Here is a 57532-nt window from a genome sequence, read left to right as displayed (position 1 = left end):
TGGTGACCTCGACCGTGTAGGTCACGACGTCGCCCGGCATCGCCTGCGCGACGTCGGCGGACTTCTCGATCAGCAGCTCGCGGATCGGCGCGCTGGTGAAGCAGTCCTCCTCGGTGCCGTCGTCGCAGTTCGACTCCGGCGGCCCGGTGACGGCGTTGTCCAGCGTCCCGTCGCCCGTGGGCGGGTCGTCCACCGTCACGGAGTACGTGATCGTCGCCGTCTGCCCCGGCTCGAGCGGGCCCGTCCAGGTCAGCGTCGGGTCGGCGAACGTCACCTCGCCGACGTCGGCGGTCGCGGTGTCGTCCCAGGTCGCATCGTCCACCACGCTCGACAGGTCGTCCGTGACGACCGCCGGGTCGGCGTCGGTGTAGGCGACCTGGCCGCTGTTCGTCACCTCGACCGTGTACTCCACGGTCTCGCCGGGCACCACCGCGATCGGGTGGCTGGAGGTCTTGACGATCTCCAGCGCGCGCACCGGCACGTCCGTCGTGCAGCCGGGCTCCGTGCCGTCGTCGCAGCTCGACTCCGGCGGGCCGACCACCGCGTTGGTGAGGGTCCCGTCACCCGAGAGCGGGTCGTTCACCGTCACCGTGTACGTGATCGTCGCGACGTCGCCCGGCTCGAGCGGGCCGTTCCACGACAGCGTGGGCTCGCCGTAGGTGACCTCCCCGACGTCGGCCGCGGCGTCGTCGTTGTACACGGCGTCGTCCAGCACCTCGGTGAGCTCGTCGGTGAGCGTCGCCGGGTCGTCCGCGGTGTACGGCACCTGGCCGGTGTTCTCCACGGTGATCGTGTACTCGACCGTGCCGCCCGGCAGCACCTCGTCGGCCGGGTCGACCGTCTTGGTGATCTCCAGGTCCTTGATCGGGTTCGGCTCCACGCAGTCCGGGTCGAGGGAGCCGGGGTCGGTGCAGTTCGACTCGTCCGGCCCCAGGACGACGTTCTCCATGACGCCGTCGCCGGTGGGCGGGTCGTTCACCGTCACGGAGTAGGTGACCGTCGCTGTGTCTCCCGGCGCAAGCTCGCCGCTCCACGACAGGACCGGGTCCGCGTAGGTCACCTCGCCGGCGTCGGCCGAGGCGTCGTCGTTGTAGGTCGCGTCGTCCAGCACCTCGGTGAGGTCGTCCGTGATCTCGGCCGGGTCGGCCTCGGTGTACGGCACCTGACCGGTGTTCTCCACGGTGACCGTGTACGTCACCACGTCGCCCGGGATCGACTCGCCCGACCCGTCGGACGACTTGACGATCGCCAGCGCGCGCACGGGCACGACGGTGGTGCAGTCCTCCTCGGTGCCGTCGAGGCAGTTGGACTCCGGCGGCCCGGTGACGGAGTTGACGAGCTCGCCGTCGCCGGTCAGCGGGTCGTTCACCGTCACCGTGTACGTGATGGTCGCCGTCTCTCCGGGCGCGAGCGGGCCGGACCACGACAGCTCCGGGTCGCTGAACGTCGCCTCGCCGACGCTCGCCGCGGCGTCGTCGTTGTAGGTCGCGTCGTCGAGCACCTCGCTCAGGTCGTCCGTGACCGTCGCCGGGTCGTCGGCCGTGTACGCGTACTGGCCGGTGTTGGTCACCTCGACCGTGTACTCCACGGTGCCGCCCGCCAGGGCCTCGTCCGCGGGGTCGGAGGTCTTGACGATCTCCAGGTCGCGGACCGGCACGTCGGTGGTGCAGCCCTCCTCCGTGCCGTCGTCGCAGTTCGACTCCTCCGGCCCGACGACGGAGTTGGTGAGCACGCTGTCGCCGGCGACCGGGTCGTCGACCGTCACCGAGTACGTGACCGTCGCCGTCTCGCCGATCGGCAGCGGCCCGGACCACGACAGCTCGGGTTCCGCGTAGTCGGTGGTGCCGACGTCGGCCGCCGCGTCGTCGTTGTAGGTCGCGTCGTCCAGCACCTCGGTCAGGTCGTCGGTGAACGTCGCGGGGGCGTCGGCGGTGTAGTCCACCTCGCCGCTGTTCTCCACGGTCACCGTGTAGTCGACGGTCTCGCCCGCCACGACCGAGCTGGGCTCCGCCGTCTTGGTGATCGTCAGCTCGGGGACGGGCACGTCGACGTTGACCGCGTAGTCCTCGACCTCGCCGCCTCCCGGCGAGATGAGCGTGGGCTGCCCTGCCCCGGCGACGCCGGGGGCGATCCGCAGCCGCATGAAGGTCGGGGCGTCGAGGCTCTCGACCGCGTCGTCCGGGACGGTCCACGTCAGGGTGGCCGACCCGCCCGCACACGGGACGACGTCCGACCTGTTGCCGCCGAACGCGCCGTCGGCCTCCCAGTCGATCCAGCCGGCCACGAAGGCGTCGCCGGCGCACACCACGTCGAGCGAGTACTCCTCGCCGGGCGCGGTGTCGATGACGTCCGGTGGCGTGACGCCGTCCTCGTCGTTGAAGCCGAGGGACGCGTCGGCGTCGTCGCCCGTCGCGTCGGGGCTCGCCAGGTAGCCCGACTCCGGGTCGACGCTCTCGCCGAGGCGGATCTCCGGGGCCGTGGGGGCACCGAGCGCGAAGCCCTCCGTCGAGACGTCCGTCGTCCCCTGCGGCAGGTCGCCGCCGCTCCAGTCCGGGGCGGCGAGGGCGCCGGCCGGACCGTAGCTCTCGGGGGCGTCGCCGAAGTCCGCCAGCGCCACGGCGCCGAGGGCCACCGCGCTGCGGCCGCCGCCCTGGAGCGTCACCGTGGCGCTCGTGGCGCCCTCCATGAAGCCGACGGCGATGGGGCCCGGCGTCTGGTTCACGACGTTGCACTCGCGCGCGTCAGGCGCCAGGGTCAGCGTGCTGCCCGCCAGCGTCGCCTGGACCGCCGTCGTGCACCCCTCGCCGCGGTAGCGGTCGACGATGCGCCAGGTCGCGTCCTGGGTGGGTACCGCGGTGATGAACTCGTCCTCGCGGTTGGGGTTGCCGGTGTTCGAGCTCTCCGCGTCCGCGACCATCAGGCCGGCCAGCTCGATCGGGAAGCCGTCGATGTTCGACGCACAGGTGAAGTCGAACGTCGTCTGGCCGCCGGGGGTGATCGTCTCGTTCGCGAGGCCCGCGATGAGCTGGTTCGAGGTACCCGTGCCGCCGATGTTGTAGAGGTCGTCGAACGCGTCGCCGACGTAGTCGCCCGGGCGGTAGGCGATGAGGCTGTCGCCGGAGACGGACGTGATCGTGCACGTCGTCGAGATGGTGTTGCCGCCGATGGTGCGCGTGCTCGTCCGAGACTCGCCGGCGGTGATCGGGGTGCCGTCGGTGCCCCAGTTGATCCAGTCGACGCCGCCGAGGAACCGGCCCTCGCCTCCGTCGGCGAAGTCGGCCCGGGCGGGCGGGGCGGTCGCGATGTCCACCACGGTGGAGGTCGCGATCACCGTCGTCGTCGCGACCAGCGCGAAGGCGGCGGTGGCGGCCGCCGTGCGGCGCGCCGCCCGGCCCCTGGCGGCCTCACCACGCTGTGAGAGCCAGCCCGTCCGCGTGGACTTGTGGTCGTTCCGCATCGTCTCCCCCTCCGAGACTTGCCTGGACGAACATCACGCAAAGGTCCGCGAGCCAACTTAGGGAGAAGGTGTGACGAGCGCCACCCGAACGCGCGAGCGAGACCATTCTCGACGATACGGCTTGTCCTTATCGCCCCTTATCGAGAGAGAAGTCGGATCTCACCGACGGTGATTCTCGGCCGCCTCCCGCACTATTGCTCCCGCCGCGTGCCGTACCGGTGGAGCAGGCCGCCGCCGAGGGTCAGCAGCAGCGCCACCGCGAGCAGCGTGCCGATCCACTCCGGGCCGGTCCTGGGCAGGATGCCGGGCCCGGCAGGCGCGGTGGGCGGTGTGACCGTGGTCGACGTCGAGCACTCGTCGTCGCTGGTGCAACGCCCGCCCGTACCGTCGGTCGGCGTCACGACGTTCACCAAGGCGCCGTCCCCCTCGTCTGGGTCGCCGACCCGCACCGAGTACGTCACCGTCACGACCCCGTCCACGTCCAGCGGGCCGGTCCACGTGAGCACCGGGTCGGTGAACGACAGCTCGCCGTCGCTCGCGAACGGCGTGCCCTCCGGCGCCGCGTCGTCCAGCACGTCGCTCAGATCGTCGGAGAAGCCGGCGGGGACCTCGTCCGTGTACGGCGCCGTCCCGGTGGACGTCACCGTGACCGTGTAGGTCACCACGTCGCCCGGGGCCGCCTCGGTGGTGTCGGACGTCTTGGACACCTCGAACGACCGGATCGGCGTGAGGACCTGGCAGCCGGGCGGCATCTGCGGAATCGCGGTCGACACCCCAAGCGCCGTCGACAGCCCACCGGCAGCAGCGCCCCCGCCACCCGACGGCATCTCCACCGGGCAGTTGGACTCCTGCGGCCCGAGGACCGCGTTCGCCAGCGTGCCGTCCCCGCTCCTCGGGTCGTTCACGGTCACCGAGTACGTGATCGTCGCCGTCTGGCCCGGCTCGAGCGCGCCCGACCAGGCCAGCTCGGGCTCCGTGTAGCCCACGTCGCCGACGTCCGCGGCCGCGTCGTCGCCGAAGACCGCGTCGTCCAGCACGTTCGACAGGTCGTCGGTGAAGAACGCGGGGTCGTCCTCGGTGTAGGGGGCCGTCCCCGTGTTCGTCACCTGGATCGTGTAGGTCACCGTGTCGCCCACGGTCACCGCGCCCTCCGGGTCGGCCGACTTGAGGATCTCCAGGCCCTTGACCGGGTCGGGCTCGATGCAGTCCGGGTCGTCCGACTCCGGGTCGGTGCAGTTCGACTCGTCCGGCCCGAGCACCACGTTGAACAGGTTCTCGTCGCCCGACGGCGGGTCGTCCAGCGTCACCGAGTACGTGATCGTGGCGACCTCGCCCGGCTCCAGCGGCCCGGACCAGGTCAGGATCGGCTCCGCGTACGACGCCGTCCCGACGTCCGCCGCGGCGTCGTCGTTGAACACCGCGTCGTCCAGCACCTCGGTGAGGTCGTCGTCGAACGTCGCCGGGTCGTCGTCGGTGTAGGGCACCTGGCCCGTGTTCGTCGCAGTCACCGTGTACGTGATGGTGTCGCCCGGCCGTGCGCCCGCGGCCCCGTCCGACGTCTTCTCGAGGTGCAACGCCCGCACGGGCACGTCCGCACCGCACTCAGGGTCCTCGGCCCCGTCCTCGCAGTTCGACTCCTCCGGCCCCACCACCACGTTCGTCAGGGTCCCGTCCCCGGTCAGCGGGTTGTTCACCGTCACCGAGTACGTGATCGTGGCCGTCTCGCCCACCGCAAGCGCGCCCGACCACGCCAGCTCCGGCTCGGCGTACGCCACCTCGCCGACGTCGGCCGTGGCGTCGTCGTCGAAGGTCGCGTCGTCCAGCACCTCCGTGAGGTCGTCCGTGAACGACGCCGGGTCGTCCGCCGTGTAGTCCACGCCGCCCGTGTTCTCCACCGTCACCGTGTAGGTCACCGTCGAGCCGGCGTCCACCTGGCCGACGGGGTCCGCGGACTTGCTGATCGTCAGGTCCCTGATCGGGTCGGGCTCGACGCAGTCCGGGTCGGCCGACCCGGGGTCGGTGCAGTTCGACTCCGGCGGGCCGACCACGACGTTGACCATCTCCCCGTCGCCCGACGGCGGGTCGTTCACCGTGACCGAGTACGTGACCGTCGCGACCTCGCCCGGCGCAAGGGCGCCGGACCAGGACAGCGTCGGCTCCGCGTAGGTCACCTCGCCGACGTCCGCCGCGGCGTCGTCGTCGAACGTCGCGTCGTCCAGCACCTCCGTCAGGTCGTCCGTGAACGTCGCCGGCGCGGCCTCGGTGTACGGCACCTGGCCGATGTTCGTCGCCGTGACCGTGTACGTCACGACGTCGCCCGGCTGGGCCTCGCCCGCGCCGTCCGACGTCTTCTCCAGGAGGAGCGCCCGCACGGGCACCGGCACGTGGCAGCCGTCCTCGGTCCCCGCGTCGCAGCTCGACTCCGGGGGCCCGACGACGGCGTTGTCCAGCGTCCCGTCGCCGCTGAGGGGGTCGTTCACGGTGACGGAGTAGGTGATCGTGGCCGTGTCCCCGGGCTCGAGCGCCCCCTCCCAGGCCAGCTCCGGCTCCGCGTACGTCACGGTCCCCACGTCCGCCGCCGCGTCGTCGTCGAACGTCGCATCGTCCAGGACGCCGGACAGGTCGTCCGTAAAGGTTGCCGGCGCGTCGTCGGAGTACGCCACCTGGCCGGTGTTCGTCACCGTGACCGAGTAGTCGACCGTGCCGCCCGGCAGCACCTCGCCCGACGGGTCCGCCGTCTTGACGATCTCCAGCGCCCGGACGGGCACGTCCGTACCGCAGGCGGCGTCGTCGGAGCCGGGCTCGCAGTTGGATTCGTCCGGGCCGACGACGGCGTTCGTCAGCGTGCCGTCGCCCGACGGCGGGTCGTCCACCGTCACGGAGTACGTGATGGTCGCGGTCTCGCCGGCCGGCAGGGCACCCGACCACGACAGGATCGGCTCCGCGAACGAGACCGCGCCGACGTCGGCAGCGGCGTCGCCGTTCCAGGTCGCGTCGTCCAGCACCGCGGAGAGGTCGTCCGTGAACGTCGCCGGACTGAGCGCCGTGTACGCGACCTGGCCGGTGTTCTCGACGGTCACGGTGTACGCCACGGTGCCCCCGGGCAGGACCTCGCCCGACGGGTCCGCCGTCTTGCTGATCTCCAGCGCCCGCACCGGCACCGGCACGTGGCACCCGTCCTCGCTGCCGTCGTCGCAGTTCGACTCCGGCGGCCCGACCACGGCGTTCTCCAGCGTCCCGTCTCCGGTGAGCGGGTCGTTCACCGTCACGGAGTACGTGATCGTCGCCGACTCGCCCGCCGGCAGCGCCCCCTCCCAGGCCAGCTCCGGCTCCGCGTAGGTCACCTCGCCGGCGTCTGCCGAGGCGTCGTCGTTGTACGTCGCGTCGTCCAGCACCTCCGTGAGGTCGTCCGTGAACGTCGCCGGGTTCAGCGCCGTGTACGCGACCTGGCCGGCGTTCGTCACCGTGACCGTGTACTCGACCGTGCCGCCCGGCAGCACCTCGCCCGACGGGTCCGCCGTCTTGCTGATCTCCAGCGCCCGCACCGGAACGGGCACGTGGCACCCGTCCTCGCTCCCGTCGTCGCAGTTCGACTCCGGCGGCCCGACCACGGCGTTCTCCAGCGTCCCGTCGCCGGACACGGGGTCGTTCACCGTCACCGAGTACGCGATCGTCGCCGTCTCGCCCGCGGGCAGCGGACCGGACCACGACAGGATCGGATCCGCGAACGAGACCGCACCCACGTCCGCCGTCGCGTCGCCGTCCCACGACGCGTCGTCGAGCACGTTCGTCAGGTCGTCCGTGAAGGACGCCGGGTCGTCCGCCGTGTAGTCCGCGCCGCCGGTGTTCGTCACGGTCACCGTGTACTCGACGGTCCCGCCCGGGAGCACCTCGCCCGACGGGTCGGCGGTCTTGGTGATCTCCAGCGCCTTGACCGGGACGGGCACGTGGCAGCCGTCCTCGCTGCCATCATCACAGTTTGACTCCTCCGGCCCCACGACGGCGTTGTCCAGCACGCCGTCGCCGGTCGGCGGGTCGTTCACCGTCATCGAGTACGTGATCGTCGCGGTCGCACCAGACGCGAGGGCGCCCGACCAGGACAGCGTCGGCTCCGCGTAGGTCACCTCGCCGGCGTCGGCCGCCGCGTCGCCGTCGTACGTCGCGTCGTCGAGCACCTCGGACAGGTCGTCGGTGAACGACGCCGGGTCGGCGTCCGTGTAGTCCGCCCCACCGGTGTTGGTCACCGTGATCGTGTACTCCACCGCGGAGCCGGGGGTGACCTCGTCGGCCGGGTCGGCCGTCTTCGTGATCTCCAGTGCGCGAACGGGTACCGGCACGTGGCAGCCGTCCTCGCTGCCGTCGTCGCAGTTCGACTCCGGCGGGCCGACGACGGCGTTGTCCAGCGTCCCGTCGCCCGACGGCGGGTCGTTCACGGTCACGGAGTACGTGATGGTCGCGGTCTCGCCCGGTTCGAGCGCCCCCGACCACGTCAGCTCCGGCTCCGCGTACGACGTCGCCCCCAGGTCCGCCGTCGCGTCCCCGTTGTAGACCGCGTCGTCCAGCACTCCCGACAGGTCGTCGTCGAACGTGGCCGGGCCGTCGGCGGTGTACGCCACCTGGCCCGTGTTCTCGACGGTGACCGTGTAGGTCACCGTCTCGCCCGGGAGCACCTCGTCCGCCGGGTCCGCCGACTTCGCGATCTCGAGCGCGCGGACCGGGTTGGGCTCGATGCAGTCCGGGTCGGTGGCGCCCGGGTCGGTGCAGTTCGACTCCGGCGGGCCCACGACGACGTTGAGCATCTCGCCGTCGCCCGACGGCGGGTCGTTCACGGTCACCGTGTACGTGATCGTCGCCGTCTCGCCGGGCTCGAGCGGGCCGCTCCACGACAGCGTCGGGTCGGCGAACGCCGCCTCGCCGACGTCCGCGGTCACCTCGCCGAACGTCGCGTCGTCGAGCACCTCGGTCAGGTCGTCGTCGAACGTCGCCGGGCCGTCGGGGGTGTACGGCACCTGGCCCGAGTTCTCGACCGTGATCGTGTACGTCACGGTGTCGCCCGGCAGCGCCTCGCCCGCGCCGTCGGACGACTTCACGATGGTCAGCGCCCGCACGGGGACGTCGGTGCCGCAGCCGGGCTCGGTGCCGTCGACACAGCCCGACTCCGGCGGCCCGACGACGGCGTTGGTGAGCGTGCCGTCGCCCGACACGGGGTCGTTCACGGTCACCGAGTACGTGATCGTCGCCGTGTCACCAGGCGCGAGCGCGCCGCTCCACGACAGCGTCGGCTCCGCGTACGTCGCCTCGCCCACGTCCGCCGTGGCGTCGTCGTTGAACGTCGCGTCGTCGAGCACGTCGGTGAGGTCGTCGTCGAACGTCGCCGGGTTCAGCGCGGTGTACGGCGCCTGGCCGGAGTTGGTCACCGTGACGGTGTAGTCCACCGTGTCGCCCGGCAGCGCCTCGTCGGCCGGGTCGGCGGTCTTGGTGATGATCAGGTCGCGGACCGGCACGTCGGTGCTGCAGCCAGGCTCCGTGCCGTCGTCGCAGCCCGACTCTGGCGGCCCGACGACGGCGTTCGTCAGTGTGCCGTCGCCGGTGAGCGGGTCGTTCACCGTCACGGAGTACGTGATGGTCGCCGTCTCGCCCGCCGGCAGGGGGCCGGACCACGACAGCGTCGGGTCCGCGAACGCCACGGCGCCGATGTCCGCGGTCGCGTCGCTGTTCCAGGTGGCGTCGTCGAGCACGTCGGTGAGGTCGTCGTCGAACGTCGCCGGGTCCAGCGCGGTGTACGGCACCTGGCCGGTGTTCTCCACGGTCACGGTGTAGGTCACGGTGCCACCCGGCAGCACCTCGCCGTCGGGGTCCGCCGTCTTCGTGATCTCCAGGGCGCGCACCGGGACGTCGGTGGTGCAGTCGGTCTCCGTGCCGTCGTCGCAGTTGGATTCCGGGGGCCCGACAACGGCGTTGGTGAGCGTGCCGTCGCCGGTGAGCGGGTCGTTCACCGTCACGGAGTATGTGACGGTAGCGACGTCACCCGGCGCCAGCGCGCCCTCCCAGGTCAGCTGCGGTTCGTCGTAGTTCACCTCGCCCACGTCCGCGCTCGCGTCGTCGTCGAACGTCGCGTCGTCCAGCACCTCGGTCAGGTCGTCGGTGAACGTCGCCGGGTCCTGCACCGTGTACGGCGCCTGGCCGATGTTCTCGACCGTCACCGTGTAGTCGACCGTGTCTCCGGGCAGCGCCTCGTCGGCCGGGACGACGGTCTTGGTGATGGCCAGCGCCCGGACCGGCACCACGATCGTGCAGTCCTCCTCGGTGCCGTCGACGCAGTTCGACTCCGGCGGCCCGACGACGGCGTTGGTCAGCTCGCCATCGCCGCTGGGCGGGTCGTCCACGGTCACCGAATAGGTGATGGTCGCGGTCTCCCCGACCGCGAGCGGCCCGGACCAGGACAGCTCCGGCGCGGTGTACGACGGCGTGCCGACGTCAGCCGAGGCGTCGTCGTTGAACGCCGCGTCGTCCAGCACCTCGGTGAGGTCGTCGGTGAAGGTCGCCGGGTCCTCGGCCGTGTAGTCCGTCTCGCCCGAGTTCTCCACCGTGACCGTGTACTCGACCGTGCCCCCCGGCAGCGCCTCGTCGGCCGGGTCCGCGGTCTTGGTGATCGTCAGGCCCGGCTGTGGCAGGTCCTCGTTGGTGAACGTGCACAGCACGGCCGCGCCGACCCCGCCGGCGGTGGCCGGCGGCATCGTGAACTCACCCTCGATGCCCTCGCCCTCGGCGATCACGGAGTCGTCGATCTGGTTCACGCACTGCCACGTCGTCGTGTAGTTCGTCAGGTCGGTGGTGCCCGCCGGCGTCTCGGTGACCGTGTAGGTCTCGCCGACCAACGCCATCAGGGGGCCGCCGAACTCGCCCGCCTCGTCCTGCAGTCCGAGGTCCTCGCCGGTGGTCGTGCCCGTGTTGCCCAGGCCGTCGACAATCCCTCCGCCGGTGATGGACACCGTGAACTGGTCCGTGGGGTCGCGCCGGTCGACGACGTCCTTCATCACCTCGATCGTGGCCGGCGTCGCGCACGACGCGAGATCGACGCTCAGTCCCGACGGCGAGAGCGACGGACTCGCGACCACCTGCCCCGAGCTGGGGTTGACCTGGTACAGCGTGTTCGCGCTGCTCACGTACATGTACCCGGCGACGTCGACCGCCAGCCCGTTGATCGAGTCGTCGGCGGCGATCGTGGCGATCTGCTGCCCGGCGACGGCGACGGGCGAGGGCTGCTCCGTGGACGGCAGCGGCCCCGAGGCCACGTACACGTTGTTGGAACCTCCTGCCCCCGCGGACAGGTAGAGGTTGCCGAAGCTGTCGAACGCCCAGTCGCCGTTCGCCCCCGGAGCGCCCGGGATCGAGATCGAGGCCACGTGGCCCAGGTCCGTCGAGGTGGCCGGGTCGAACGCGTACACCTGGGCCGTGCTCCCGCTGATGTTGCCGTAGTAGTAGACGCCGGTCGCTCGGTCGACTGCACCGTGGGTCGCGGCGACACTCTGCCCGGTGCCGAAGGTCGCCGTGGTCTCGGTCGCGGTGTCGAAGACGAAGACGTCGGTCCCGGAGTGGCTGAAGGCGTACTGCCCGTCGCCGGAGATCCCGAGCGCGTTGATGCCGCCCGTGGGCGCGAACTGGTGGACCGGCGTCATCACGCCCGTGCTGGTGTTCACCTCGTAGAGGTTCCACGGGCTGTTGCTCTGGATCGAGTACACCGTCTCGCACGTCAGCGGCTCGCTCTGCACGGTGACGGGGTAGTCCTCCACCTCGCCGGCGGAGACGGGACCCGTCGGCGAGGGGTCGGCGACGGCCCCCGCGAACAGCCGGAACCGTGCGTACGAGTCACCCGGCACCGTCGCGCCGGGGAACGTCAGCTCGTAGTCCGCCGTCCCCGACCCGGCCGGGACCTCGACGGTGACGAGCTCGTCCGCCTCGAACGTGCCGTTGCCGTCCAGGTCGACCCACCCCGCCAGGGTCGCCGCATCGTCCGTGGTGTTCGTGGCCGCGACCGTGACCGTCGCCTCGACGCCGGTGGTGAGGGTGATCGGGTCGGCGACGGCACCTTCGTCGTCCACCCCCGCCGTGTCGTCGCCGTCGGCGCCCGCACCGGGCATCCCGTCATCCTCGGAGTCCACCGTGGCCGAGTCGCCGAGCATGAGCGGCGCGGTGTTCGTGGACTCGTCGTAGTCGACCAGCCCGTGTCGGGCCCCGTCGGCGTCCAGCGTCGTCGCGTAGGTGTCGGGCGCATCTCCGAAGTCGACGACGATCGGGGCGGTGGCACACCGTGCGCCGTCGTTCTGCCCCACGCCTCCCGGCCCCTGCGCGAAGAACGACGCCGTGACGGCCGCAGTGTCGATGCGGTAGATCGCGCCACTCGTGTTGTTGCCGGCGTAGAGGTTTCCGTCGGCATCGAAGTACACCGCGCCGAAAAGATTCGTCTCGCCGGTGATGCCGGAGAGCAGCCCGAGATCCGTGGCCGTGAGCTCCGCACCGTCGTAGTCGACGCGCACGAGGTGCCGTGCCGTGCCGCCGACGACCGTCGCCACCTGGTACAGGAGCCCGTCGACGGGGTTGACCGCCCAGTCGTTGTCGAGGCTCAGACCGGTCGGCTGCGGGAGCGTCCCGGTGTCGAGGGTCTGCGCGTAGGTCGGGGAGTCGGGGTCGACGTCGATCGCTGCCCAAGACCACGCCGTTCCCTGTCCGGCACTCGGGTTGGCCCCCCAGTAGACGCCGTCCCCGTCCACGTCGCCCGCGCCGAACAGCGTGGACGCGCTCGTCCCCTCCGGCAGACCCAGGTTCTCGACGTCGTAGTCCGCGCCGATCCGCACCAGTCCGGCGGGCTCGGACGTCCCCCCGGGACTGGCGCTGTTGCTCCATCCGTAGACGTAGCCGTCGAGCAGGTTGTAGCCGATGCCGTTGATGTGCGAGTCGTAGAAGCCTGTGGCTTCTTGCGTGAACTCACCCGTGACGAGGTCGCCGACCCACGACTCGCTCGGCACGTCCTGGAACAGGTAGGCATCCCCTGTGCAGACGAACGGCGGCCCGGCCGTCACCTGCGCTACCACCGGATGGTCCTCGACCTCGCCGCCCGCGGCCGCGCCGGTCGGCGACGGGTCGGCCACGTCCCCCGCGAACAGGCGCAGGCGCAGGAACGTCTCGCCGGTGGTTGCGGCGGGCAGCATGACGCTGTACGTGTCGGTGCCGGACGACGCGGGGACGGACGTGGTGACCAGCTCGCCGGCGTCGTACGTACCGCTGTGGTCGGCGTCGAGCCAGGCCGCGAGCGTGGCCGGTTCGGCGCTGTCGTTGGTCACCGTCACGGGGACGGAGGTCTCCTGGCCGGCCGTCACCGTGACCGGTGCGATGACCGCACCCTCGTCGTCCACCCCTGCGGCGTCGTCGGAGTCCGCGGTGGCCGAGGCGACACCGTCGATCTCGTCGTCCACCGTGTTCGCGTCGCCGAGCATCAGGGGCGCGGTGTGGGTCGCGGGGTCGTAGTCCACGAGGCTGTGGCGGGCGCCGTCGTCGGCCAGCGACGTGCCGTACGACGCGGGCGCGTCGCCGAAGTCCACAGGCAGGGGCGCCGCCGCGCACCGGGCGCCGTCGTTCGCGGTCGACGCCGGCCCGAAGGCGAAGAACTCCGTGGTGGCCGCGGACGGGTCGTTCAGGTCGACCCGCCAGATGTGCCCGCTGCCGTTGCCCGAGCCGTAGAGGAAGCCGTCGGCGTCCGCGTACACCGCGCCGAACGCCCGGTAGTTCCCCGTCTGCCCGGGCGGCTGGGTGAGCGATCCGTCCGGCGCCGTCAGCACCCCAAGGGCGGCGGCGGCCGTGGACACCCCGGTCGCCGGGTCGAAGCGGTGCAGGATCGCCTGGCCGGAGCCGGCTCCGTAGCCGACGGAGTAGAACATGCCGTCGAGCGGGCTGTAGGCCCAGTCGGCGCCGCCGAGACTTCCGGGCGCCGTGCCCTGCTGGACGTCGGTGGTCCCCGAGTCCACGATCTGCAGGTACGTGGGCGACCCGGGGCGAAGGTCGACGGCCGCCCACGGGGTCCGGTCGACCGTCGAGTTGCGGATGTACCAGAGGCCCTGAGGGGTGACGTCGCCCATGTTCGTGTTGACGGGGAACGTGACCGAGTCGTCGAGAGGGCCGAGGTTCTCCGTGGCGCCGTCGTCGTGGATCCGTATGACGTCGTCGGCCGACGAGACGCCGTAGACGAAGTCGTCGAGCACGTTGTACCCGATGGAGTTGATGCCGGTGGGGAAGATGTTGTCGGCGATCTGCTCGCTCTCACCCGTGGCGATGTCCACCGCGTAGAAGTCGGGCACGGTGTTCTGCACCAGGAAGCCTTCGGCCGGGCACTCGAAAGGCGCGGCGGCGGCCTCGGGAGCGGGGACGATCGGCGTCGAGGTGGCCACGACCGCGCCACCGAGCGCGAGCGTCCCCGCCACCGTCGCCGACACCGCTCGCCGGCGGGCAACCCGCCTCGACGACCCACGACGATCCACCATCAGTGCCCTCCCACACTCCGGCGCGTCGGCCCCAAGGAGGCGTCGCGCCCCGGGCACCGCTATCGAGAGTGGCAGAGATCGCACCATGTGGCGCGGCGAGCAAGGGCGACGACCGCGTCGACCCAGGTCGCGGGACCGATGAGCGTGGGGCAGGGTGCTGGGGTGCGTGCACCGAAACCCACCCCGCGCGACGTCGTGTCCGGCTTCGTGACCGGGCTGTTCTCCATCCCCGAGGGCATGGCGTACGCGACGGTCGGCGGATTCTCGGCGCCGCTGGGCCTGTGGTCGGGCGCGGTGCCCACCGTGATCGGCTCGATCTTCTCCCGCACCGTGCTCATGGTCACGACGCTGACCAGCGCGATCGCCCTGTCGGCGCGCAGCGTGCTCACTGACGCGGGGCTGGACCCCGGCGACCTGGGGGCGATCGCCGCGCTCACGCTCATGGTCGGGCTGTGGATGGTGCTGCTCGGGGTGCTCAAGCTCGGCTCGGTGATGTCGTTCGTCTCGACGGCGGTGATGACGGGCTTCACCGCCGGCATCGCCGTGCAGATCGTCGCGGGGGTGGTCAAGGACGCGACCGGCTACTCGCCGCAGTCCCACAACACGGTGGGCAAGCTCGTCGAGGGCCTCGTGCACGTCGGGGACTGGGACGGGCCGACCGTCGCCGTGGCCGGCGCGACGGTCGCCGCCTGGGCGGCGCTCAGCCTCGTGCCGCGGCTGCGCAAGACGGCGACGCTCGTGTCGCTCGTCGTCGTCACGGTGATCGTCACGCTGCTGGGCACGGACGTGGAGCGGGTCAGCGACATCGCCGCGATCCCCCGCTCCCTGCCGCCGCTCACGCTGCCCGACGCCGGCGCGCTGCCGGAGCTCACGGCCGGCGGACTCGCGATCGCGCTCATCGCGCTCGCCCAGGCGGCGGGCATCGGGGCCGCGGTCCCCAACCCGGACGGGTCTCGCACCGACGTCTCCAAGGACTTCACCGCGCAGGGGCTCGCGAACGTCGCGGGCGGCTTCTTCGGCGCGCTGCCCACCGGCGGCTCGTTGTCCCGCACCGGCGTCGCGACCAGCGGCGGCGCGCAGACCCGCTGGGCCGGCATCTTCGCCGGCGTCTGGCTCGTCGTCCTCGTGCTCGCCCTCGGGCCGCTCGCCGGCGAGATCCCGATGGCCGTCATCGGCGGCCTGCTGATCGTCATCGGCGGCGAGCTGGTGGTAGGCCGGTGGGCCGACATCGTCCTCGTGCTGCGCACGTCGTGGCTGTCCGCGGCGGCGATGGTCGTGACGTTCGCCGCGACCACGCAGCTCCCGCTGCAGCAGGCGATCTTCCTCGGGGCCGGGCTGTCGATCGTGCTGTTCGCGGTGCAGTCGGCCAAGCGCGGACGCCTGGTGCACCTCGTCCCGACGGGCGACGGCGACTTCCGGGTCGACGACGCCCCTGCGGTCCTGCCCAGCGGGCGCACCACGGTGCTGCACTACGTCGGGTCCGGATTCTTCGCCGAGGTGAACCGGCTCGAGGAGGAGTGGCCGCACACGGCCGACACCCGTGATGCCGCCCTGGTGATCTCGTTGCGCGGGTCCGTCGGCATCCCGTCGACCACGTTCCTCAAGTCGCTCGACCGCCTGCTCGACCGCTGGCACGACCACGGCGTCGAGGTGGTGGTGTGCGGCGTCCCGGAGGAGCTCGGGCGTCGGTTCGCCACCGGGGGTGTCTCACGGCGTCTGCAGGACTCCGTCGTCCCGCAGACGGACATGCTCCTGGGCTCCGTGCGCCAGGCCTACGACCTCGCCGAGCGCCGGCGCACCTCCCGAGCCCGCACCTCCCCGCCCGCCTCGCCGCCGCCCGCCTCGCCGCCGCCCGCCTCGCCGCCGCCCGACGACGGCGGCCCTCCACTCGACCAGGAGTCCCCGTGACAGACGTCCTCACCGGCATCGCGCAGGTCGCGATCCTCACGTTCGTGCTGACGTCGATGGTCGGCCTCGGCCTCTCGCTGACCGTGCAGCAGATCCTCACGCCGCTGAGGAACGTCCGGCTGGTGGTGCTGGGCCTCGTGACGAGCTTCGTCGTCGCGCCGGCGGCCGCGTGGGGCGTCGCCGCGCTGTTCGGGCTGAGCGACTCCCAGAGCCTGGGGCTGCTGCTGCTCGGCGTCGCCGCGGGCGCCCCGTTCCTGCCCAAGCTGGCGCAGCTCGCGCACGGCGAGGTGCCGTACTCGGTGGGGCTGATGGTGCTGCTCATGGTGGTCACCGTGGCCTACGTGCCGCTGGTGCTGCCGCTGCTCGTCGACGGCGTCACCGTGAGCGCGTGGGACATCGCGCGGCCGCTGCTGCTGCTCATGCTGCTGCCGCTCGCCGTCGCGCTCGTCGTGCGGGCGCGCTACCCCGAGGCCGCGAAGGTCGCCCCGATCCTCAACCGCATCTCGACGGCAGCGCTCGCGCTCGGCATCGGCGCGGCCGTGCTCGTCGGGCTGCCCGCCATCTGGGACCAGGTCGGCACGGGGGTCCTGCTCGCGACGCTGCTGTTCACCGTCGTGCTGCTGGTCGTCGGCTGGCTGCTCGGCGGCTCCGGGCGCGCCGAGCGGTCGGTGACGTCGCTCGGGACGGCGCAGCGCAACCTCTCCGCCGCACTCCTCATCGCCGGCACGAGCTTCGTCGCCACGCCCGAGGTACTGGTCACGGTGATGGTGGCCTCGCTGCTGCTCACCGCCGTGCTGCTGCTCACCGCCGCGGAGCTCGGCAAGCGGGCTCCGGACGGCGGGCAGGGGGCCGCACCCGCGTCCGCCGAGGGCTGAACACTCGCCGCGCGGAACCCGGCGAACGGTGCCAGCCTGGCGCCATGCCTACGACGCCCAAACCCGCAACCCCGACCGTCGTCAGCCAGCAGCAGGCCGTGCTGAACAGTCTGCCGTTCTCGGACACCCAGGACTTCGAGGACGCGAACCGCGGTCTGGTCGGCCGCCGCCAGCCCAACGCCGTCACGGATGCCCACGGCACCGTGGTGTGGGACAACGACACGTACTCCTTCCTCGACGGTGACGCTCCCGACACGGTGAACCCGAGCCTGTGGCGCCAGTCCAAGCTGAACGTGGCCGAGGGCCTGTTCGAGGTGGTCCCGGGCATCTACCAGGTGCGCGGCATGGACCTGTCGAACACGTCGATCATCGAGGGCGACGAGGGCGTCATCGTCATCGACACCCTCCTGACCAACGAGACCGGCGCCGCCGCCCTCGCCCTGTACCGCGAGCACCGCGGCGACCGGCCGGTGAAGGCGATCGTCTACACCCACTCGCACGCCGACCACTACGGCGGCACCAAGGGCTTCATCTCCACCGCGGACGTCGACTCCGGCGCGGTCAAGATCTTCGCGCCCGAAGGTTTCGTCGAGCACTCCATCGTGGAGAACGTCTACGCGGGCACGGCGATGAACCGCCGCGCCGCCTACATGTTCGGCGCCGCCCTCGCGCGCGGCCCGCAGGGTCAGGTCGGGGCGGGCCTCGGTCAGACGCTCTCGACCGGCGAGGTCTCCTTCGTCCCGCCCACCGACATCATCTCCACGACCGGCCAGGAGGTGACCGTCGACGGCGTCCGCATGATCTTCCAGATGGCGCCCGGCACCGAGGCACCGTCGGAGCTGCTCCTGTACCTGCCCGACTTCAAGGCCCTGTGCACCGCGGAGGACGCGACCCACACGCTGCACAACACCCTGACGCTGCGCGGCGCCGTCGTGCGCGACCCGCACGCCTGGGCCCACTACCTCACCGAGACCATCGACCTGTTCGGTGGTGACGTCGAGGTCGCCTTCGCGTCCCACCACTGGCCGACCTGGGGCAAGGAGCGCGTGGTCCGGTTCCTGCAGGACCAGCGCGACATCTACGCCTACCTGCACGACCAGACCCTGCGCATGCTCAACAAGGGCCTCACCGGCCCGGAGATCGCCGAGGAGATCCAGCTCCCGCCGGCGCTCGAGAACGCGTGGAACGCCCGCGGCTACTACGGCTCCGTGAGCCACAACGTCAAGGCCATCTACCAGCGCTACCTCGGCTGGTTCGACGGCAACCCCGCCCACCTGTGGGAGCACACCCCGGTCGAGCGGGCCAAGCGCTACGCGAAGCTCGCCGGCGGCGTCGACGCCCTGGTGACGAACGCCCGCGAGGCGTTCGACGCGGGCGACTTCCGGTGGGCGGCCGAGGTCGCGAACCACGCCGTCTTCGCCGAGCCCGACCACGCCGCCGCGCGCGAGGTGCTCGCCGACACGTACGAGCAGCTCGGCTACGGCGCCGAGAACGGCACCTGGCGCGACTTCTACCTCGCGGGCGCGATGGAGCTGCGCGACGGCCAGTTCGGCACCCCGACGGAGACGAACGCGCCGGACGTCATCGCCAACCTCACCCCCGAGATGCTGTTCGACGCCCTCGCCATCCAGGTGAACGGCCCGGAGGCCTGGGACGAGAACCTGTCGATCGACGTCGTGCTCACCGACGCCGACACGCGGTACCGCGTGCGGCTCTCCAACGGCGCCCTCACCTACAGCGCGGCCGCCCAGGAGGGCGACGCCGACGCGACGATCACCGGGACGCGGTCCGCGCTCCCCGCGCTCGCCGCGGGCTCGCCGGACGCGCTCGCCGCCGCGGGGCTCGAGGTCACCAACCCGTCCGTCCTCGGCCGCCTCGTCGCCGTCCTCGACCCGGGCGACAAGAACTTCGCCATCGTCACCCCCTGACACCAGCCAATCGCCGAACACGGGGTTGGGTTCGCTTTGAGGCCTCAAAGCGAACCCAACCCCGTGTTCGACGTCAGAAGAGCATCGTTCAGAAGAGCATCGTTCAGAAGAACACGGCCAGCACCAGCCCGGCCGCGCCGAGCAGCGTCGTCCCGGCACAGATGAGGGCGATCCGGAAGCCGTGCCGCAGCCGCGGCTCGTCGTGGCCGAGGTGCCGGTGCGTGTGGTGCGCGTGGCGCTTCGCGAACCACCACAGCGGCGGGGTGAGGACGAGCGCCACCGCGGCCGCGAGCGCCAACGTCCTCGGACCCTCGACCGTCGGGAGCGTCTGCCACGCCACCCCGCACACCGCGGTGAACGACAGCAGCGTGCGGCGCCACGCGAGGGCCGTGCGCTCGGCCTGGAGGCCGCGGTCCCGCTCGGGCCCGACGAGCGGTGGGGTGCTCTCGTCGCCGGTCATCGTGCGCCCCCCATCGTCAGCCCTGGTGCAGCAGGAGCGCGAGCAGGACGAGGACGCCCACGACGCTGACGGTCACGACGAGGACGAAGCCCGTCAGCCCGCCCGGCAGCGGGCCGTGCTCGCGCATCGCCCGCTCGGTGCGCGCCCACTCGACGGCGGCCGCGACCGGCACCAGGGCCCCGGCGACGAGCAGCACGATCGACGACGCCAGACGCAGCCCGGGCTCCATCGGCAGGTCGAGCGCCTCGAGCGCCGTGCCGCCGGCGATGAGCCCGAGGGCGGTGCGGATCCACGCGAGGATGGTGCGCTCGTTGGCCAGGGAGAACCGCGGGTCGGGCTCCGCGCCCTTCTCGTAGACCCAGCGGGGGAACCGTTCGCGGCTCACCTCGACCACCGGGTCGGGCTCGGCCGGCAGATGGGTCGGCAGGTCAACGTGCTCTCCTTCGTCGCGGCGGGTGCTGCCGACATCCTCCCGCAGCGGGCGCGTCATGACCTGCTCACGGCGGGTCGTTGACGAACCGGAGCTTCACGCGGACGTCGTCGAGCGGCACGACGAGGGTCGACCCGTGGGGCGACCACCGCTCGGGCACGAGGAAGAGGGTGCCGCCGCCCTCGACCAGCAGACGCAGGCCGCGGTAGCGGAACCGGTACTCCCCGTCGCCCGCCGCGAGGTCCTCCTCGGTGACGGCCGGGTCGCCCACCTGCAGCCGCTGCGGCGTGTCGACGACGACGGCGGGAAGGCTGCCGAGGTCACGGGCGAGCTCCTTGGCCTGGCCCCGGCCCGCCCACTCTGCCACAGTGCCCGTGGCCCAGAAGAGCGCCGCGATCACCGTGAGGACGAGCAGCAGGGTGGCGGTCCGCGCCGGGTCGGGACCGGCCGGCCGCGGCCCGCGGGCGGCGCCGTCTCCGGGCGGATGGCCGGGCGGATCGCCGGGCGGATGGCGGCGTGCCCACGTCAGCCCGTAGGCGAGGGCCGCCGCCCCGGCACCGATGACGAGCGGGGTCACGAGCGGGTAGTACGACCACGCCCCGAGCGCGGGGTACGCGAGGAGCAGCACCACGCCGACCGTCAGCACGGCGCTGCCGCCGAGCCCCAGCCCGCGCGTCCAGCGCCGCGCCACCGGCTCCGGCGCCTCGGCGAGCCGGCGCCGCAGCGCCGCGTCCGCGAGGACGAGCCCCGCGCCCACGACGAGCATCCCGAGCATCGGCACGAGCAGCGGCCCCGGGCTGCGCATGACGAACTCCTGCGTGCTGTACCCCAGCAGGTCCACGTCGACGCCGAAGTACAGGTACTGCGCGCGCGTCGAGACGTAGCCGAAGTAGAACAGGATCGCGGTGACGAACGTCGCGGGCGCGACCACCGAGCCCAGCACCGACCAGACGCGACCCAGCGTGCCGGGCTGCTCCGCCTCCGGCGCGGGGGGCGGCCGCGTCACGGCGTCGCCTGCTCGCCCGTCGGCTCGTCGGTCGGTTCGTCGGTCGGTTCGTCGGTCGACCCGTCGGTCGCGGCGGGATCGACGGATTCGACGGGCGCGGGGTCGGTCGGCCCGTCGTCGGTCTCGGGGTCGCAGTCGTACTCGCCGGAGGGATGGCACATCGTCCACGTCTGCCCGAGCGTCGCGCCGGCGGCGTACTCGTCGCACACCGCCTGGGTGTCGCACCGTGCGACCGCGTCCATCGTCAGGAGGACCACCTCGGTCACCGGGGTGGGCGGCGTGACCGCGACGGTGCACGAGACGGAGCCCGCCGCCGTGAGGACGGCCTCGACGCACGGCGTGCCGCCGCAGGCCCGGTCGACGAGCGCGGCGCCCGGCGTCTGCAGCCAGAGGGTCGTGATGCTCACCCGCACCCCGTCCGGCAGCGCGTCCTGGAGGGAGGCGAGCCCGCACCACGCGCCGTCGACCAGGGAGAACTGGTCTCCCCCGACCAGGAGCCCGGCCAGGTCGGCCTGGGGTTCGCCCCCGACCTCCGGGAGCGGCTCTTCGAGCTCGCCGTCGCCGACCGGCGGGGCGGACTCGGACGACGTCGCGCCGGGCCCCGAGCCGGTGCCGTCCGCGCATGCCGTCGCCGTTGCCGTCAGAACCAGCAGGGCCACCAGCGCGCCGAGCAGTCGTCTCATCTCGCCCTCCCGGGTGAACCGGGCCGCGTCGTCGCGGTCAGGGCGTCGCACGAGCGCGTGCGTCGTCCTACCGGTGGGGAGCCCGCCGGCGGCACCGCTGATACGGCAACGGCCGGCATGTCGGCCCCGGTCGGTAGCGTGCCTGGCATGCGCGCCGACTTCCTCGCCCTGCACCGCCCCGGCGACCCGCTGCTGCTGCCCAATGCGTGGGACGTGGGATCCGCGCGGATCCTTGCCGCACTCGGGTTCGCCGCCGTCGCGACGACGAGCAGCGGGTTCGCTGCCACGCTCGGCCGGCCCGACGGCGCGGTGTCGCGCGTGGAGGCGCTCGAGCACGCGGCCGCGCTGGCGGCCGCCGTCGACGTGCCCGTGAGCGCCGACCTGGAGAACGGGTTCGCGGACGCTCCGGACGACGTCGCGCAGACCGTCCGCGCCGCTCGGGACGGGGGCCTCGCGGGCTGTTCGATCGAGGACCACACCGGGCGGACGGACGACCCGGTCTACGAGCGGGGGCTCGCCGTCGAGCGTGTCGCGGCCGCAGCGGAGGCGTCCGGCGACGTCGTGCTCACCGCGCGCTGCGAGAACCACCTGCACGGCCGCGACGACCTCGCGGACACGATCGCGCGGCTCCAGGCGTACCAGGATGCGGGCGCGGACGTCCTGTACGCGCCGGGCCTGCGCGACGCCCGACAGGTCACGACCGTGTGCCGGGAGGTCGACCGGCCGGTCAACGCGCTCCTCGTCGCCGGCGGGCCGACGCCGGCAGAGCTCGCCGAGGCGGGCGTCGCTCGCATCTCCGTGGGCGGCACGTTCGCGTGGAACGCCCTGAGCGGGCTCGTCACCGCCGCCCGCGAGCTGCTGGCCGGCGACGCCTCGTTCCTCGACCGCACCGGGCCGGCGCGCGAGGTCGTGGGTCGCGCGTTCACGGTCTGAGGCGGTCTCCGGGTCATCCGTGCACGCGGCTGCTGAGGCGACCTGGCTCCGCTACCCCACGAGGTGCTGGGTGATCACCGACTCCTCCGGCGAGTGCTGCACGCGCGCGAGCGCGCCGTTGACCAGGGCGAGGAACGGCGGCACGTGGCCGCACTCGACGTCGCCGAGCACGGGGATGCCCAGGTCGCCGAGCGCGTCCCGGGCGGCGTCGTGCTGGGTGAATCCCTCAAGGCCGGGGGCGCGCGTGCGGCTGACCAGGACGGCGTTCGCGGCGTCGAACCAGCCCGCGTGCCGCAGGGCCCACAGCGCGCGGCCGATGTCGTCGGCGCCCCACTCGCACACGTCGAGGTAGACGACCAGGCCCTCCGGCGCGTGCTCGGCGGCGAACCGCGGCACGTCGCCGTACGCCGTCCCGGCCAGGAACGGCAACATCTCCACGCAGCCGCCGATCAGCCGGCCGGTGACGTCCACGGGTTCGCCCGGGTCGGCGCCGGCGTCGAGGCGGAGCCAGGAGCCCGGGGTGTCGAGGGTCCAGGTCGAGACGTCCGGGTGCCCTTCGTAGTCGTCCCAGCCGGACCGGCGGTGGCGGCGCGGCGAGCGCTGCACGAGGGCGGCACCTGGCACCCCCGACTGCTCGGCGGCGGCCACGTCCCACCAACCCAGCAGGCCGTCCGGGACGTCGTACGGGGTGTCCATGAGGTTCTGCCCGTGCAGCGTCGCGACGCCGGTGCGCAGCGTCAGCGGGAGCAGGACCGTCGACATGTCGGAGAAGCCGACGAGCCAGGTCGGGTCGGCGGCCAGCGCCTCCCAGTCGAGGCGGTGCAGCAGGTCGATGGCGAGCGACCCGCCCCATGGCGGCACGACGGCGCGCACCGCGGGGTCCGTGAGCATCGCGGTGAGCTCCGCGGCGCGCGCGTCCGCCGGGGCGCTGACGATCCCCTCTCCTGTGGTCGTGCTGCCCACGCGGACCTCGTAGCCCTTGGCGCGCACGACGTCGACCGCGTGCTGCAGGCGGGCATGAAGGCGCTCCTCGACGCCGGACGACGGCGCCGTCACGCCGATCGTGTCGCCGGGGCGCAGGGGGCGGGGGTAGCGGATCGTCATGGCCGGGATCGTCTCCGCCCGAGCGGCGTGATGTCCACCGGAATCAGCTGCTCGGACAGGGGGCGTCCGCATCCCGCACGGGCCCCGCCGTCGCGACGCGCAGCCGCAGCGCAGCGACCGCCTGGGTGACCCGCTCCCCTACGGTGACGCGGCGCGGCCTGAGCCGAAAGGTCGCGGCCGTCGCCGTGTCCGACAGGACGGCGTCGATCTTCGCCCTGCCGTACCCGTCGTACTTGGCTCGGTACGCGTCGTCGAGCGGGCCGTGCAGCTCGGGCGCGACCTCCGTCAGCACGACCGGGTACTCCGCCCCGTCCAGCCGCACCCGCGCCCGCCCGGCCCGTGACCACCCGTCGCCCGGGACGGTCCGCACGTACAGGTCACGGCCGAGCCGCACGACCCAGCTGCGCGCGCCACGTTCAGCGTCGGCGGCGAGGAGGTGGACGGCGGGGGCGGCGGCCAGCGCGCCGATGTCGTGGGTCCCGGTCGTGGTCATGGGCGTCTCCTCGTGGTCGGGCGTCAGAGCGGAGGGCGTGCGGTCGAGAGGCGTGATGGGTCCTTCGGTAGGGGCGGGACATGCGTCGGGGCAGGTCGCAGGACCTGCCCGCCGATGGATGAACCGATCTCGGGGCGCTGCTGTTCCCCTCGACACAGGTCCCCACGCGATGCGCGTCGGCCCTGCACCGGCGGCGCACACAGCCTCCCGGCCCTCAGACCGCCGCACGACACCCGAGCCGGCGCCGTCGGGCGCACCGCGGTCGCTGCGCGAACGGTTCGGCAGCTCGGCACGCGTTCAATCCCGCCCTCCCTCGCTCGACCGCGCCCCGGCCAGCGCCCATCGGGGCCACGGTCGTGTCCACCGGTCGAGCCATTCGACACGCGGGGTCGAGACCACCGGTCGAGACCGTGGAGACCCTGGCTTCGCGCCGACCGGCGCCTCTCGCGCCTCTCGTCTCGCCCACGACGGTCGAACAGACGTTCGACTCCGTGTCGGTGGCTCCTGGTTGACTTGTCGCATGGCACGGACGCCGGGCACCGCAGCAGCACAACTCGTGCTGGACGCTGCGCTGGGCCGGGCAGCGGACGAGCAGACGGCCGCGAACGCCGCCTTGGGACGCCGCACCGTGGCGCTGGCCGAGGTACTCGCCGCGACCGAGGCCGCCCCGGAGACGATGCTCGACCTCGACGTCCCGCGGGTCGCGACCGCGCCGGCCGTACGGCGTTCTTCCGTCGCTCACCGAGCGTTGGCGGCAGAGGTCGCGTGCGCGCTGGGGATCGGCGAAGCCTCGGCCTCCACCCTGCTGTCCGACGCGCAGGTCCTGACCCGGCGCGCCAGAGCCACCCTCGACGCGCTGTGCACCGGGAGGATCAGCTACCGGCACGCGGCCGTGCTGGTCGAGGCCGTGGCCGACCTGCCCGCCCACGCCGTGGCCGAGATCGAAGCGGTCGTGCTGCACCGCGCCCCGGAGGTGACCGCGGCGAAGTTCGGCGCCCTGGCCCGCGCGGCCCGCGACCTGCTGCACCCCGTGCCCGCCGAGGTTCGGCACGAGGCCGCGAACCTGAAGGCCGACGTGTGGGTCGATGACGGCAAGGACGGCATGTCCTGGCTCACCGCGCACCTGCCCTCTCCTGTGGCGCACGCTGTGCACGACCGCCTCACCCGCACCGCCGCCCGCGCCAAGACCACCGGCGACCCCCGTGGCATCGGGCAGCTACGCGCCGCCACCCTGACCGCCCTGCTCCTCGACGACACGGGCAGCACCGGCGGCACCAGCGGCCCCGAGGCTGGTGCCGAGCGCGAGCCCGAACGCAAGGCCGGGGAGTCCGACACGGCAGCGGCTACTGAGACGCCCCCATCAGGCGCGGCCTTCGATTCGCCGCCAGTTGCAGGACCACCCGGCGCGACACCGCCCGGCACGTCACCGCCGTCGGAACCACCGGGCACGAGGTCACCCAACCACCCACCAGCAACGCCGCCCCCGGACCCGCTGGTCACGCTGGCGCGCAGCATTCGGCCCGTCGTGCACGTGACGGTCCCGGTCACCACCCTGACCGGCGCGAGCGAGGATCCGGGCACGCTCGACGGCACCGTTCCCCTCGATGCGGAGACCGCACGACAGCTCGCCGCCCACGCCCCGACGCTGCGGCGCATCCTCACCGACCCCGTCACCGGGGCCATGCTCACCGTGGACCGGCGTAGCTACGTCGTGCCCGCCGACCTGCGCGCCTTCCTCACCCTGCGCGACGTCACGTGCCGGTTCCCCGGCTGCCGCATCCCCGCCACGCGCTGCGACGTCGACCACACGACCGCGTGGGTCGACGGCGGCCCCACCGACGCGCAGAACCTGGCGCACCTGTGCCGCAGACATCACACGCTCAAGCACGAGTCCCGCTGGAACGTCGAACAGCTCGACCACGGCGTCCTGGCCTGGACCTCACCCCGCGGCCGCACCTACCTCACCACCCCCGGCACCGCCGACCACACCCTCGGACTCCTCGACGAATGGACCGCCGAGACCCGCGACCTCGTCCGGGAGCCGGCACCCGCGACCACCGCCCTGACCACTGGCGACGGCCCGATGCCAGATAGCGCCACCACTGCGGCGTCCGGCACGACCGACACCGACACCGAGACCGCTCCGATCCACGGCACCACGCGACCGACCACACGGGCGGACCGCGCCGGCGAACCGCCGTTCTGACTCGGGTCCCCGCACGGCGTCGTCCGTTCGCCACCCACGGGCCCGCCGCAAGCCGGCGAGCGGCGCTCAAGATCCCGGGCTGGGGGCGGGACACTCCTATGGTTCGTCAAGCCGGTGTCGGGTCTGCCTCGAGCAGTCGGTAGAGGTCTCGAGCGACTGCGAAGGCACGAAGCCAGTCAGACCAAGGGTCACGCGCGCGGTCACCAAGCCACAGCCCAGCACCATCAGGCTGCGAAAGCGATCCTCACAGTCAGTCCAGCGGGTCACGGGCGATGGGGCAGGTCATGCAGTGCCCACCTCCGCGGCCCCGGCCGAGCTCGGCGCCGACGATGGTGATGACCTCCACCCCGGCGCGGCGCAGGGCGGCGTTGGTGAGGGTGTTCCTGTCGTAGGTGAAGACGACGCCGGGCTCAAGCGCGACGGCGTTGTTCCCGGAGTCCCACTGCTGCCGTTCGGAGGCGTACACGTCCCCCTCGGTCTCGACGACCCGCAGCCGTGGCAGCCCCATCGCCCGCGCGACGACGTCGACGAACGGGGTGTCGCCCTCGTCGGTGACCTCGACGCCGGGCGACCGGTCGCTGGGACGGAGCGTGAACGTGTGGATGCCGTCGACGATCGCCGGGTGCACGGTGACCAGGTCCCGGTCGGCGAAGGTGAACACGGTGTCCAGGTGCATCGCCGCACGCAGCCGTGGCATCCCCGCCACGACCACCTGTTCGGCGGCGCCGCCGTCGAACAGCGCCTTGGCGAGTTGCGTGATGCCCTGCCGCGAGGTGCGCTCGCTCATCCCGACCAGCACGACGCCGTTCCCGACGGGCATGACGTCGCCGCCCTCGATCGTCGCCTGCGCCCAGTCCTGCTCCGGGTCGCCCCACCAGACGGTGGAGCCCACGTACTCCGGGTGGAAGGAGTAGATCGCCTTCATCAGCAGCGTCTCGTCCTTGCGTGCGGGCCAGTACAGCGGGTTCATCGTGAGGCCGCCGTAGATCCAGCACGTCGTGTCCCGGGTGTACAGGGTGTTGGGCAGGGGCGGCAGCAGGTACTCGCGGGCGCCCGTGGACTCGCGGGCCAGGGTGACGTAGTCGGTACGGAAGTCCTCCGGGAGGTCGGAGGTGGCGAGGCCGCCGATCAGGACCCGGGCGAGGTCCTTCTCCGCCAGCGAGTCCAGGTAGTCGCGCGTCGGCTCCAGCAGCCCCAGCCCCACCCGGTTCGGCACCACCTTGCGGTCCAGCAGCCAGGCGCGGGCCTCGCCGATCGCCATCGTCTGCGCCAGCAGGTCGTGCAGCTCGACGACCTCGACCCCCCGGTTGGTCAGCTTGTTGACGAAGTCCAGGTGGTCGCGCTGGGCGTTCTCCACCCACATCACGTCGTCGAACAGCAGGTCGTCCGAGTTCGTGGGCGTGAGCCGCTCGTGCGCCAGCCCGGGCGAGCACACCAGCACCTTGCGCAGCCGACCGACCTCCGAGTGGACGCCGTGCACGGGGACGGACGGTGTGGACGGGGCGGTCGTCATCGTGATGAACCTTTCGTCGGCGGGGACGGACGACAGTGAGGTGCCTGGCCGGTCAGATCGAGATCCACCCGACGGCGAGCCCGACCACGGCGATCACGGCGACGGCGACCACCGCCACGAACAGGACCAGCTCGCCGCGCGTGAAGACCCGCCGCCCCTGCTCGCGCCGGGTCATGAGGAACAGGATCGTCGCCGGGGCATAGAAGAGGAACGAGACCAGCACGAGGTCGAAGCCGGCCGCGAAGACCAGGAACGCCGTGTACAGCACGGCGAGCACCGTGATCACCAGGTCCGCGCGCAGGGTCGAGGACCGCGCGCCGTCGTACGTCTCGCGGGTCACACGGAGCTTGGCAGCGTAGAGGGCGGCGAGCAGGAACGGGATCAGCGTCATGACGGCCGTCATGTCGAGCGCGAAGTCGAAGGCGTCCTCGGAGAAGTACGTGAGGACCAGCACGACCTGCGAGAGCGACGTGCTGAGGAGCAGCGCGTTGACCGGCACGTCGCGGTCCGACTGGCGCGCGAGGAACCGGGGCATGTCACGGTCCTTCGCGCTGACGAACAGCACCTCCGCGGCCATGAGCGTCCACGCCAGGTACGCCCCGAGCACCGAGACGATCAGCCCGACGCCGACGAAGACGCTGCCCCACTCGCCGACCGCCGCCTCGAGGACCCCCGCCATCGACGGCTGGCGCAGCTCGGCGATCTCCGCCATCGGCATGATCCCGTAGGACACGATCGACACCGAGGCGAAGATCGCGAGCACGCTCACGAAGCCGAGGATCGTGGCGCGGCCGACGTCCTCGCGCCGCTTGGCGTGCCGGGAGTAGACGCTCGCCCCCTCCACTCCGAGGAACACGAAGACGGTGACCAGCATCGTCCCGCGCACCTGGTCGAACAGGGAGCCGGCGTAGTCCGCGCCGCCCCAGTTCTCGGCGAAGACTGCCGGGTCGAAGACGAACAGCGCGAGCAGCACGAAGACGATGATCGGGATGACCTTGGCGACCGTGACGATCCGGTTGATCGCCGCCGCCTCCTTGATCCCCCGCCGCACGAGCAGGAAGAACAGCCACAGGCCGACGGTGGAGCACGCGAGCGCCAGCACCGTGTCCCCGGCGCCGAGCGCCGGGATCCACTGCCCCAGCGTCGACATGATGAGCACCCAGTAGGTGACGTTGCCGACGCAGGCGCTGGCCCAGTAGCCCGCGGCCGCGAAGAAGCCCGTGTACTCGCCGAAGCCCGCCTTCGCGTAGGCGTAGATGCCCGCGTCGAGGTCGGGCTTGCGTACCGCGAGGCGCTGGAAGACGAACGCGAGCATGAGCATTCCGGTGCCTGCCACCGCCCAGGCGATGAGGGCGCCCATGGCGCCCGTCTGGGAGGCGAAGCGGCTCGGGAGCGAGAACACTCCGGCGCCCACCATCGAGCCGACGACCATGGCGGTGAGGGTCAGCAGGGAGACCTTCGTCGTACCGCCTGCGGTCGTCGCGGTGTCCTGGCTGGTCACGCTCCGATGCTGGCACGGGACCCGACGGTGTGCGCGTCGGGTGCCGATCAGTGTCGGCGGGCCCCCCACCACTTGACTCCCTCGACGAGGACGAACACCACGACCGACAGCCCCAGCGTCTTGCCCCACTCCTCGAGGCCGATGGGCGCCGCGTCGAACCAGTCGTGCATGAACGGCGCGTAGACGAACACGCACTGCAGCGCGATCAGCGCGCCGGCGGAGATCCAGATGACGCGGTTCCCGCGCAGCACGTCGAGGGTGACGCTGGAGCGGTCCAGGAACCGGCAGTTGAACAGGTACGCGAGCTGCCCCAGCGCGAGCATCGTGACGGCCGTCGTCTGCGCCTCGGCCAGCGGCGTGTCCTGCGCCCGCTCGGCGTAGAACACGAGCATCGTCGCGCCGCCGATGAGCAGCGACACGACCAGGATGCGACGCACGAACACCGCGTCCAGGATCGAGGCCCCCGGGTCGCGCGGGGGCCGCCGCATCACGTCGGGCTCGGCACGCTCGTACGCGAGCCCCAACGAGAGGGTCACCGCGGTGATCATGTTGATCCACAGCACCTGCACCGGCGCGAGCGGCAGCGTCAGCCCGAACAGCACCGCCACGAGGATGACCAGCGACTGCGCGCCGTTGGTCGGCAGCAGGAAGAGCACGGACTTGCGGATGTTGTCGTAGATCCGCCGTCCCTCCTCGACCGCCCGCTCGATGGTGGCGAAGTTGTCGTCGGCGAGCACCACCTCGGCCGCCTCCTTGGTGGCCTCCGTCCCCTTGATGCCCATCGCGACGCCGACGTCGGCCTGCGTGAGCGCGGGGGCGTCGTTGACGCCGTCGCCCGTCATCGCGACCACCTCGCCGTGCGCCTGCAGCGCCGACACGATGCGGATCTTGTGCTCCGGGCTGGTGCGCGCGTACACGTCGACGTCGCGCACGACGGCCCGCAGCTCCTCGGTGGTCATCGCCTCCAGCTCCGGGCCGGTGAGGACGGCGGGTGCGTCCGCGCCGGCGTCCCGGCCGCCCGCCGCCGCGCCGACGATCCCCATCTCGCGCCCGATGGCGACGGCGGTGCCCGCGTGGTCGCCGGTGATCATCTTGACGCGGATGCCGGCGTCGCGGCACTGCGCGATGGCGTCGACCGCCTCGGGGCGCGGCGGGTCGACGATGCCGACCAGCCCGCACAGCTCGAGGTCGGTGAGGGTCTCGACGAGCTCGGCCGCCGGGTCGGTGGGGGCGCTGCGGCGGGCCGCCGCCAGGACCCGCAGCCCCTGGCCGCCGAGCGCGTCGATCTGCCGCTCCCAGAACGCGCGGTCCAGCGGCTCGCTTGCCCCCGCCGGCGACGTCTGCGTGGCGCACCGGTCCAGAACCCGGTCGGGCGCGCCCTTGAGGTGCACGTGCAGGCCGCCGTCCGGGTCGCGGTCCTGGGTGGCCATGAACTTGTTCTCGGACTCGAACGGCACGACGGCGACCCGCGACCAGCCGACCGGGTCCACGCCCGCCTTCATCCCGAGCGTGCGCACCGCGCCCTCCGTGGGCTCACCGACGAGCCGCCACCCGCCCGCACCGCCGTCGTCCGAGCCGCCCACCACGATCCGCGCGTCGTTGCACAGCATCATCACGGTGGCGACGGCGGCCAGGTCGGGGTCCTCGGTGAGGTCGGCGTGCCGGCCCCGCCCGCCGTCGGGCCCGACGAGCGCGACCTCGCCGTCCGGCGCGTAACCGACGCCGGAGACGGCGAACTCGCGGGCCCCGGTGCGCACGGAGCGCGCGGTCATCTCGTTCTTCGTCAGCGTGCCGGTCTTGTCCGAGCAGACGGTCGTCACGGAGCCGAGCGTCTCGACGGCGGGCAGCTTGCGGGTGATGGCCCGGCGGCGCGCCATCTGCTGCACGCCGAGCGCGAGGGTGATCGTCACCAGCGCCGGGAGGCCCTCCGGGACGGCCGCGACGGCGAACCCGATGGACGCCGACACGAGCTCGGCCACCGAGAAGTCGTGCACGAGGCGCCCGACCAGCACCATCACCACGGCCATCCCCAGGATGAGGACGGCGAGCGCCTTGCCGAACCTGTCGAGCTGGCGCGTCAGCGGCGTCTCGAGGCTCGTGACCTCGGAGATCATCGTCTGGATGCGGCCGATCTCGGTGGCCTCGCCGGTCGCGGTGACGACGCCGACCCCCTGCCCGGCCGCCACGAGGGTGCCCGAGAAGAGCATGCTCGTGCGGTCCCCCACGCCCGCGTCGGCGGCGACCGCGTCGACGCTCTTCGCCGCTGCGACCGACTCCCCCGTGAGGGCCGACTCCTCGACCCGCAGGTTGGTCGCCTGCAGCAGCCGCACGTCGGCGGGCACCTTGTCGCCCGAGCGCACGCGGACGACGTCGCCCGGCACGACGTCGTCGGCGTCGACCTTCGCCCAGGCCCCGTCGCGCCGCGTCTCGGCGTGCACGGACAGCATCTGCCGGATGCCGTCCAGCGCGCTCTCGGCGCGGCCCTCCTGGATGAAGCCGATCGCCGCGTTGATGACCGCCACGGCGAGGATCACGGTGAAGTCGACCCAGTCGCCGAGGATCGCCTTGAGCACCGCCGAGACGAGCAGGATGTAGATCAGGATGTCGTCGAAGTGCACGAGGACCCGCTTCCACAGCGGGTCCCGCTCGGGCGGCGGCAGCCGGTTGGCGCCGACCTCCGCCAGGCGCGTCGCGGCGTCGGCGGAGCCGAGCCCGCCCGCGTCCGCCCGCAGGGCGGCGAGCACCGCGTCGGGCGCCAGGGACCACGGCGCGGGGGCGCCGCCGGCGCCCGGCCCAGCAGTCGACTCGACCGAGGCGTCCGGCGCTGATCCCATGCGCCCCATCTCACCGCCGATCGCCCGCTCGCGCGCGCCGACGTAGGCTCCTCGCACACCACCGACGGACTGGGGGACACGCATGCCTGGACTGTCGTTGCGGGAGCGCCTGCGCACCGAGTCGGGCGCCGCGCTGCTGCTCCTGGGCGTCACGGTGCTCGCGCTCGTGTGGGCGAACTCGCCGCTGTCGGCCGCGTACACGCACCTGTGGGAGACGCCCGTCAGCATCGACGTGGGCGACCTGCGCTTCGACATGGACCTGCACCACTGGGTCAACGACGGGCTCATGGTGCTGTTCTTCTTCGTCGTCGGGCTCGAGGTGCGCCAGGAGCTCGCGATCGGGTCGCTCCGGCAGCGCAGCCAGCGGCTGATCCCGGTCGTGGCGGGCACGCTGGGCGTCGTCGTGCCGGCCTTGGTCTTCCTCGCGGTCGCGGGCGGCGACGCGCCGCACGGCTGGGGCGTCGTCGTCGGCACCGACACGGCGTTCCTGCTGGGAATCCTCGCGCTGGTGGGCCCCGCGATGTCGAGCCAGCTGCGGGTCTTCCTGCTCACCCTGTCGGTGGTGGACGACTTCCTCGCGGTGGGGATCATCGGCGTCGTCTACTCCGAGGACGTGCGCGTCGGGCCCCTGCTGGTGGCCGCCGCGTGCCTCGGGGTGCTGTGGCTGCTGGGGCGGATGCGCGAGTGGCGCAGCGCGCCCTACGTCGTCGTGGTCGTGGTGCTGTGGGGGGCGACGGTGCAGGCGGGCGTGCACCCGTCGATCGCCGGCATGCTCGCGGGCCTGCTGGTGCCCGCCGCCGCGACGCAGCGCTCGGACGTGCTGCACGCCAAGAGCCTGTTCCGCGCGTACTGGCAGTCGCCCGACGCGAGCGTCGCCCGGAACGTGCAGGCCGGCCTGGCCCGGTCGATCTCCGTGAACCACCGCCTGCACGAGGTGCTGCGCGGCCCGGTCTCGCTCGTCGTCGTGCCCGTGTTCGCGCTGGCCAACGCCGGGATCGACCTGCGCGGGGGCGCCCTCGGCGACGCCCTCGGGTCGGTGATCACGTGGGGCGTGGTCGCGGGCCTCGTCGTGGGCAAGGTCGTCGGGATCAGCCTCGGCACCTGGGCAGCGCTGCGGGCACGCCTCGGCGCGCTGCCCGACGGCGTGGGCCCCGGCAGCGTCGTGGGCGGCGCCGCGCTGTCCGGCATCGGGTTCACGGTGTCGCTGCTTGTCGTGGACCTCGCGTTCGACGACACCGCGGCGGCGCAGGCCGCGACCGTCGGCGTGCTGATCGCGATGGCGGTCGCGTCGCTGCTGGGCTGGGCGATCTTCACCGTCGCGCGGGTGCGGTACGGCGAGACGAGCGCCGACCTGCCGACCACGCTCACCCCCGCCGTCGACCCCGAGCGCGACCACGTCAAGGGAGAGCCCGACGCCGCGCACACCGTCGTCGAGTACCTCGACTTCCAGTGCCCGTTCTGCGCCCGCGCCACCGGGATGGGCGCCGAGCTGCACGAGCACTTCGGGGACCGGGTCCGGTACGTCGTGCGGCACCTGCCGCTGGACGACGTGCACCCGGAGGCGCACCTCGCCGCCGTCGCGGCCGAGGCCGCGCACCGGCAGGGCCGGTTCTGGGAGATGCACGACCAGCTCTTCAGCCACCAATCCCGGCTCGAGCCGGACGACCTGCGCGAGCACGCCGCCGAGATCGGCCTCGACCTGGAACGCTTCGACGCCGACCTGGCCGACGTGGCACTGCACGAGCGCGTGGCCGACGACGCCGCGAGCGCCGCGGCGTCCGGCGCCCGCGGCACGCCCACGTTCTTCCTCGACGGCGTCCGGCACCGGGGCCCGCACGACGCGCGCACGCTCATCGCGGCGCTCGAGGCCCGCGAGCGCGTCGAGGAGGCCGACCCGGCGCGGCGCCGGAGGTCGTGAGCTACGCCCAGCTCACGAGCTCGAACACCGGGTGGCGGTCCGCCTCGGCGACGAACTCCTCCACCGGGGCGTCCAGCGACGCGACGAAGTAGGGCCGGGTCGGCCGGGACCCGCGGACGTACTTCTGCAGCACCGGCCCCGCCTCGAGGGCCGACGCCTCCCGCACCGTGCACACGTGCCGGTCGAACGCGCGGCGCAGCACCACCCGCGGGTCGGCGCGGACGTTGTGCACCCATGCCACGACGCCGTAGGGCGCCACCAGCCAGCGCCGGCCGTCGTGCTCGACGAGGGTCGCCGGGTTGGTGCGCGGCCGCCCGGACCGGCGGCCCCTCGTGGTCAGCAGATACGTCCGGGGCACGAGATGGGCGCGGACGAACACGCTGATGACGGCGTCCCCCACGCGGCGTCCCCGGCTGCGCTCGAACCGACGCGGCTCCGACGTGCTGGTCATGACGGGCCCCCTTCGCGGTACTCCTGCTCGCGCAGCCAGGCGAGGTGCGCATGCACCAGCGGCAGCACGGACGCGCCCTCGCCGCTTGCGGAGGCGACGCGCTTCATGGACCCGGCCCGCACGTCGCCGACGGCGAAGACGCCGCGCAGCGTCGTCTCGAGGCTGGCCGGCGGGCGGCCGCCGGTCCAGGCATCGCGCGGCACGTCGCGGCCGGTGAGCACGAAGCCGTCGCCGTCGAGGGCGAGGCCGCCGGGCAGCCAGCCGCAGTCGGGCTCCGCGCCGAGCAGGCAGAAGAGCCCGTCGGCGTGGGCCTTCGTCAGCTCGCCGGTGCCGACCTCCCGCAGGACCAGCCACTGCAGGCGCCCGTCGCCGCCGCCGTCGGCCACGGCCGTCCCGGTGCGGACGGTGATGGTCGGGGTCGCGGCGATCTCGCGGACGAGGTAGTCGGACATCGTCTCGGCGAGGCTCTCCCGGCGCACCAGCATGGTCACCGACCCGGCGAACTTCGCCAGGTGCACCGCCGCCTGGCCCGCGGAGTTGCCGCCACCGACCACGTACACGTCCCGGTCCGCCATCTCGCGGGCCATCGACGTCGCCGCGCCGTAGTGCACGCCCGCGCCGACCAGGTCGTCGAGGCCGGGCACGTCGAGGCGTCGGTAGGTGACCCCGGTGGCGAGGACGACGGTGCGCGCGCACATCTGCGCGCCGTCGACGTGCACGTGGTGGTGCTCCGGCTCGTGCGCCGGGCCGGGCTCGATCGCCGTCGCGGGGCGGCCGGTGTAGAAGCGGGCGCCGAAGCGGCCCGCCTGCACCCGGGAGCGTTGCGCGAGCCGCATCCCGGAGATGCCGCGCGGGAACCCGAGGTAGTTGCGGATCATCGAGCTGGACCCCGCCTGGCCGCCGATCGCGTCGCGCTCCAGCACGACCGTCGACAGGCCCTCCGACGCGGCGTAGACCGCGGCCGCGAGGCCCGCCGGGCCGGCGCCGACGATGACGACGTCGGCGATCTCGCCGTCCGGGATCGAGTCGAAGCCGCCGTACATCGCCTCGGCGACGGCGCTCGGCGTCGCGCCGGCCAGGACCCGGCCGTTGAACGCGCGCACCACGGGCAGCGCGGCCCCCGGGCCGGCGGACTCGAGGACGGCGCGGGCCTCGTCGGCGCCCGGGTCGAGCGTGCGGTTCGGGATGCCGAGCCGGTCCAGCAGGTCGCGCACCGCGGCGGCCCCGCGGTCGCCGGGGTGCGCGACGACGTCGGTCGCGGTCACCGTGGGCCGCGCGACCGACCAGCCCCACTCGGACAGCAGCTCCGTGAGCGCGGTGTGGAACTCCTCGTCGCGCGCGCCGCGCGGGATGCCGACGAACGTGTCGAAGTCGCGGCGCAGCAGGGCGGCGCGCATCTCGTCCAGGGCGTCGGCGTACTCGTCGCCCGCGACCAGCGCGACCCGTCGCGCCGTCGACACGACGGCCGGCACCTGGTGCAGCAGTTCGACCGCACCGCCGTCGGGGAGCCGCCGCTCGGCCGCGACCATCGCGATCGGGGTGCGGGCGGCGACCAGGTCGCGGGCGACGTCGAGCGCCGCGCGGGCCGTCGTGACCGGCTCGATCCGGTAGTCGCGGTCGTAGCGCGCGCGGAACTCCCGCTCGACGGCGTCCGCGTGCGCGGCGGCGACGAGCAGGATGACGGGCCGGTCGTCGGGGCGATCGGGCATGCGGCCAGGGTAGGCGCGCACGCCTCGTCGGGCGCCCCGCGCGGGGGATGCCTAGGCTCGGCCGCGGACGACGCCGGCCGACGTGAGGACGTGACCAATGACCAGCGAGTGCGCGCACGTGGAGCAGATCGTGCCGGTCGAGCCCGAGACGCTCGGCCGGTGCCCCGAGTGCGTCGCGGCCGGCGGCACCTGGGTGCACCTGCGCTCCTGCCTGACCTGCGGGCACGTGGGCTGCTGCGACTCCTCGCCCGCCCGGCACGCCTCCGCGCACTTCCGGGCCACCGGTCACCCCCTGATGCAGTCGATCGAGCCCGGCGAGCACTGGGCGTTCTGCTTCGCGGACGACGTCCTGATCCCCGGCCGCGCGCGATGAGCCCGGGCACGACGACTCCGGGCACGACGACGCCGGGCACGGGCCTCCCCCGGTGGCGGGCGTTCTGGGAGCGCGGCGGCCTCTGGCGGGCGGTCCTCGCCGCCGCCTGCTACCTCGCCCTGTACCTGCTGGGCGGGCTCCTCGTCGGGACGTGGTTCGGCGACCTGGTCGACCCCGAGGACCTCTTCGCGACGCCGGCGAGCGTCGCCGTCGGGCTCGCCGCGCCGCTGCTCGTCGGCGCCGTCGTGCTCGTGGCGTTCGTCGCCTCGCTCCGGTGGTTCGGGGTGCTGTTCGCCCGCCAGACGCTGCCCGCGCCCCGCTGGATGTGGGTCGCGCCGGTGCTCGTGCTGGCGCCGGTCGTGCTGCGGGTGCTCGGGGTCGACTACGGCGCCTACGCGCCCGGCGTCGTCGCCGTGACGCTCGCGTCCGGGCTGCTCGTGGGCTTCGTCGAGGAGGTGCTGTGCCGCGGGGTGGTCGTGACGGTGCTGCGCCGCGGGGGCGCGACCGAGTGGGTCGTCATGGTGATGTCGTCGCTCGTCTTCGCGCTGCTGCACTCGGCGAACGCCCTCTCGGGGATGCCGCTCGGCACGGTGGCGCTCACCGTCGTCTACACGTTCGGCTTCGGGGTCGCGATGTACCTCACGCTGCGGGTCACCCGGAACCTGGTCTGGCCGGTCCTCCTCCACGGCCTCTTCGACCCGCTGCTCTTCCTCGGGACCGGGGGCATCGACGAGGTCGCCGACGCCGCGGGGCAGAGCCCGCTGCTCGTCCTCGCCGGGCCCGCGAACCTGCTCTTCATCGCGCTCGGCGTCGTCGCGCTCTTCCTCGCCCGTTCGGTCAACCGGCCCGGCGGCGTCCCCGAAGGCGTCGGGGCGCCGGCCGCCTGAGGGCGCGAGCCCTCAGGATGACAGGAGGAACCGTGCCCCACGCGCCCGCCGAGGACGGCACGCCGATCGCGTTCCAGGACCGGGGCGACGGCCCGCCGCTCGTGCTGCTCGCGGGGCAGGCGAACTCGCACCGCTGGTGGGACCCGGTGCGCGCCGGGCTCGGCGCCGGGCGCCGGACGATCACCCTCGACTGGCGCGGCACGGGCGCCTCGGGCCCCACCGACAGCACGATGACCACCCGCCGTCTCGCCGGCGACGTCGCTGCCGTCCTCGACCACCTCGGCGTCGACCGCGCCGACGTCTACGGCACGTCGATGGGCGGCCGGGTCGCACAGTGGGTCGCGATCGACCACCCGCACCGGCTGCGCCGGCTCGTGCTCGGCTGCACGACGCCGGGCGGCGAGCACGCCGTGGAGCGCTCGCGGGACGTCCGCCTCGCCCTGGCGCAGCCCGACCGGCGGGCCGCCCGGCGCACCCTGCTCGAGCTCATGTACACGCCCGCGTGGCTCGCCGCGCACCCGGGCGCCACGCCCGTGGAGGGCGACGCGGCGATGAGCGCGCAGGCACGACGTGACCACCTGCGAGCCAGCGACCGGCACGACTCCTGGGACCGCCTGCCCGAGGTCGGCGCGCCCACCCTCCTGCTGCACGGCGCGGACGACGTGTTCGCCCCGGCGGTCAACGCGCGACTCCTCGCGGACCGGATCCCGGGCGCGCGGGTCGAGCTGCTGCCCGGGCTCCGGCACGCGTACTTCCACGAGGGCGAGGCGGCGGCCACGCCACTCGTCGGAGACTTCCTGGCAGGCTGAGGCGGCCGTACCTCACACCCGGGTGGCGTCGCCCAGCCGGTGGTAGCCGCGGTCGTGGAAGACGAGCGGCGCGGCGCCCGGCGCGACGTGGTGCGCCGTGGCCTGCAGCGTCACGAGGTGGCTTGACCCGACCCCGGTGCGCTCGACGACGCGCGCGCGAACCCAGGCCGCGGCCCCGTCGATCACCGGCTCCCCCGAGCCGAGGGCGCTCCACCCGCCGTCGGCGAAGCGGTCGATGCCGCTCGTGGCGAAGCGCGCGGACACGTCGGCCTGGTCGGCGGCGAGGAAGCTCACCGCGACGGTGCGCGCCCGCGCCACGGCCGGCCACGAGGACGACGTCGTCGCCAGCGAGAACGCCAGCAGCGGCGGGTCCGCGGACACCGAGATCACCGAGGTCGCGGTGAACCCGACCGGGCGGCCGCCGTCGCGCAGCGCGACGACGGCGACCCCGGCCGGGTGGCCGCGGAACACCGAGCGGAACTCGTCGGCGGTGAGCGCGGCGTCCCGGACGGCCGGCGTCGCCCCGGCGAGCGCCGTCATCGCACGGCCTCCGGCACGCCCGCGACGGGCAGGGGCACCTCGGGCAAGGACGCGTCGGGCCACGCCGCTCCCGGCGGCCAGGCGTCCGACCAGGCGTCGAGCCAGGCGTCCGCCACGACGTCGACGTCCGGAAGCTGCGTCTCGAGCAGCGCGAGCGAGCTGTCGGGCACGCGCGCGCCGAGCTCGACGAGCAGCGGGCGCAGGTGGTCGTCCCCCGCCCGGGAGTGGTCCGGGCTGGCGGAGACGACGAGCGGCACGGCCGTCACGCCGGCGAGCCCCCGCGGGCCGTACCGGTCGAGGAACGCCTTGAGCAGGCCGGTGTAGGACGCCTTGTAGACGGGCGTCGCGACGACCGCGAACGGCGCGGCCGCCACCGTCCGCAGGGCGGCGTCGACGTCGGGCGCCTCGGCGAGGAGCAGCTGCCCGGCGAGGTCCGCGAGGTCGATGGTGCGCGGCGTGCCGCGCAGGCCGGCGCGGTCGGCGAGCCGCCGGGCCACGGCCTCGGCCGCCGTGCGAGTCCGCGAGCGGGGTCGGGGGTTGCCGACGAGCACGACGAGGTCGTCGCGCCGGTCGGTGGACGGTGAGGTGCTGGTGCTGGTGCTGTCGGTGAAGGTCATGGTCGCCTCGTCTCGGTCGTGGCGGATGTCGTGGCGCGTTCGCGGCCGTCAGGCCTGCGCGAGCGCGGGCCGTCCGGCGCCGTCGGCCGCACGCGCGGCGGTGTACCGGTTCTCGGGGACGTCGAGGCCGAGGTGGTCGCGCAGCGTCGTGCCGACGTACTCGGTGCGGAACAGCCCGCGGGCCTGCAGGATCGGCACCACGTGGTCGACGAACGCGTCGAGGCCGGCGGGCAGCGCGGGCGGCATGACGTTGAAGCCGTCCGCGGCGCCCGCGACGAACCAGTCCTCGATGGTGTCGGCGACCTGCTCGGGCGTGCCGGCGACGACGCGGTGCCCGCGGGCGCCGGCGAGCCGGTGCAGCAGCCGCCGGAGCGTCGGCCGCTCGCGCTGCACGATGCCGGCGACCACCTGGAAGCGCGAGCGCGCGTTGTCGGTGACGTCCCCGGCGCCCGCGAAGATCTCGAGCGGGACGGGGGCGTCGAGGTCGAGCCCGGACAGGTCGACCCCCGCCTGGCCGGAGAGCTGCTGCAGCCCGTACGCGGGCACGGAGAGCTCGTTGAGCTCCTCCTCGAGGGCGCGCGCCTCCGCCTCGGTGGAGCCGAGGAACGGGCTGATCCCGGGCAGGATCTTCACCTGCTCCGGGTCACGGCCGAGGTCGAGGGCACGGGACTTGATGTCGGCGTAGAACGCCTGGGCGTCCTCGATCCGCTGGTGGGCGGTGAAGATCGCCTCGGCCCACCGCGCGGCGAACTCGCGGCCCGTGTTGGACGCGCCCGCCTGCACGAGCACCGGCCGCCCCTGCGGCGTCCGTGCGGCGTTGAACGGGCCCGCGACGGAGAGGTGCTCGCCGGCGAACGCCGCCGGGTGGATGCGCGACGGGTCGGCGTACCGCCCGGCCGCGCGGTCCACCAGCACGGCGTCGGCCTCCCAGGAGTCCCAGAGCCGGGTCGTCGCCTCGAGGAACTCCTCGGCCCGCGCGTAGCGGACCTCCGGGTCGGGGTGCGCGTCGAGCCCGAAGTTCGCGCCCGCCGCCGCGGACGACGTCGTCACGACGTTCCATCCCGCGCGCCCGCCGCTGAGGTGGTCGAGCGTGGCGAACAGCCGCGCCAGGTTGTACGGCTCGTAGTAGGTGGTCGACGCGGTGGCGATCAGGCCGATGCGCTCGGTGTGCGCGGCGATCGTCGCGAGCGTGAGGAGCGGCTCGAGCCCGCCGACCGCGTTGTGCTCGACGCCGCCGTGCAGCACGGGGCCGTCGGCGAAGAACACGGCGTCGAGCTTCGCCGCCTCCGCCCGCCGGGCGAGGCGCACGTAGTAGTCGGGGGTGAAGAGCGCGTCCGGCTGCGTGGACGGGTGCCGCCAGGCGGCCTCGTGGTGGCCGGCGTGGTTGAGGAACAGGTTGAGCGTGAGGGTGCGGGCGTTCGCGGGCATGGCTCCGCCTTTCGAGGGAGGTGAGGGAGGTTGTCGGGGGCGGACGCCGTCAGGCGGCGCGCCAGCGCGTGAGGCGGCGCTCGACGAGCACGAGCGCGCCGTTCACGCACACCCCGACGAGCGCGATGGTGACGATCCCGGCGTACATCTCCGGGATCTGGAAGTTGAACTGGGTGTAGGTGATGTAGTAGCCGAGGCCGGCCTTGGCGCCGACCATCTCGGCCGCGACGAGCACGAGGATCGACGACGTGGCCGCCATCCGGATCCCGGTGAAGACCGTCGGGACGGCCGACGGCAGCACGACCTTGGCGAACAGCGCCGGGCTGCTCAGGCCGAGCGACCGGGCGGAGCGCACGAGGAGCGGGTCGACCGTCCGCACGCCGGTGATGGTGCTGAGCAGCACCGGGAAGAAGCACGCGTACACGACGATCGCGATCTTCGACGTCTCGCCGATGCCCAGCACGAGGATGAACACCGGCAGCAGCGCGAGCGCCGCCGTGTTGCGGAACAGCTCGAAGAACGGGCCGAGGTACTGCGCGGCGCGGGCGTACCAGCCGATGGCGAGGCCGGCGGGGATCGCGACCGCCACGGCGATCGAGAACCCGGCGGCGGCGCGGGCGAGGCTGGTGCCCACCTGCGCGCCGATCGTCCCGTCCGCGAGGAGCCCCCCGAACGTCGACAGCACCGTGCTCAGCGGGGGCAGGAACACCGGGTCGGCCAGGCCGAGCCGTGGCGCCAGCTCCCAGATCGCGAGGAAGACGACGAGCGCGGCCGACGCGCGCAGCACGGTCGCGCCCGCGCGGCGGAGGCGTCGTCCCGCCGCGCGCCCCTGCGACCCCGCGACGGCGAGCGCGCTGCGCCGGCCGAGCGTGGGCGGGTCCGCGAACGCCGGCTGATCGACGGGGCGGGTCGCGGTGGCGGTCATCGCTCCTCCTCCGCGTCGTGCAGGGCCGTCCAGACCCGGTGCCGGAGGGCGACGAACGCGGGGTCGGCGCGCAGGTCGTGCCCCGGGTCGGTGCCGCGCCCGGGCAGGTCGACGTCGATCACCGTGCGCACCCGGCCGGGTCGGGGCGTGAGCACGACGACGCGCTGTCCCAGGTAGACGGCCTCCTCGATGCCGTGCGTGATGAAGACGATCGTCTTGCCGGTGGCCCGCCAGATCCGCAGGAGCTCGTCCTGCAGGGACTCGCGCGTCTGGGCGTCGAGGGCCGCGAACGGCTCGTCCATGAGGAGCACCTCGGGGTCGAACGCGAGGCTGCGCGCGATGGCGACGCGCTGCTTCATACCGCCGGAGAGCTCGTGCGGGTAGCGGTCCGCGAAGCCGGCGAGCCCGACCAGCTCCAGGTGCTCGCGGGCGATGCGCCGCCGCTCGCGCTTCGGCAGCCGGCGCGCCTCGAGGCCCAGCTCGACGTTGCCCTGCGCGGTGCGCCACGGCAGCAGCGCGTACTGCTGGAACACGATGCCGCGGTCGAGGCCGGGCCCGGCGACCGGGCGCCCGTCGAGCAGGATCCGCCCGCGGGTGGGGGTGGCGAGGCCCGCGACCAGGTCGAGCAGCGTCGACTTGCCGCAGCCCGACGGGCCGACGAGCGTCACGAGCTCCCCGGGCGCCACGTCGAGCGTGAGGTCCTCCAGCGCGACCAGGGCGTCCCGCGTGCCGCGGACGGGGAACTCCTTGCGGACGTGCTCGAAGCGCAGTCGTGGCGTCGCGTCGGACGACGGCGCTCCGGGCGCCGTACCCGGCGCCGACCCGGGGGCCGGGCGGGCGGCGAGGTCGGCGAGGGTCGTCGTAGCGGTCACGGGGCCACCTCCTCGCCGTCGGGCCCGGCGTCCGGGGCGTACGTGCCGTCGGCGTACGGGTTGTACTCGTTGGTGAACAGGTCGTCCACGACGAGCGAGCCGGGCTCGACCTGCCCGTCCTCCTCCAGCCACTCGACCCAGACGGAGATCTCGTCCTCCTGGATCACGCCGCCCGGCGTCGGGATGGACGACGACCGCCAGTACTGCACGAGGTCCGTCGTCTCGCCGCGGTCCCGCTCGGTGATGATGTCGGTGAACCGCTCGCGCACCTCGGCCACCGGCGTCGTCTGCGCCCAGCGGATGGCGCGCGCGGTGCCCTGCACGAAGTCCTCGACGGCCTCGGGGTTCTTCGCGATGACGTCGTCGCGCAGGATGTACGTGCCGTAGGCGAACGCCCCGAAGAGCTCGTTCTCCGCGACCAGCACCTCGAGGCCGCCGCGCTCGACCGCTTTCTCCTTGAGCACGCCGCCGAGCGACGCCACGTCGACCTGGCCCTCGCGCAGCGTCTGCTCCGCGTTGACGGGCGGGACGACGACGAGCTCGACCTGCTCCCGCTCCTGGGGGGTCAGACCTTCGCGCGTCAGCCACTCCTGCAGGAGGGTCTCCGACTGCGCGCCGAGGGTGTTGACGCCGACCTTCTTGCCGACGAGGTCGCGCGCCTCGCGGATCGGGCTGCCCTCCACGGTGTAGAAGGCGCCGAAGGTCTCCTCGTCGGCCCCGTAGTAGGAGATGACGGACGTGACCGGCGCGCCGGTGGACTGCAGCTTGGCGATGGCGCCGTTGAACGCGCCGCCGAACTCCGTCTCCCCCGTCACGGCCGCCTGGATGGAGGCGGGGCCGCCGGTGACGTCGCCGAGCCACTCGAGCTCGACGTCCTCGAAGTAGCCGAGGTCGGCGGCGAGCTCCGGGTACGAGACGGTGCCCGTGGCGCCCTGGTACCGCAGGACGGTCCTGCCGTCCTCGGACCGGGTGGCCGCACCGGCGCCCGCGCAGGCGGACAGCATCAGGGCGAGGACGGCGACGGGCGCCGCGGCCGTGGCGCGGCGGGTGGGTCGGGGTGGGTGGCGGTGCGGGGTGTGCTGGCTAGAGGCGACGTTCCCGTCGCCGGCCCACGATCGGGCGATCCTCATGGTGCTCCTCCAGGACGTGTCTGCTCGGGCGGGTGGCTGCGCCCGGGCGACACGACTCACCCGCGGGTCGCGGGGTGAGCCTGGGGAGTGCCGACGAGGTGGTCATGCGACGACCGTAACCCATTCCCGACTATTTTGGTCGGAGTTATCTTGAATGCTGAGAACCTAGACCTGAGACCGCTCCTGCCCTACGCCCCGGGCACGGCGAGGACCGTCGTGCCGACCGCGGCGACGACGATCAGCGCGGCCGCCACGGCGTGGACGGCACGACGCCGGCGCAGGACGGCGACGAACTCCCGCAGGTACGCGCTGGGAAAGAAGTAGCCCGCGGTCGGGGCGCCCACCGCGTGCACGTCGAGCCCGAGGTCCATCGCCTCGAGCGCGGCCCGGGGTGCGTGGTAGTTGTTCGTCGCCACGAGGTACGGACCGTCCACACCGCGCTCGCGCAGCAGCGCGACGCCGTAGGTGAGGTTCTCCCGGGTGGTGCGCGCGGCGTCCTCGACGAGGATGCGGTCGCGCGGGACGCCACGGGACTCCAGCCACCGGGCCATGGCGACACCCTCGGGCCGATCCTCGTCGGCGCCCTGGCCGCCGGAGGGGACGATCGGGACCGCGCCGCCCGGCCCGCCGAGCCGCTCCGCGGCGGCGACCGCCGTCGTGAGGCGCGCCGCGAGGAGCGGCGGCACGCGGCCGCCCACCACCTTCGACCCCAGGACGATGACGGCACGGGCGGGCACGCGCGCGGCGTACCGCCGGTACAGCAGGGTCTGGGCGGCGAAGCCCAGGAACGTGAACCCGAGCCACGCCGTCGCGAGCCCCACGGCCGCAGCCAGCCCCCACGCCCACGACTGCCGCAGCGCGACCGGCGCCGCCACCACGACCGGCGCCGCCAGCATGGCGAGCCCCGCAAGGAGGGACAGGAGGTTCCCCAGCGACCGCCGCTCCCGGCGCACCATCGTCACGCCGTTGAGCACCAGGAACACCGGCAGCGCCAGCAGGGCCAGGGCCAGCGCGGCGAGCAGGGCGAGGGTGATCCACCCGACGGCGTCGACGCCGCCGGGGACCAGGGACACGAGCGCGCCCACCAGGCCGGACGCCGTGTACACGACGGCCATGAGCAGGAAGCCGTTGCGCAACCGCCGCCGGTCCTGACGCAGCGACCACGCGAGCCACGTTCCCCAGAAGACGGTGGCGACGGCCGCCGACGCGACCCCGCCGACGTCGGCGCTCACGCGCGCCCCCTCGGGGACGTGGGCCCGTCGCGCCTGGTCATGCGGTACCTCCGGGGTCGGGACGGGCCGCCTCGAGGATAGGCGTGCGTCAGTCGGGGCGCCCGCCGCGCACCGCCTCGCCGTAGGCGTCGACGAACCGGCCCAGCTGCTCGAGGAACTCCGCCGTGTCGTCGCCCAGCACCCGCAGCCCGTCCCCGTAGGCGTCGAGGGCGGTCGTCGTGGCGTCCTCGAACGCGGCGGTCCCCTGCTCGGTGGGCTCGATGACGCGCGCCGAGCGGCCGGGCTCGGTGAACCGGCGCAGCAGCCCGGCGTCGAGGGCGGCGTTGACCTGCCGGTTGACGGTGGACTGCTCCAGCCCGAGCGCGTCGGAGATCTCGCGCAGCGTGCTCGGCCCCCGGTCCGCCAGCAGCCACAGGAGCCGGCCGTCCGCGGTGCCGAGCGGGCTGCGGTGCTCGGCGAGGCGCCGGTGCAGGTCGAGCCGGTACAGCAGCGAGGCGAGCCTCCGGTCGGGGGTGACCGGGAGCTCGCGCAGGCGGTTGCGGGTGCTGACGGACGACATACCGGCGGACGACGAGGCGGACGTCATCGTGGGCCTCCTGGGTGACGGGTGCGGGGTCGCGGGTTGGCGGACCCGCGATATGTAGGTAGCATACACAGTCGGATATGTAAGTTACACACGAATCGAAGGTCCCATGAGCTCCTCACCCAACCCCTCCCCGACGGGGTCGACGACGAGCCGTCGCGCCGTCGCCGTCATCCTCGTCCTGGGCTTCAGCAGCCTGTGCGCGGCGCTGATGCAGTCACTCGTGATCCCGATCCAGAGCGAGCTGCCGGAGCTGCTGCACACCTCCGCCAGCAACGCCTCGTGGGTGGTCACCGCGACGCTCCTCGGCGGCGCGGTCGCGATGCCCGTCACCGGCCGGCTCGCCGACCTCTACGGCAAGAAGCCGGTGATGGTCGCCTCCGCCGTCCTGCTCCTGCTCGCCTCGCTCCTGTGCGCCGTGTCCGACTCCGTCGGCCCCGTCGTCGTGGGCCGGGTGCTGCAGGGCATGGCGATGGGCTACATCCCCGTCGCGATCAGCATGGTGCGCGAGATCGCGCCCCCGCACCTGCGCAACACCGCGGTCGCGGGCATCAGCGCCACGCTCGGCGTCGGCGGCGCGCTCGGCCTGCCCCTCGCGGCGTGGATCGCGCAGGACTTCGACTGGCACATGCTCTTCTGGGTGTCGGCCGCGCTCGCCGCGGTCATGGCGGTCCTGACCGTCGTCGTCATCCCGCACGTGCGCGACTCCCACCCCGGCAGGTTCGACCTCGTCGGAGCGCTCGGGCTCGCCGTCGGCCTCGTGGGCGTCCTGGTCGGCGTCTCCAAGGGCAACGACTGGGGCTGGGCCGAGCCCAGCACCCTCGGGATGATCGGCGGGGGCGTCGTCGTCCTGCTCCTGTGGGGCCGGTACGAGCTGCGCCACGGCGAGCCGCTCGTCGACCTGCGCACCAGCGCGAAGAAGCCCGTGCTGTTCACCAACATCGCCGCCGTGCTCATCGGCTTCGGCATGATGGCGCAGTCCATCGTCGTGCCGCAGCTGCTCCAGATGCCCGAGGCCACCGGCTACGGGCTCGGCCAGACGATCCTGCAGGCCGGCCTGTGGATGGCCCCCGCCGGGCTCATGATGATGCTCTTCACGCCCCTGTCCTCGCGGATGCTGACCCGCCTCGGCGGGCGCACCACGCTCTCGATCGGCGCGGGCGTGCTGGCCCTCGGCTACGTCGTCGCGGTGTTCCTGATGGATGCGCCGTGGCAGCTGATGCTCGCCTCGTGCGTCGCCTCCGCGGGCGTCGGGATCGGCTACGCCGCGATGCCCACGCTCATCCTCGACAACGTGCCGGCCACGGAGTCCGCGGCGAGCGTCGGGCTCAACAGCCTCATGCGATCGATGGGCACCACGATCGCGGGCGCCGTCATGGCGATGATCCTCACCAGCCGGACCACCGTGCTGGCGCCGGGCACGCCCGCGATCCCGGACCAGAGCGCGTTCACGCTCTGCTTCGTCGTCGGCGCCCTCGCCGCGGCCGCCGGCGCGCTGATCATCCTGCTCGTCCCGCGGCGGAAGCGGGCCGACGACGGCGGGCGGCACCTGCGCGCCGTCCCGGCGGCCGACGAGCCCGCGCTCGTCTGAGGCGGAGGTGCAGCGCAGGGTGAGGGCCGAGGAACGAGGCACTCGCCCGCAGCGGAACCGCAGACTCAGGCGACAGTCGAGCGTCCCCTGAGGCACCCGGAAATCGCCTGGAGCGCGGCGCGACGTCGTGCTCTGATGCCGGGATGACCTCACGCATCTCGCACACGACGTTCGACGCCCGCGACGCCTACGCGCAGTCCGTGTTCTGGGCCGACGTGCTCGGCTACACCGACGTCCCCGGCGACCCCAACCTGCCCGGGCACGAAGAATGCATGATCGTGCCCGAGCCCGCCCACGACGCCCCCGCCGAGAGCCACGGGCGCCTGCTGTTCATCGAGGTGCCCGAGCCCAAGGAGCTCAAGAACCGCGTGCACCTCGACCTGCGGCCCACGGACCGCACGCAGGCCGAGGAGGTCGAGCGCCTGCTCGCCCTCGGCGCGACCCAGGTCGCGGACCTCCGGAGGCCCGACGGCAAGGGCGGGTGGGTCGTCCTGGCCGACCCCGAGGGCAACGAGTTCTGCATCCTGCGCAGCGACGCGGAGCTCGCCGCCGCGGTCGACGCCTGACGGCGCGGAGTGAGGGCCGGCCGCCGCGCGGAGGGCTACCGCGCGGCGGGCGACCCGGTGTCGGCGGGGACGGCTTCGTCGGCGGGGACGGCGCCGCCCGGGCGCGGGGACGCGGCCCGCGCGGCGAAGGCCGCGACGACGAGCAGCGCGACGACGACGAGCATCGCCGGCCGCAGGCCGAGGTGCTCCCCGAGGAAGCCGAGCAGCGGCGGGCCGACGAGGAACGCCAGGTAGCCGCTGGTGGCGACGGCGCTGACCCGCTCCGCGCCGCGCTCCGGGTCGTCGCCGGCCGCCGAGATCGCGACGGGGAACCCGAGCGACGCGCCCAGGCCCCACAGCGCCACGGCGATCCCGGCCACGACGGGGCTCGACGCGAACACCACCGCCAGCACGCCCACCACGGCGCACACCGCGCTGACGGACAGCACGGCCGCCCGGCCGAAGCGCTCCACGATCGGCCCGCCGGAGAACCGGCCGACCGTCATCGCCGCGGCGAACCCCGCGTAGACGAGCGACCCGTGGGTGGCCGACATCCCGTGCCCGTCGACCATGAGCAGCGGCAGCCAGTCGTTGGCGGCACCCTCCGCGAAGGCCATCGCGAGCACGACGACGCCGATGAGGACGAGGCGCCGGTCGCGCCAGACGCTGGGCCGGCGCTCGAGCGCGCCGCCGGAGGCCCGCGGGAGCCGGGCCTCCCGTCCCGTGCCCGCGGGGATCCCGGGCAGCGCCCAGGCCGCGAGCGCCGCCATCACGGCCGCCATCGCCAGCAGGTGCCAGACGACGGGGAACCGGGCAGCTGTGAGGACGATGCCGACGAGCGCGCCGATCACCGTGCCCAGGCTGAAGCTGCCGTGCAGAGCGGGCAGCACCTGGCGCCCCGTGGCGGCCTCGACCGCCGCGCCCTCGATGTTGAGCCCGATCTCCCCGAGCCCTCCGCCGAGGCCGATCAGCATCAGCCCGACGAACGCCCCGGCGGCGAGCCCGGCCGACGACGCCAGGCCGATCACCGCGACGCCCGCGACCACCAGCAGGGTCCCGGCGACGATCACGGGCCGCGCGCCCCGGCGCCGCACGATCGGCCCGGCCGACAGCACGCCGGTCATCGAGCCCACCGACAGGCCGAACAGGATCAGCCCCATGCCGGCCGTGGACGCGCCGAGGGCGTCCCGGACGTCGGGCGTGCGGGTGATCCACGACGACATCCCGAGCCCGACGAGCAGGGTCAGGGCGAACAGCGACAGGCGGCGACGTCGGTACGGATCGGCCCCGCGGTACGGGTCGGCCCCGCGGTCGGGGTCAGCCACGGGTGATCCGTTCGACGGCGGCGGTCACGAGGGCGACGTCGTGCCGCGGCGCCTCCTGCGGGGTGTCGAGGGCGCGGTGGATGGTCAGCCCCTCGATGAGCGCGTCGACGAGCCGCGCCGTCGTCGGGTCGAAGTGCCGCTCCAGCTCCCGGCGGGAGCGCGCCATCCAGGCGTTGGTGATGTCCCGGAACGCGGGCTCGCGCGCGGCGAGGGTGTACAGCTCGTGCGTGAGGACGACGTCGCGCGTCGTCGTCGCGACGTCGGAGGTGATGATGGCCACCACGGCCTGCTTGGCCTCGTGGGCGTCGCGGGCCGCCGTCAGCCGCTGCTCGAACCGGTCGCCCACCGTGCGGGCGTAGCGCGCGAACGCCTCGCGCAGCAGCTCGTCCATGCCGGTGAAGTGGTACGTCATGGAGCCGAGCGGCACGTCGGCCGCCCGGGCGACCCGGCGGTGCGAGGTGCCGCTCACGCCCGCGGTGACGATGACGTCGAGGCAGGCGTCGATGATCCGGTCCCGACGCTCGGGGTCGGTGCGGCGCGCGCGGCGCGCGGGCGCGCCCTCCGGCCCGTGCCCCGCCGGCTCAGGCATCGTCGTCGTCCTCCGCGATGCTGCGGACCACCCGGGCCGGGTTGCCGACCGCGACGACGTTCGCCGGGACGTCGCGCGTCACGACCGAGCCGGCGCCGATGACGGAGTTGTCCCCGATGGTGACGCCCGGGCACACGATCACGCCCCCGCCCAGCCACACGTTGTCGCCGATGGTGATGGGCCGCGCGGCCTCGAGCTTGTCCCGGCGCGGGCCGGGCTCGACCGGGTGGGTCGGGGTGAGGAGCTGCACGTTCGGGCCGATCTGGCAGTCCTCGCCGATCGTGATGGCCGCGACGTCCAGGGCGGTGAGGTGGTAGTTGACGAACGTGCGCGCGCCGACGTGGAGGTTGGAGCCGTAGTCGACGAAAAGCGGCGGGCGGATCACGACGCCGTCGGCCAGGCTGCCCAGCAGGTCGGCGAGGATCGGGCGCGCCGCGTCGGCGTCCTTCACCGCCGTCCGCGCGTACTCGTCCTGCAGCCGCATGGCGCGCTGGGAGCGGCGCTCGATCTCCGGGTCGTCGGCGACGTAGAGGTCGCCGGCGAGCATGCGCTCGTGGTTCGTGCGCGGGTCCCCCGCGAAGTGGTCCGTGGGCATGCGTACGATCGTACACACCCGCGCTCGAGCATCCGCGGCGCGTCGCCCGTTGCCGCGACCCCGGCGGAACCCTGAGCCGCCCCTGAGGCGGCGGTCCTCCCACGGTCGTACGCACCGGCCACCAGGTTCCGCTCACGGGCCGACGACGACGTGACCTGCGGATCCGTAGCGTCGTCGGCATGACACACCACACCATCACCACCCCGGCGAGCATCCCGGTGACCACGACCCGCGACCGCCGCTACCGCGCCCTCGGCGCGCTGGCCCTCGCCGCCGGCGTCGCCGTCACCACCACCGCCTGCGCCGGCATCTCCGAGGCGCTGAGCGAGCGGAACGCCGGGCACACCAAGGCCTTCACGTACGACAGCGGCCGGTCCGGCAAGAACGCTGAGGTCCTGCCCGCATGGGTGCCCGACGACGCGGCCGACGTCCGCGGCGTCTTCCGCACCACCGGCGACGAGGTGATCCTGCTCATGGATGCCGACGTCGCGGACCTCCCGGTCACGTGTCAGGCCGTGGACGACGCGCACCCGCTCGCCACCGCGCCCGCGCGCGACGGCGTGAAGGCCGAGGACGTCCGCGACGCATCGACGCTCAAGGCGGGCTGGTGGACTGCCGGGCAGGAGCAGGACGCGACCTTCGTCTGCGACGGCTGGTGGGTCGGCGAGGCGGACGGCGCGCTCTTCGCGTTCACGCCCGAGCTCACCGCGGTCGAGATCGAGGAGCAGCCCGACCCCGCCTGACCTGCGCCGGCCCTAGTCCGCGGCGTGCTCCTCGGCGCGGGACTCCGCGACCCGCTGCCGGACCAGCGCCACCACCCGGCCCACGTTCACCGTCCAGCCCACGCCGAACACGCGCGGGCCGATCAGGCGCTCGCCGTCCGGGTCCCACAGGCGCTCGCGGACCCGCTCGAGGGTGGGTATGCGGAACTCGTACGGGACGAAGCCCACCGTCCCGTTCCAGGTCCGGTCGTCCGGGTCCTTGCGCAGCTCCTTGACGACGGCCGCCGCCGCCAGCGCCAGCGTCACCAGCGTGATCAGCTGTCGGATCCCGCCGGGCTTCTTCCCGTGCCGCTCGCTCATCTCGGCTCCCCTCGTCGACGTCCCCGTCCATCGTGCCCCGGGGCGGCGGCCGGGTCCATGGTCGGGGCGGGTGGATCGGGCCCGCGAGGACGCCGGGACCGCGTCCCCGACGGCGGCCCACCTCGGGTACCTTCCGGGACATGAGTCCCACGTTCGTGCTGGTCCACGGCGCTTTCGCCACCTCGTTCTCGTTCGCGCCGCTCCAGGCCGAGCTCGCGCTGCGGGGGCACCGCTCGCTCGCCGTCGACCTGCCCGGGCACGGGTTCGAGGCGACCTACCCGGCCGCGTACCAGGCGCCGCAGGACCTCGAGGCGCTCGCGACCGCGCCGGGCGCCCTCGAGGGCGTCACGCTGGCCGACAACGCCGCCCGGGTGATCGACGTGCTCGAGCGCGTGAAGGAGCACGGGCCGGTGATCCTCGTCGGCCACAGCCGGGGCGGCATCACCGTGACCGCGGTGGCCAACGCCCGTCCCGACCTGGTCGACCGGCTCGTGTACATCTCCGCCTGGGCGCCCGTGGAGCTCGAGGCGGCCGCGTACAACGCGGAGCCGGAGATGGCGTCGGTCGACGCCGCGGCGCTCGCCCGGGCGCTGGCCGCGAACCCGGCCGACGTCGGGCTGCTGCGCTGCAACTTCCGCACGGCGGACGCGGACGCGCTCGCCGGGCTGAAGGCCGTCTTCCTCGCCGACGGCACCGACGACGAGCTCCGCGTCTTCCTCAACTCGTTCCAGCCCGACGAGAACCTCGACGGAGGCGGCCCGGACGACCGCGCGCACGCCGCGACCTGGGGCAGCGTGCCGCGCACCTACGTGCGGCTCAGCGAGGACGCGAGCATGCCGCTCGCGATGCAGGACCGGCTGATCCGCGAGGCCGACGCGCTCACGCCCGACAACCCCTACGAGGTGCGCACCCTCAGGTCGAGCCATCTCGGCTGGCTGGTGCACCCGGCCCCTGCCGCCGAGCTGCTCGCGGAGGTCGCGGCCCGCTGAGCGGCGGGTGCAGCACCAGCACCACGACGATCGCCACCATGATCACCGCGGTGACCGTGACGGGGATCGGCACCGAGCCCAGGTCCTGCTCGTCGTGCAGCGCCTCGATGATCGCGTTGGACGACGCGATCAGGCTCTCGCCGAGCAGGATCAGGGTGAACAGGCCGACCGTGAAGTCGCGGTCGACGAAGACGGGCTCGATCCCCGCGGCGAGCACGAGGGCGCCCGCCATCTGGACCACCATGAGCACCCGGTAGAGCAGCTGCACCGGGGCGACGCTCACCGCCACCACGAAGACGAGGTCGAAGAACAGCTCCAGCGTGCTCGCCGTGCGGCCGGGCTCGTGCGCTCATGGGGACGAGCCGTGCGCGGGCGGGGGTCCCGGACGTGCTCATCGCTCGGCTCCTCGGTGGGCGCGGGTTCCGCGAGTCATCGTGCATCCACCGCGCCCGACGGGCCACGGCTCTCCGACGCGGATACGCTGCCCGGGATGTTCTCGGACCGCAGACGCCGGCGTGCCGCCCGGCGGATCAGGCCCGGGGACGGGCATGCCCTGAAGCGCTACCGGTGGTGGCAGCCCCTGTCGCGCGCGCTCTTCCACCTGGACCTCGTCGGCGACGACGGCCGGCCCGAGACGTGGTCCGTCGACGTCCGGCTCTGGGGCGACTCGGACGACGGTGACGTGCGGGCCCGGCTGTACCGCGACGGTGTCCACCTGGCCACGTCGAAGCTGCCCGCGGAGCTCCCCGTGACGGGCGGCACCGTGCAGGTGGACACCAGCAGCTACGGACTGCGGCGCTGCCACTACGTGACCCCCGACGGGCGTGAGCGACGGCTGGTCCCCGACCCGCTGTCCGCGGAGGGCCGTCGCGCCCGCCTGGAGCGCGAGCGCCCGGGCCTGAGCCGTGGCCTCGGGGTCGCGTCGTGGGCGGTGCTCGTCGTCGCGCTGCTGATCGGCGTCCCGCAGATCGTCGAGCAGATCTCGCAGATCCCGCCCGTCGCCGAGAACGTCGACACCTTCACGTCGCCGGTCCACCTCTCGTCGGCCCTCAACGTCGCACTCCTGGTCGCCACGATCCTGGCCAGCACCGAGCGTGCGCTGCGCCTGCGCTACCACTGGCTGCTCGACGGCGGGCTGTTCGGCGACGACTAGACCCCCGCCTCGAGAGCGTCGGCGAAGGTTCTGCGGAGACTGTGCGAAGCGATCGATATCTATTGACTTTCGATAGGTGAGACGCAACGCTCGTCCGCATGTCACCGACCCGGATCTCGCGGACCCAGCGCCTCGTCGGACCGCTCCGCGGCCTGCTCGTCGCCGTCTTCGCCGCCCTCGTCGTCGCCCAGGTCGCGGTGCTGCCCGCGGCGTTCGCGCGGATGGCCGACGAGTCGCCCGACCTGGCTCCCCTGCGCTGGCCGCTGCTGGTGCTCGCCGTGGTCGGCCTCGTCTGCGTCGAGGCGGTCCTCGTGTGCACGTGGCGGCTGCTGACGATGGTGCGCGACGACCAGATCTTCTCCGACCACGCCCTCCTCTGGGTGAACGGCATCGTCGCCGCCGTCGCCGGCGCCTGGGTGCTCGTGCTCGCCGCGTTCGCGCTGCTCGTGGCCGCGGAGGGCCTCGTCGGGCTGGCGGCCCTGCTCCTTCTGGTGCTGCTCGTGGGTGCCGCCGTCGGGTTGCTCATGGTGGTGCTGCGCGCGCTGCTGCGGCAGGCCACGGAGCTGCGGACCGACCTCGACGGGGTGATCTGATGCCGATCGTCGTCCGCCTCGACGTGGAGCTCGCCCGCCGCAAGATGAGCGTGGGCGAGTTCGCCGAGCGCGTCGGCCTCACGCCCGCCAACGTCGCCGTCCTCAAGAACGGGCGCGCCAAGGCCGTCCGGTTCGCCACGCTCGACGCCATGTGCCGGGTGCTCGGCTGCCAGCCGGGCGACCTGCTGGAGTGGGTGGACGACGATGCCACGTCCGGCGAGGGGGACGACGGTGCGCGCTGACGTCCTCGTCGTCGGGGCCGGCCTCGCCGGGCTGTGGACCGCCGCGGAGCTCGCGCGGCGCGGGCACGACGTCGTCCTCGCCGACCGGCGCACCCGCCTCGACGCCTCCGTGCGCACCACGGGCATCTTCGTGCGCCGCACGCTGGAGGACTTCGACCTGCCGCCGGAGCACCTCGGGCCGCCGGTCCGGCGGATGGTGCTCTACCCGCCGTCGCACCGGCACCCGGTCACCCTCGACAGCCCGCACGACGAGTTCCGCGTCGGCGACATGGCCCCGCTGTACCTGACCCTCGCTGCGCGGGCCGCCGTCGCGGGAGTGCGGCTCGAGCTGGGCACCCGGTACCTCGGGCGGCGCGGCGGCACTCATCTGCTGGACGGCCAGGGGGGCCCGCTCGAGGTCCGCGCGACGTTCGCCGTCGGGGCCGACGGCGCCCGGTCCGCCGTCGCGCGCGAGCTGGGCCTCGACCGCAACCGCGAGCTGCTGGTCGGCGCGGAGGAGGTCTACGCCGTGCCGCCCCGCGAGGTCGTGCCCGCCTTCCACTGCGTGCTCGACCCGCGCCTCGCGCCGGGGTACCTCGCGTGGGTGCTCGACGACGGCCGGCACGCGCACGTGGGCGTCGCCGGGTACGCCGACCGGTACCCGCGCGGCCTGCGCGACGCGCTGCGCGACTTCGCCGCGTCGGCGCCCGGGCTCGACGGCGTCCCCCGGCCCGACGACGCCGGGCGGGTCGAGCGGCGGGGCGGGCTCATCCCCGTCGGCGGGCTGCTGCGCCGCATCGCGGCGCCGGACGGCCTGCTGGTCGGCGACGCGGCGGGAGCCGTCTCGCCCCTCACCGCCGGCGGCCTCGACCCGTGCCTGCGGCTGTCCGCGCACGCCGCGGACGTGCTCGACCAGGCGCTGCGGGCCGGGGACCGGCGCCTGCTCGCGCGGTACGACGGGGCCGCCCTGCGCGCCCGGTTCCGCGGGAGGCTCACGATGCGTCGCGGTCTGTCGCTGGTGCGCACGCCGGCCGCCGCGAGCGCCGGCGTGGCTCTGCTGCGCACCCCGCCCGGTCGTGCCGCCGCCCGGCGCATCCTCTTCGGGCACGGGTCGTTCCCGGACCCGCGGCCCGCGCGCGGCACCGCGGCGGCTGCGACCCTCGCCACCCCGGGTGCGCCGGGCTAGGTTGGCAACCGTGCCGCAGACGGACTCGCTCCTCGCCTTCGCCCTCGCCTCGGTCGTCCTGATCGCGGTCCCGGGGCCCAGCGTGCTGTTCGTGGTCGGCCGCTCCCTGTCGCTGGGCCGACGGGGCGGGCTGCTGAGCGTGGTCGGCAACGAGCTGGGGTCGCTGGTCCCGATCACCGCGGTGGCCCTCGGCGTCGGCGCCGTCGTCGCGCAGTCGATCGTGCTGTTCACGGTCGTGAAGCTGCTCGGCGCCTCCTACCTGGCGTACCTCGGCGTCCAGGCCATCCGGCACCGCCGTGACGGGACGGACGTCGGCGCCGACCCGCGGGCGCGGCCCGCCTCGTCGTGGACGACGCTGCGGCAGGGCTTCGTCGTCGGTGCGACCAACCCGAAGACGATCGTGTTCTTCGTCGCCGCGCTGCCCCAGTTCGTCGACTTCCACGCGGGCGCCGTGCCGGTGCAGATGCTGGCGCTCGGCCTGGTGTTCGCGATGATCGCCCTGGTGTGCGACGGCGCGTGGGCGCTGCTCGCCGGGTCGGCCCGGGCCTGGTTCGCGCGGTCGCCGCGCCGCCTCTCGACGATCCGCGCCACCGGCGGCGGGATGATGATCGGCCTCGCCGGCACCCTCGCCCTGGCCCAGAACAAGGCCTGAGCCGTGCCGGCGGTCTCCCTGACAGGATGGCGGTCTCCCCCCACGAAGGACGGACGACGATGGCCTACTTCCGCCGCACCGGCGCGACGACGTTCCACCCCACCCCGCACGTGGGCGGCGCCTGGAAGACCGACGAGCAGCACGTCGCGCCGACGCTCGGCCTGCTCACGCACCTGGTGGAGACCGACCGGGAGCGGCGCGGCCGCGACGACCTGGCGGCCACGCGGCTGACGTTCGACATCTGGGGGCCGTACCCGCTCGAGGAGATGACCACCGACGTGCGGGTGCTGCGACCCGGCCGTGGCGTCGAGCTCGTCGAGGCCGAGGTGGCGTGCGGCGGGCGCCGGGTCGTGACGCTGCGCGCCTGGCTCACCGCCGTCGGCGACACCCGCGCCCTGGCCGGTGGCGCGCCCGCGCCCGTGCCAGGCCCCGACGCCCACGCTGCGTGGCGCCCCAGCACCGACTGGCCGGGAGCCTTCGTCGAGTCGATCGACGTGCGCCGCACGCTTGCCGCGCCGGGCCGGGGCACCGTGTGGGTGCGCACCGGCCACGAGCTCGTCGAGGACGAGAAGGTGGGCGGCCTCGCCCGGACGGCGGGCCTGCTCGACGTCGCCAACGGCATGACGGTGCGCGCCGACCCCCGCCGGGTCGCGTTCCCCAACGTCGACCTGTCGGCGCACCTGCACCGCGCGCCCGGGGGCGGCTGGCTCGGCCTCGACACCACGGTCACCTTCGGCGATGCCGGGGCCGGGCTCACCAGCAGCGTGCTGCACGACGAGCGCGGCGCCTTCGGGGTCCTCGCGCAGGGGCTCGTGGTGCGCGGGCTCGACGCGTGATCAGCGCCGCGGTCGGGTGAGGAGGACGGCGACGGCCGCGACGACGCACACCGCGGCCGTCGTGAGCAGCCCCACGGAGAAGCTGGTCCCCGCGGCGACGAACCCGACGACGAGGGAACCGAGCCCGGTGCCGGCGTCGAACCCGATGTTCCACACGGCGCTCGCCGTGGGGTGCTGCCGCTGCGGCACGGCCGCGAACGCCGCGACGAGGGTGAGGTTCTGCAGGCTGCCGTAGGAGACCCCGACGATCGTCATGCCGAGCACGAGCACGGCGGGCCCGGCGCCGCCGTCGGCGATCGCCCCCGCACACAGCACCAGCCCGCCGGCGCAGACGGCGAGCAGGGGGGCAAGGAACACCCGCGGGCCGTACCGGTCCGCGAACCCGCCCACGAGCCAGCGCGAGAGCGCCGTCGCGGCCGTGAAGCCGAGCAGGCCCGCCGCCGCGGTGCCCGCGTCGCCGGCGAACTGCGGGGCGAAGGTCAGCAGGGCACCGCCCGGCGTCGTCACGGCCAGCAGCACCAGCGACGGCATCGCCAGGCTCCGCAGGGTGCTCGCCCGCCCGGCGGCGGTCGTCGCGGCCCCGGCACGGGTGTCCGCGTGCGCCTCCGCCGCGGAGACGGCGTCGAGCCGCCGTCCCAGCGCCGCCGCGAACGGGACGGCCAGCACCGGGAGGGCGCCCAGGGCGAAGACGACGCGGAAGTCCAGCGCCTCGGCGACCCATGCGGCACTCGGCACGAGCACGAGCTGCGGGAAGGCGATCGACAGGCCGTACAGCCCGATCGCCCGGCCGTGCCGAGGCCCGTCCACGAGCGCCGCCACGGCGCTCGACCCGCAG

Annotated in this window: 46 protein-coding genes (2 of these 46 cut by a window edge); 19 read left to right on the top strand and 27 right to left on the bottom strand. The window is 73.6% G+C overall.

Annotated elements, in window-relative coordinates; translation table 11 throughout:
- Both ABD254_RS10050 and ABD254_RS10045 read right to left on the bottom strand, forming a co-directional pair.
- Window positions 1–3457: the 5' portion of a CshA/CshB family fibrillar adhesin-related protein gene (locus ABD254_RS10050; protein ID WP_344248094.1), read on the bottom strand. 2495 nt of this gene lie to the left of the window's left edge; only the first 3457 of its 5952 coding nucleotides appear in the window; the start codon lies at window positions 3455–3457; its stop codon lies beyond the left edge, outside the window.
- A gap of 191 nt (window positions 3458–3648) precedes the next feature.
- Entirely contained in the window at window positions 3649–13932 is a 10284-nt protein-coding gene (locus tag ABD254_RS10045; protein WP_344248092.1) for a DUF7927 domain-containing protein, read from the bottom strand.
- Window positions 13933–14154: 222 nt separating this feature from the next.
- On the opposite strand from ABD254_RS10045, the gene ABD254_RS10040 reads away from it, so the two are divergent.
- Genes ABD254_RS10040 through ABD254_RS10030 form a run of 3 tightly spaced genes read left to right on the top strand, consistent with a single transcriptional unit; the run spans window position 14155 to window position 18703 of the window.
- Entirely contained in the window at window positions 14155–15900 is a 1746-nt protein-coding gene (locus tag ABD254_RS10040; protein ID WP_344248090.1) for a SulP family inorganic anion transporter, read from the top strand.
- On the top strand, window positions 15897–16775 hold the full coding sequence (locus tag ABD254_RS10035; protein WP_344248088.1) for a bile acid:sodium symporter: 879 nt from the start codon (window positions 15897–15899) through the stop codon (window positions 16773–16775). Before ABD254_RS10040 ends, ABD254_RS10035 begins: the two co-directional genes overlap by 4 nt.
- A gap of 44 nt (window positions 16776–16819) precedes the next feature.
- Window positions 16820–18703 carry an alkyl/aryl-sulfatase gene (locus ABD254_RS10030; protein WP_344248086.1) on the top strand — a complete coding sequence of 628 codons (1884 nt, stop codon included), beginning with the start codon at window positions 16820–16822 and terminating at the stop codon, window positions 18701–18703.
- 103 nt (window positions 18704–18806) lie between these two features.
- Here ABD254_RS10030 and ABD254_RS10025 read toward each other — a convergent pair whose 3' ends face one another.
- Genes ABD254_RS10025 through ABD254_RS10010 form a run of 4 tightly spaced genes read right to left on the bottom strand, consistent with a single transcriptional unit; the run spans window position 18807 to window position 21333 of the window.
- Window positions 18807–19163, bottom strand: coding sequence for a DUF202 domain-containing protein (locus ABD254_RS10025; protein WP_344248084.1), 357 nt, complete (start codon window positions 19161–19163; stop codon window positions 18807–18809).
- A gap of 16 nt (window positions 19164–19179) precedes the next feature.
- Window positions 19180–19653, bottom strand: a complete 474-nt coding sequence (locus ABD254_RS10020) for a YidH family protein (protein WP_425553706.1) — start codon at window positions 19651–19653, stop codon at window positions 19180–19182.
- Window positions 19654–19660: 7 nt separating this feature from the next.
- The gene (locus ABD254_RS10015) at window positions 19661–20599 is read right to left on the bottom strand and encodes a hypothetical protein (RefSeq protein ID WP_344248082.1); all 939 of its coding nucleotides are present in this window, start codon (window positions 20597–20599) and stop codon (window positions 19661–19663) included.
- A complete protein-coding gene (locus ABD254_RS10010) occupies window positions 20596–21333 on the bottom strand; it encodes a hypothetical protein (protein WP_344248080.1) in 738 nt (245 codons plus the stop codon). Before ABD254_RS10010 ends, ABD254_RS10015 begins: the two co-directional genes overlap by 4 nt.
- A 96-nt stretch (window positions 21334–21429) precedes the next feature.
- Here ABD254_RS10010 and ABD254_RS10005 point away from each other — a divergent pair, with 96 nt between their 5' ends.
- Window positions 21430–22215 carry an isocitrate lyase/PEP mutase family protein gene (locus ABD254_RS10005; protein WP_344248078.1) on the top strand — a complete coding sequence of 262 codons (786 nt, stop codon included), beginning with the start codon at window positions 21430–21432 and terminating at the stop codon, window positions 22213–22215.
- A gap of 51 nt (window positions 22216–22266) precedes the next feature.
- Here ABD254_RS10005 and ABD254_RS10000 read toward each other — a convergent pair whose 3' ends face one another.
- Together ABD254_RS10000 and ABD254_RS09995 are read right to left on the bottom strand one after the other, a co-directional pair.
- Window positions 22267–23319, bottom strand: coding sequence for a S66 family peptidase (locus ABD254_RS10000; protein ID WP_344248076.1), 1053 nt, complete (start codon window positions 23317–23319; stop codon window positions 22267–22269).
- 43 nt (window positions 23320–23362) lie between these two features.
- Entirely contained in the window at window positions 23363–23812 is a 450-nt protein-coding gene (locus ABD254_RS09995; protein ID WP_344248074.1) for a DUF2255 family protein, read from the bottom strand.
- A 520-nt stretch (window positions 23813–24332) separates the two neighbouring features.
- Between ABD254_RS09995 and ABD254_RS09990 the strand changes: the two genes are divergently transcribed.
- Window positions 24333–26018: an HNH endonuclease signature motif containing protein gene (locus tag ABD254_RS09990; protein ID WP_344248072.1), complete on the top strand. Its 1686-nt coding sequence runs from the start codon at window positions 24333–24335 to the stop codon at window positions 26016–26018.
- Window positions 26019–26268: 250 nt separating this feature from the next.
- On the opposite strand, the gene ABD254_RS09985 is transcribed toward ABD254_RS09990, so the two are convergent.
- From ABD254_RS09985 to ABD254_RS09975, 3 genes are read right to left on the bottom strand one after another with little or no spacing between them, the layout of a single operon-like run.
- Window positions 26269–27531 carry an arginine deiminase gene (locus ABD254_RS09985; protein WP_344248070.1) on the bottom strand — a complete coding sequence of 421 codons (1263 nt, stop codon included), beginning with the start codon at window positions 27529–27531 and terminating at the stop codon, window positions 26269–26271.
- A gap of 52 nt (window positions 27532–27583) precedes the next feature.
- Window positions 27584–29032 carry a basic amino acid/polyamine antiporter gene (locus tag ABD254_RS09980; protein WP_344248068.1) on the bottom strand — a complete coding sequence of 483 codons (1449 nt, stop codon included), beginning with the start codon at window positions 29030–29032 and terminating at the stop codon, window positions 27584–27586.
- A 47-nt stretch (window positions 29033–29079) separates the two neighbouring features.
- Window positions 29080–31866, bottom strand: a complete 2787-nt coding sequence (locus ABD254_RS09975) for a cation-translocating P-type ATPase (protein WP_344248066.1) — start codon at window positions 31864–31866, stop codon at window positions 29080–29082.
- An 82-nt stretch (window positions 31867–31948) separates the two neighbouring features.
- Between ABD254_RS09975 and nhaA the strand changes: the two genes are divergently transcribed.
- A complete protein-coding gene (gene nhaA / locus ABD254_RS09970; RefSeq protein ID WP_344248064.1) occupies window positions 31949–33784 on the top strand; it encodes a Na+/H+ antiporter NhaA in 1836 nt (611 codons plus the stop codon).
- A 1-nt stretch (window position 33785) separates the two neighbouring features.
- Here nhaA and ABD254_RS09965 read toward each other — a convergent pair whose 3' ends face one another.
- Both ABD254_RS09965 and ABD254_RS09960 read right to left on the bottom strand, forming a co-directional pair.
- Window positions 33786–34235 carry a nitroreductase family deazaflavin-dependent oxidoreductase gene (locus ABD254_RS09965; RefSeq protein WP_344248062.1) on the bottom strand — a complete coding sequence of 150 codons (450 nt, stop codon included), beginning with the start codon at window positions 34233–34235 and terminating at the stop codon, window positions 33786–33788.
- Window positions 34232–35944, bottom strand: a complete 1713-nt coding sequence (locus ABD254_RS09960) for an NAD(P)/FAD-dependent oxidoreductase (RefSeq protein ID WP_344248060.1) — start codon at window positions 35942–35944, stop codon at window positions 34232–34234. The genes ABD254_RS09965 and ABD254_RS09960 overlap by 4 nt, the downstream gene beginning before the upstream one ends.
- Window positions 35945–36041: 97 nt before the next feature.
- Here ABD254_RS09960 and ABD254_RS09955 point away from each other — a divergent pair, with 97 nt between their 5' ends.
- The 3 genes from ABD254_RS09955 to ABD254_RS09945 are packed head-to-tail and all read left to right on the top strand — an operon-like array spanning window position 36042 to window position 38013.
- Window positions 36042–36317, top strand: coding sequence for a UBP-type zinc finger domain-containing protein (locus ABD254_RS09955; protein ID WP_344248058.1), 276 nt, complete (start codon window positions 36042–36044; stop codon window positions 36315–36317).
- Window positions 36314–37204 (top strand): CPBP family intramembrane glutamic endopeptidase, encoded by an 891-nt coding sequence (locus ABD254_RS09950; protein WP_344248056.1) that lies wholly within the window; start codon window positions 36314–36316, stop codon window positions 37202–37204. The genes ABD254_RS09955 and ABD254_RS09950 overlap by 4 nt, the downstream gene beginning before the upstream one ends.
- 32 nt (window positions 37205–37236) lie before the next feature.
- Window positions 37237–38013 (top strand): alpha/beta fold hydrolase, encoded by a 777-nt coding sequence (locus ABD254_RS09945; protein ID WP_344248054.1) that lies wholly within the window; start codon window positions 37237–37239, stop codon window positions 38011–38013.
- A gap of 12 nt (window positions 38014–38025) precedes the next feature.
- Here the strand turns inward: ABD254_RS09945 and ABD254_RS09940 are convergent, their stop codons facing one another.
- The 8 genes from ABD254_RS09940 to ABD254_RS09905 form a co-directional block, all read right to left on the bottom strand.
- Window positions 38026–38553 (bottom strand): flavin reductase family protein, encoded by a 528-nt coding sequence (locus ABD254_RS09940; protein WP_344248052.1) that lies wholly within the window; start codon window positions 38551–38553, stop codon window positions 38026–38028.
- Window positions 38550–39170 carry an NADPH-dependent FMN reductase gene (locus ABD254_RS09935; protein WP_344248050.1) on the bottom strand — a complete coding sequence of 207 codons (621 nt, stop codon included), beginning with the start codon at window positions 39168–39170 and terminating at the stop codon, window positions 38550–38552. The genes ABD254_RS09940 and ABD254_RS09935 overlap by 4 nt, the downstream gene beginning before the upstream one ends.
- A 48-nt stretch (window positions 39171–39218) precedes the next feature.
- The gene (locus ABD254_RS09930) at window positions 39219–40598 is read right to left on the bottom strand and encodes an LLM class flavin-dependent oxidoreductase (RefSeq protein ID WP_344248048.1); all 1380 of its coding nucleotides are present in this window, start codon (window positions 40596–40598) and stop codon (window positions 39219–39221) included.
- A 49-nt stretch (window positions 40599–40647) separates the two neighbouring features.
- Window positions 40648–41523 (bottom strand): ABC transporter permease, encoded by an 876-nt coding sequence (locus tag ABD254_RS09925; protein WP_344248046.1) that lies wholly within the window; start codon window positions 41521–41523, stop codon window positions 40648–40650.
- Window positions 41520–42293, bottom strand: coding sequence for an ABC transporter ATP-binding protein (locus ABD254_RS09920; protein WP_344248535.1), 774 nt, complete (start codon window positions 42291–42293; stop codon window positions 41520–41522). Before ABD254_RS09920 ends, ABD254_RS09925 begins: the two co-directional genes overlap by 4 nt.
- Before the next feature lie 98 nt (window positions 42294–42391).
- A complete protein-coding gene (locus ABD254_RS09915; RefSeq protein WP_344248044.1) occupies window positions 42392–43525 on the bottom strand; it encodes an ABC transporter substrate-binding protein in 1134 nt (377 codons plus the stop codon).
- 188 nt (window positions 43526–43713) lie between these two features.
- The gene (locus tag ABD254_RS09910; protein ID WP_344248042.1) at window positions 43714–44757 is read right to left on the bottom strand and encodes a YdcF family protein; all 1044 of its coding nucleotides are present in this window, start codon (window positions 44755–44757) and stop codon (window positions 43714–43716) included.
- Window positions 44758–44845: 88 nt separating this feature from the next.
- Window positions 44846–45343, bottom strand: a complete 498-nt coding sequence (locus ABD254_RS09905) for a MarR family winged helix-turn-helix transcriptional regulator (RefSeq protein ID WP_344248040.1) — start codon at window positions 45341–45343, stop codon at window positions 44846–44848.
- Window positions 45344–45449: 106 nt separating this feature from the next.
- On the opposite strand from ABD254_RS09905, the gene ABD254_RS09900 reads away from it, so the two are divergent.
- Both ABD254_RS09900 and ABD254_RS09895 read left to right on the top strand, forming a co-directional pair.
- A complete protein-coding gene (locus ABD254_RS09900; RefSeq protein WP_344248038.1) occupies window positions 45450–46931 on the top strand; it encodes an MFS transporter in 1482 nt (493 codons plus the stop codon).
- Window positions 46932–47074: 143 nt separating this feature from the next.
- Entirely contained in the window at window positions 47075–47497 is a 423-nt protein-coding gene (locus tag ABD254_RS09895; protein ID WP_344248036.1) for a VOC family protein, read from the top strand.
- Window positions 47498–47532: 35 nt separating this feature from the next.
- Here the strand turns inward: ABD254_RS09895 and ABD254_RS09890 are convergent, their stop codons facing one another.
- Genes ABD254_RS09890 through ABD254_RS09880 form a run of 3 tightly spaced genes read right to left on the bottom strand, consistent with a single transcriptional unit; the run spans window position 47533 to window position 49985 of the window.
- Window positions 47533–48801 (bottom strand): MFS transporter, encoded by a 1269-nt coding sequence (locus ABD254_RS09890; protein ID WP_344248034.1) that lies wholly within the window; start codon window positions 48799–48801, stop codon window positions 47533–47535.
- On the bottom strand, window positions 48794–49390 hold the full coding sequence (locus ABD254_RS09885; protein WP_344248032.1) for a TetR/AcrR family transcriptional regulator: 597 nt from the start codon (window positions 49388–49390) through the stop codon (window positions 48794–48796). Before ABD254_RS09885 ends, ABD254_RS09890 begins: the two co-directional genes overlap by 8 nt.
- A complete protein-coding gene (locus ABD254_RS09880) occupies window positions 49383–49985 on the bottom strand; it encodes a sugar O-acetyltransferase (RefSeq protein ID WP_344248031.1) in 603 nt (200 codons plus the stop codon). Before ABD254_RS09880 ends, ABD254_RS09885 begins: the two co-directional genes overlap by 8 nt.
- Before the next feature lie 179 nt (window positions 49986–50164).
- Here ABD254_RS09880 and ABD254_RS09875 point away from each other — a divergent pair, with 179 nt between their 5' ends.
- A complete protein-coding gene (locus tag ABD254_RS09875; protein ID WP_344248030.1) occupies window positions 50165–50728 on the top strand; it encodes a hypothetical protein in 564 nt (187 codons plus the stop codon).
- A 12-nt stretch (window positions 50729–50740) separates the two neighbouring features.
- Here the strand turns inward: ABD254_RS09875 and ABD254_RS09870 are convergent, their stop codons facing one another.
- Window positions 50741–51067, bottom strand: coding sequence for a DUF5808 domain-containing protein (locus ABD254_RS09870; RefSeq protein ID WP_344248029.1), 327 nt, complete (start codon window positions 51065–51067; stop codon window positions 50741–50743).
- Between the two features lie 140 nt (window positions 51068–51207).
- Between ABD254_RS09870 and ABD254_RS09865 the strand changes: the two genes are divergently transcribed.
- Window positions 51208–52056, top strand: coding sequence for an alpha/beta hydrolase (locus tag ABD254_RS09865; RefSeq protein WP_344248027.1), 849 nt, complete (start codon window positions 51208–51210; stop codon window positions 52054–52056).
- On the opposite strand, the gene ABD254_RS09860 is transcribed toward ABD254_RS09865, so the two are convergent.
- Window positions 51980–52339 (bottom strand): hypothetical protein, encoded by a 360-nt coding sequence (locus ABD254_RS09860; RefSeq protein ID WP_344248025.1) that lies wholly within the window; start codon window positions 52337–52339, stop codon window positions 51980–51982. The two genes, ABD254_RS09865 and ABD254_RS09860, sit on opposite strands and share 77 nt — an antisense overlap.
- A gap of 207 nt (window positions 52340–52546) precedes the next feature.
- Between ABD254_RS09860 and ABD254_RS09855 the strand changes: the two genes are divergently transcribed.
- The 6 genes from ABD254_RS09855 (at window position 52547) to ABD254_RS09830 (ending at window position 56697) form a co-directional block, all read left to right on the top strand.
- Complete coding sequence (locus ABD254_RS09855) at window positions 52547–53209, top strand: hypothetical protein (protein WP_344248023.1); 663 nt, start codon at window positions 52547–52549, stop codon at window positions 53207–53209.
- A gap of 98 nt (window positions 53210–53307) precedes the next feature.
- The gene (locus ABD254_RS09850; RefSeq protein WP_344248021.1) at window positions 53308–53802 is read left to right on the top strand and encodes a DUF2975 domain-containing protein; all 495 of its coding nucleotides are present in this window, start codon (window positions 53308–53310) and stop codon (window positions 53800–53802) included.
- A complete protein-coding gene (locus tag ABD254_RS09845) occupies window positions 53802–54044 on the top strand; it encodes a helix-turn-helix domain-containing protein (RefSeq protein ID WP_344248019.1) in 243 nt (80 codons plus the stop codon). Before ABD254_RS09850 ends, ABD254_RS09845 begins: the two co-directional genes overlap by 1 nt.
- Complete coding sequence (locus tag ABD254_RS09840) at window positions 54034–55209, top strand: FAD-dependent oxidoreductase (RefSeq protein WP_344248017.1); 1176 nt, start codon at window positions 54034–54036, stop codon at window positions 55207–55209. Before ABD254_RS09845 ends, ABD254_RS09840 begins: the two co-directional genes overlap by 11 nt.
- A gap of 10 nt (window positions 55210–55219) precedes the next feature.
- Window positions 55220–55861 (top strand): LysE family translocator, encoded by a 642-nt coding sequence (locus tag ABD254_RS09835; protein ID WP_344248015.1) that lies wholly within the window; start codon window positions 55220–55222, stop codon window positions 55859–55861.
- A gap of 59 nt (window positions 55862–55920) precedes the next feature.
- Window positions 55921–56697 (top strand): thioesterase family protein, encoded by a 777-nt coding sequence (locus ABD254_RS09830; protein ID WP_344248013.1) that lies wholly within the window; start codon window positions 55921–55923, stop codon window positions 56695–56697.
- Here ABD254_RS09830 and ABD254_RS09825 read toward each other — a convergent pair whose 3' ends face one another.
- Window positions 56698–57532, bottom strand: the 3' portion of a protein-coding gene (locus ABD254_RS09825) for an MFS transporter (RefSeq protein ID WP_344248011.1). The gene runs 368 nt beyond the window's last position; the window shows 835 of its 1203 coding nt (coding positions 369–1203); its start codon lies beyond the right edge, outside the window; the stop codon is at window positions 56698–56700. It abuts the gene before it with no gap.

It is taken from the genome of Isoptericola hypogeus (assembly GCF_039531145.1).
Taxonomy (GTDB): domain Bacteria; phylum Actinomycetota; class Actinomycetes; order Actinomycetales; family Cellulomonadaceae; genus Isoptericola; species Isoptericola hypogeus.
Note: the sequence above shows the minus strand (reverse complement) of the source record. Positions and strands in the feature narration are given on the sequence as shown.

What these genes read in the sequence shown, in the direction of transcription:
- ABD254_RS09900 (WP_344248038.1), top strand. Translation starts at nt 45,450, where the DNA reads ATGAGCTCCTCACCCAACCCCTCCCCGACGGGGTCGACGACGAGCCGT.
- ABD254_RS09875 (WP_344248030.1), top strand. Translation starts at nt 50,165, where the DNA reads ATGACACACCACACCATCACCACCCCGGCGAGCATCCCGGTGACCACG.
- ABD254_RS09930 (WP_344248048.1), bottom strand. Translation starts at nt 40,598, where the DNA reads ATGCCCGCGAACGCCCGCACCCTCACGCTCAACCTGTTCCTCAACCAC.
- ABD254_RS09995 (WP_344248074.1), bottom strand. Translation starts at nt 23,812, where the DNA reads ATGACCACGACCGGGACCCACGACATCGGCGCGCTGGCCGCCGCCCCC.
- ABD254_RS09845 (WP_344248019.1), top strand. Translation starts at nt 53,802, where the DNA reads ATGCCGATCGTCGTCCGCCTCGACGTGGAGCTCGCCCGCCGCAAGATG.
- ABD254_RS09885 (WP_344248032.1), bottom strand. Translation starts at nt 49,390, where the DNA reads ATGCCTGAGCCGGCGGGGCACGGGCCGGAGGGCGCGCCCGCGCGCCGC.
- nhaA (WP_344248064.1), top strand. Translation starts at nt 31,949, where the DNA reads ATGCCTGGACTGTCGTTGCGGGAGCGCCTGCGCACCGAGTCGGGCGCC.
- ABD254_RS09915 (WP_344248044.1), bottom strand. Translation starts at nt 43,525, where the DNA reads ATGAGGATCGCCCGATCGTGGGCCGGCGACGGGAACGTCGCCTCTAGC.
- ABD254_RS09985 (WP_344248070.1), bottom strand. Translation starts at nt 27,531, where the DNA reads ATGACGACCGCCCCGTCCACACCGTCCGTCCCCGTGCACGGCGTCCAC.
- ABD254_RS09965 (WP_344248062.1), bottom strand. Translation starts at nt 34,235, where the DNA reads ATGACCAGCACGTCGGAGCCGCGTCGGTTCGAGCGCAGCCGGGGACGC.
- ABD254_RS09865 (WP_344248027.1), top strand. Translation starts at nt 51,208, where the DNA reads ATGAGTCCCACGTTCGTGCTGGTCCACGGCGCTTTCGCCACCTCGTTC.
- ABD254_RS10030 (WP_344248086.1), top strand. Translation starts at nt 16,820, where the DNA reads ATGCCTACGACGCCCAAACCCGCAACCCCGACCGTCGTCAGCCAGCAG.
- ABD254_RS09870 (WP_344248029.1), bottom strand. Translation starts at nt 51,067, where the DNA reads ATGAGCGAGCGGCACGGGAAGAAGCCCGGCGGGATCCGACAGCTGATC.
- ABD254_RS09830 (WP_344248013.1), top strand. Translation starts at nt 55,921, where the DNA reads ATGGCCTACTTCCGCCGCACCGGCGCGACGACGTTCCACCCCACCCCG.
- ABD254_RS09880 (WP_344248031.1), bottom strand. Translation starts at nt 49,985, where the DNA reads ATGCCCACGGACCACTTCGCGGGGGACCCGCGCACGAACCACGAGCGC.
- ABD254_RS09975 (WP_344248066.1), bottom strand. Translation starts at nt 31,866, where the DNA reads ATGGGATCAGCGCCGGACGCCTCGGTCGAGTCGACTGCTGGGCCGGGC.
- ABD254_RS09895 (WP_344248036.1), top strand. Translation starts at nt 47,075, where the DNA reads ATGACCTCACGCATCTCGCACACGACGTTCGACGCCCGCGACGCCTAC.
- ABD254_RS09935 (WP_344248050.1), bottom strand. Translation starts at nt 39,170, where the DNA reads ATGACCTTCACCGACAGCACCAGCACCAGCACCTCACCGTCCACCGAC.
- ABD254_RS10005 (WP_344248078.1), top strand. Translation starts at nt 21,430, where the DNA reads ATGCGCGCCGACTTCCTCGCCCTGCACCGCCCCGGCGACCCGCTGCTG.
- ABD254_RS09850 (WP_344248021.1), top strand. Translation starts at nt 53,308, where the DNA reads ATGTCACCGACCCGGATCTCGCGGACCCAGCGCCTCGTCGGACCGCTC.
- ABD254_RS09940 (WP_344248052.1), bottom strand. Translation starts at nt 38,553, where the DNA reads ATGACGGCGCTCGCCGGGGCGACGCCGGCCGTCCGGGACGCCGCGCTC.
- ABD254_RS09990 (WP_344248072.1), top strand. Translation starts at nt 24,333, where the DNA reads ATGGCACGGACGCCGGGCACCGCAGCAGCACAACTCGTGCTGGACGCT.
- ABD254_RS09855 (WP_344248023.1), top strand. Translation starts at nt 52,547, where the DNA reads ATGTTCTCGGACCGCAGACGCCGGCGTGCCGCCCGGCGGATCAGGCCC.
- ABD254_RS09950 (WP_344248056.1), top strand. Translation starts at nt 36,314, where the DNA reads ATGAGCCCGGGCACGACGACTCCGGGCACGACGACGCCGGGCACGGGC.
- ABD254_RS09955 (WP_344248058.1), top strand. Translation starts at nt 36,042, where the DNA reads ATGACCAGCGAGTGCGCGCACGTGGAGCAGATCGTGCCGGTCGAGCCC.
- ABD254_RS10000 (WP_344248076.1), bottom strand. Translation starts at nt 23,319, where the DNA reads ATGACGATCCGCTACCCCCGCCCCCTGCGCCCCGGCGACACGATCGGC.
- ABD254_RS10020 (WP_425553706.1), bottom strand. Translation starts at nt 19,653, where the DNA reads ATGACGCGCCCGCTGCGGGAGGATGTCGGCAGCACCCGCCGCGACGAA.
- ABD254_RS09960 (WP_344248060.1), bottom strand. Translation starts at nt 35,944, where the DNA reads ATGCCCGATCGCCCCGACGACCGGCCCGTCATCCTGCTCGTCGCCGCC.
- ABD254_RS10025 (WP_344248084.1), bottom strand. Translation starts at nt 19,163, where the DNA reads ATGACCGGCGACGAGAGCACCCCACCGCTCGTCGGGCCCGAGCGGGAC.
- ABD254_RS09925 (WP_344248046.1), bottom strand. Translation starts at nt 41,523, where the DNA reads ATGACCGCCACCGCGACCCGCCCCGTCGATCAGCCGGCGTTCGCGGAC.
- ABD254_RS09905 (WP_344248040.1), bottom strand. Translation starts at nt 45,343, where the DNA reads ATGACGTCCGCCTCGTCGTCCGCCGGTATGTCGTCCGTCAGCACCCGC.